This is a genomic window from Paenibacillus endophyticus, from assembly GCF_014192395.1.
GTDB lineage: Bacteria > Bacillota > Bacilli > Paenibacillales > Paenibacillaceae > Pristimantibacillus > Pristimantibacillus endophyticus.
Genome location: NZ_JACHXW010000023.1, coordinates 1 through 57,671 on the forward strand (window position 1 = coordinate 1; position 57,671 = coordinate 57,671).

Sequence of the window (57,671 nt, forward strand, 5' to 3'; positions counted from 1 at the left end):
GTCGTTCTCATGATTCTGCTATGTGTGTCTGTGCTGTATCCGTTCGCCTATATGCTGGCGATCTCGCTGAATGAGGGAACCGACGCAGCGAAGGGCGGCGTATACTTGCTGCCAAGGGCATTCACGCTGATTAACTATGAAATCGTACTCGGCAACGAAGTGATTCAGCACGCTTATCTCATTACGATATTGCGTACGATTGCAGGTACAATAGCTGGCCTTATGGTTACGCTGATGGTGGCATTCGGCTTATCGTATACGAAGGTTCCATTCCGCAAATCGATTCTAAGCTATATTTTGCTGACGATGCTATTCAGCGGAGGACTTGTGCCTCTCTATATTCAGCTTTATAATTTGGGGCTTATTAACAACTTCTTGGTGTATATCATACCCGGCATGTTCTCGGCTTGGAATATGTTTGTCATGCTGAAGTTCATTCAGGGCATTCCGGAGGCGCTTGTCGAGTCGGCGGAGCTGGACGGTGCAGGACCTTTCCGCGTATTGCTCCAAATCATCGTTCCGCTGTCGAAGCCGATGCTTGCGGCAATCGGATTGTTCACCGCAGTCGGCCATTGGAATGATTGGTTCGCTGGAGCATTCTACGTCACCAAGCAAGATCTTATTCCGGTTCAAACGTTTCTCCAGCAGTTATTGTCGGCACAGGATATGTCAGCCATCTTGGGCTCGAACTCGAATCAGGAAGCACTAGCCAGAGGTTCGCAAATGCAGAACGTGACGCTCATGTCAGTCAAAATGGCAACCGTAATGGTGAGCGCGATTCCGATTCTATGTGTGTATCCGTTCCTTCAGAAGTATTTCGTGAAGGGCGTATTGATCGGCTCTGTCAAAGGATAAGAGCCGTTACTTTGAGGGTATTTGGGCTTCATCACATACCGTTATTTAGGCAAGCGAAAAGGGGAGAAAAGAAGCATGCAGAGCAAATGGGTAAAGAAGACCGGTTTAATGGCTATGTCGGCGGTCGTATTGGTTTCTGTGATCGCAGGATGTTCCGGTTCAAATGCATCCAAGAACGATCCGAAAAGCACGAATGCGGCACAAGGCGGAACGGAAACGACAAAAGGCTCGAACAAATTCAATCTATGGCTGGGCTGGTCAGCAACGGTTAATAATGATAGCCTCGTCCAAAAAAATTGGAAGGAAACGGAGCCAGGCATTGAAGTTGTGCTTGAGGCTACGCAAGGTGACGCCGTTACGGCGCTTAACTTGAAGCTGAATACGGGCGGCTTCGAGGATGCAGCGGTCTTCAACCGCAGTGAAATCGTAAAAGCAGCGATGATTCGCTCCAATAAAGTTATGTCAGTCGAGCCATATTTCGATATGCCTGATCAATATCCCAACCTTGCAGCGATTCCTAAGGAATACTTGGATCAAATGAAGGATGCGGATGGGCATATTTGGTCCATTCCAACCTGGTTCGATCAAAATCCAGATAATCCATGGCCGGGCTGGGCATCGCAAACATGGCTTGTCCGTACGGACGTGCTTGAGAAAGCGGGAATGACCACAGCGGATTTGGCTACGATTGAAGGCGTTGAAGCATATTTGAAAAAAGCCGCTGAGCAAAAAGACGCGTCAGGCAAGCCGCTTATACCACTTAGCTTCTTAATGGATCCTAATGATACGGCAGGCTGGAACGATGAAAATACGGTTTTGAGCACGTTTGGCGTAACGACGGGAGGCGGTATTATCCCGGTAGAGAAGAAGGGTGACGACCTTGTTCTCTTGTATGACGACCCACAGTATAAAGTGGCTTACCAATGGATGAATAAAATGTATCGTTCCAATCTGGTGGACCCAGAGGTCGTAACCGATAAAAAGGAACGCTACAAAGAGAAAAACAAAGCTGGACGCGTAGCCATGAACGTAGGCTCCTTCTTTAATGTGGATAATTCAATCTGGGAGACACTGGACGGCCCGACTGAGCCAGGCTGGTTCTATCAAGTCATTCCATTCCCTAAGGTAGAGGGCGTCGAGAAGCTAGGCGCGAACACGGTCATCAATCCGTATCCAGGATATGACGTCTACATTAGCAAAGATTCCAAAAATGTAGAGGCGGTTTTGAAGTTTCTTGATTACTCGCTTAAGCCTGGAGCGGAACAGCAGCAAGTCATTAACGAAGGACCGGAAGGAAAGTTCTGGGGCTGGATCGATCAGCCGCTAGGTCGATGGAGTTATATTGATGCAGAATATGATAAAGCGCGTAATTCTGGCGAGCCTGCACAGAAAGCGAAAGTAACGCCAGAACTTTACATGATTTCTTCCTATAACAACGACTGGTATCCGTGGTGGAATTACGGCACGGGCGAAAAAGTCGGAAATGAAAAAACGTCGGAATTCACGGCAACGGTAGGACAGATGGGCGCCGTGCGCAGCACGCAAACCTATGACTTGGTTAAAGCGAAGGCAGGCGGTCTGCTGGAGAAATATTTGCCTGAGCTCGAAAATATTCGCAAAGAGTATAGAGCGAAATTCATCATGTCCAAAAGCGACGAGCAGTTTGAAGCAACTTGGTTGGCTTTCCGCGATGCCCTTGAGAAACGTGGGCACTGGACTGAAGTGAAGCAAGAATGGCAGGAGCAATATGAAGTATTGTTGAAAGAGCAAGGCTAGCCGTAAACCATAAATGGAGCAACCCCTTCTGGGAGGTTGCTCCCTTTTCCATTGTTACGAATACGATTACAATACGGAAAGGAGGGATACGATGCAATTACGCCGCAGCCTTGAACGAATCGTTATCAAGTACACCCAGAAAATGAACCTGCGCCGAAAAATATTAATTTTGTATGGAGCCATTATTTTTGTTCCAACCATTTTTTTAGGCATTGTAGCGGGTTATCTTGCGCTTGAAAGCTTCAGGGACAATTATTTGGTCACCATTAATGAAGCGATGCGCCAAACCGTTCAAAATATACAATTCCGCAAGCAAAGCTACGATGTGCTTGCTACGCGTACGGCAACGGATGGAGAGCTGATCTCGCGGCTAAGCCGTAATTACTCGGATATGTTCGAGCAGCTGAACACGGTCGAGTACGTAGACCGTTCATTTGTATATACGAGTAAATACTTACCGGGTATCGATGATTTCCGAATTTATCACACGAATCCGATGCTTGTGCAGGATGGACGGCTGCTGTGGAAGCCAGAGGGGCGCATCCTGCAGCCTGATCTGAATGAGACGGATTGGTATACCCAAACGAGCAAGGCTTCCAGCTCGTTGATATGGAGCAACGTGAACAAAGACAAGCTTGTCATCTCTCATAAAGTGATGAGCTCGACCGGCAATTTGCAGGGCATTATTTATATGCTGCTAGACTATAAATCGGTTTTTGGCAATCTGTTTGATCAGCCGTTTAGCGGTTCAGGCGAATTATCAATTATTGACGATTCCGGCACGATTATCGTTTCCTCCGATCCGGAAAAAATCGGATTGAAGCGGCAGTCCACGATGCTGAACCATCAATGGGAGGAAGCGGGCTCGTCCGATGGCATCATGGTAGATGGCAATTTGCTTATAGTAAGGTCGATTGATTCGAATTGGCATGTTGCCGCATTGATTCAGATGGATCAGCTGGAGCGTCAGTCCAAGACGATTTTGTACGGCATTATTGCTGTTATTTTTCTATTTCTGCTTTGTTCTATTTTTTTGATTATGACGGTGCTGAAAAATGTCGTATGGCGTATTCACAAGCTTGGAACACGCATGTACGATGTCAGCCAGGGCCAATTCGATGTCAGCATCCGCAACACGGCTAAAGACGAGCTTGGCGATCTGGAAATTTTGTTTAATTCAATGTCCGGCCGTCTAGGCATGCTTGTTGAAGACATCACGCAGGCGAAGCTCAAGGAACGCGAGCAATCGTTCAAAGCGCTGCAGGCACAAATCAATCCGCATTTTATTTACAATTCGTTAAGTCTGCTCAGATGGCGAGCGCTGGATCTGCAAGACGATACGCAGCTGCGAACCATTGATGCACTGACCGCCTTTTACCGACTGGCGCTGGACAATAAAATTAATGTCATACAAATAAAGGGCGAGCTTGAGCATGTAAGAGCTTATTTGGACATTCAAGAGATGCGTTATCCGGGCAGGGTGTCCATTGAATGGCATATTGATCCGGAGCTGCTGGACCTGTATACGATCAAGCTGTTATTGCAGCCTATTGTGGAAAATTGTTATTTGCATGGCAACATTACAGGCAGAAAGGACGGCGTCATCCGCATTTCGGCGCAGCTGGAGCAAGACCATATTCGATTTGAGGTGTTCGATAACGGGATAGGCATCCCCAGCGAGATGCTGGAGCAAATTCGATTAGGCAAACAGGTGGGGAACGGCAACGGCTACGGCACGGCCAATATTCGCGAGCGGCTCCAGCTCTATTTTGAGAATAAGCATGAATTTGCCATAGACAGCAAGGAGAATGAGTGGACGGCGGTTACCATCAGGATACCTGCAAGCGTTCATAGGCCGCAGATTAGGAAGGTGATGTGATGTTGTTAAAAGCGTTGATCGTGGATGATGAGCCGACCCATATTCAGGGGCTTGTGCGTTATATCAAGTGGGAGGAGCTGGGCTATGATATGCCTTTCACCGCAGAGTCCGGTCAAGAGGCGCTCGACATCTTGCAGAATGCTTCTATCGATGTGCTGATCTCCGATGTATCTATGCCTGTTATGACGGGAATTGAGCTTGTTGCAAAGGCTAAAGCGAGCCAGCCGCAGCTTCAAGTGCTTATGATCAGCGGCTACAACGAATTCGAATTCGTACAGGAAGCGATGAACGTTGGGGCGCAAGCCTATGTATTGAAACCGATTAAAGTAGAAGAGGTTGAGAGCAAGCTGACCGGATTTCGGAAGACGCTTACGAAGCTGAAGCAAATCGAGAATCAAGCACAGGAGCTGCAGCAGAAAGTATCCGGCAGCCTCGATATCGTTAGAGAACGATTCGTATCCGATGTGATTGGGGTAGCAGACATTCAGGTTGAAATGCTGCATTCATGGGGCAATCTGCTGGAGCTTCCCGCAAGCAATCAAGAAATCGGATTAATCGTTTTAGGATATGATCACTTTCACTCCTCGGTGCAGGATGCAAGGGAGCGGGTTGTGATCAGCAACGGATTTTTGAAAACGGTCCATATTGGCTTAAGCGATTATGACCATGTTTATGTCGCAAAGACCGGTACCGATGAAATTGTCGCCCTGCATATTAATCTAAGCCCGCTTGAACGAGCGTCAATCGAGAAACAGCTTGCTTTCATTCAGAACGTGATGCATGAGCAATACGGTTCAACGGTCACCATCGGCAGTAGCAGGGTATGCACGGCTTGGGAAGATGTGCCGTCGTTGTATAAGGAAGTGAAATTCATGATGGCGAGATTCCGCTTAATGGAGGGCGGGCAAATCTTGCATTACGATCGATTGGACGAATCGGAATTTCAACAATTTCGTCTGCGTGAAGAGATCATACCCGAGATTATACAGCTGACGGAGGACGCTGCCGATGCCCATAAGGTCGTGGACTACGTGAATAACGTGTTTGACATGCTGCTGCCTCAATCTTCTACGCTATTTACGTATGTGCAGGCGTTTGGCATGGCATTGCTCAGTGAACTGGCCCGTAAGCAGACATGGAACAAAGAGCTTGGCGGGGAAATGAATTTGGAGATGTGGCAGAAGCTTATCGATTGCAGAAGCGAGGCGCAAATTCGCGAGGTTGTGCTTGATTACGTTCAACGCCATATGGCTAATGAAAAGAAGAGCGAAGCGAGCCAAAGGCATAATCTAATCGGCAAGGTTACTGAATATTTGGAGACACATTTCCAGGAACATATTACAGTGAAGCAAATCGCTGAAATCCATCATCTGAATGCGAGTTATTTGAGCGTGCTGTTCAAGAAGGAAATGGGCAAAACAATATCAGATTTCCTTCAGGAAACGCGAATGAACAAAGCCAAAGAGCTGCTTAACAATCCGAGCATCAAAGTGTACGAAGTGTCGGAGCAGGTCGGATTTCAGACCTCCGCTTATTTTGCCTATTTGTTCAAGAAGACGACGGGCTATACGCCGCAAGAATATAGAGACTACCATTAAGAAATATGCTATGAGCTGGAGGATTTGAAAAAATGATAATAGAGTCAATTGCGGGAACGTGGAGATTTAGCTTGGACGAGGCGAAGCAAGGCGTCGATCATAAATGGTATAACGAGCGGCTGCAGGATCACATACAGCTGCCAGGGACAACCTCGGAACATCAAAAAGGCGAATATAATACGGCTAGAGAAATAGCCCATTTGACTGAGGCTTATCCGCTGAACGGTTATGCGTGGTACCAACGCGAGATTGAAATCAAAGCAGAATGGGCGAGCAAGCATATCCAGCTGTACGTGGAGCGGACAAGAGTGACGCATGTTTGGATTGGCGATGAGCTGCAAGGCATGCAGAACAGCGTAAGCGCGCCGCATATTTATGAATTCGGGATCATGGCCCCTGGCATGTATACCTTAACCATATTGGTCGATAACAGCGGCCTGCCGATAAAAGGCGGTCATATGACATCACCCGATACGCAGACGAACTGGAACGGACTGCTTGGCAGAATAGAGATTCAAGCATCGGATTTGATCCGAATAGACAACGTCCAGGCATTCCCCGATGCTGGCAACAAGTCCGTTCAGCTCAGGTTTCAAGTGATCAACGATACGATGGGCAATGCGGATGCTAATCTATCCATCGCATTAGCAGACATGGTTGGGGCAATCCAAGGAAACGGAAATGCTGCAGCTGGAGTAAAGACGGCTATCATTCGCTCCGTACCGGGCATACAGTCTGTTGAACTGCACTATGAGCTCGGCGAAGATATCATGCTGTGGGATGAGTTTAACCCCGTATTATATCGCTTGCTTGTAAGTCTGGAGGCGAATGCTAACGGGCAGACGTATCGGAATGAGCAATCTGTCAGCTTTGGCATGCGCCAGTTCGGTACGGAAGGCACACAATTCACGAATAACGGCCGTAAAGTATTTCTGCGGGGAAAACATGATGCGTTGGCCTTTCCTTTAACCGGCTATGCGCCGATGACGGTGGAAGAATGGGTCAAGGTGCTGTCTGTCGCTAAGTCCTACGGCATTAATCATTATCGCTTCCACACCTGCTGCCCGCCGGAAGCGGGATTCATGGCTGCAGATCTGCTAGGTATTTATTTCGAGCCTGAATTGCCGTATTGGGGCGCATTTCAAGATCCTGCGGATGAGGGCTATGATGAGGCGAGATCGGACTATTTGCGTGAGGAAGGGTTGCGCATATTAAAGGCTTATGGCAATCACCCGTCATTTGCTCTGTTTACACTCGGCAACGAATTGCATGGCAGTCGCAACGCCATGTCGAGCCTGTTGAAGGAATATCGGGAGCAAGATAACAGGCGCTTATACGCAGAAGGGGCGAATAACTATTTCTGGGCGCCGGCTTTCTCGGAAGACTCCGATTTCTGGGTGACCATGCGAACAGGGCATGGCGAATCGATGGTTCGAGCTTCGTTCTCCCATGCGGACTTGCCGCTTGGACATGTGCAAGGCAGCTACCCTTCAACCGTTACGGACTATCGGGACAACCTTCCGGACATTCAAGTGCCTACGATTAGCCATGAAATTGGCCAATATCAATCCTTCCCGAACTTTGGCGAAATAGAGAAATACACAGGCGTCCTGAAGGCACGTAACTTTGAAGTGTTTCGCGAACGGCTTCAGGCCGCGGGAATGCTTGATCAAGCCGATCAATTTTTTCGGGCATCCGGACAGCTCGCGGTTATATGCTACCGCGAAGAGATTGAAGCCGCCTTGCGTACGCCGGGCTTCGGCGGGTTTCAACTGCTTGATCTGCAGGACTTTCCCGGTCAAGGAACGGCATTGGTTGGCGTATTGGACGCGTTCATGGATTCCAAGGGCTTCATAGAACCGGAGAAGTGGCGCGAGTTTTGCTCGGAAATCGTTCTGCTGGCAAGGATTCCGAAATTTACGTACACAACGGAGGAGACATTAGTCGCTGAGCTGGAGATCGCGAATTACGGGTCTGAATCGCTTGAAGCCGTACAGCTGGAGTGGTCGCTAAAGCAAGGAGACCGACTAATCGAGGCTGGAGTGACGGCGGCCAAGCATGTTCGGCAAGGCACTTTGGAAGACGTGGGTACGCTGCAGATCGACCTGTCCGCAGCAGAGGCTCCCGCTAAGCTTACACTTGCGCTGAAATGGAAGGGCAGCGACGTCACGAATCATTATCCGATCTGGGTATATCCGTCGGCGCAGGTTGAAGCCAAGCCGCAAGCTGAATTTCACTTGCGCAGGTCATTCGATCAAGAGACAAGCGATATTCTCGAAGAGGGCGGACGTGTTTTGCTCATTCCCCACCAAGAGCAGCTATCCTCTCATATCGATGGAGCGTTCGCATCGGACTTCTGGTGTTATCCTATGTTTAGATCCATCTGCGAGGGGAAAGACGCGGCTCCTGCACCGGGAACGCTCGGAATCTTATGTGATGAGAAGCATCCCGTGTTCAAGGCCTTTCCAACCGAGTTTCATAGCAACTGGCAGTGGTGGCCGATTCTGATACATTCCCATTCGCTTATACTGGATAAATGGCCGGAAGCATTCCGCCCCCTCGTGCAGGTCATTGACAACTTTGAGCGCAATCATAAGCTCGGCTTGATCGTTGAAGCTAAGGTGGGCAAGGGAAGCCTGCTCATATGCGCAAGTGATCTTATTGGCCAGCAAGATAAGCCGGAGGTACGCCAGCTTCTTCATAGCCTGCAGCAATATGCGGCATCGGAGGAGTTCAACCCGTCCTTTGAACTCAGCTATGACCAAATACGCAGCGTGCTGGACCCGAATGCAGTGGGTGAACGCGAGACGCATCGCGGCCAAGCCGTTATTAATCCTTCCTATCCGAATTAGCCAGCAGCATCAAATTAAAAACCTCCACGGCACACTTAGGTGACGTGGAGGTTGCTTTATTTATATATAAGCATTTACATGTTTTCACCTATAAATGCGCTTATAAATCTCCGCGAAACGACTGCTTTTGCCACAGAGGACGGCAACAGCTGTTTACGCTTGATGTATAGGAAAGTGTATTATTTCTCCAACTTTCTCTATATTTCTACGCGAAACGTAAGCTTAGCCGCCATCGGACGGCAACAGCCGCTTACGCTTGTCGGTTCAGCTTCCCATTCTCTAGATAAAGCACGCGATCACATAACTGTAAAACCCGGTCATCATGCGTGACCATAACCGCGCTCGCTCCCTGATCCTTGACTTGCTTCGCAATCATGCTTACTACATCGAGCCCTCGTGCTGCATCCAAGCTTGCTGTTGGCTCATCTGCAAACAGGACAGCCGGGTCATTCATTAAAGCTCTTGCAATAGCGACCCGCTGCCGCTCCCCGCCAGACAGCTTCTCTGGGTAGGCCTTTCGTCGGTGAGACAATCCTATTTTATCGAGCAGCTCTCTCACTCGTTTGAGTGCCTTTGCCTTATCCATCTCGGCAAGCATGGCTACAAGCATCAATTGTTCTTCTACTTTCAAGTAAGGAATTAAGTTGGCGCTCTGAAAAATAAAGCCTATTTTCCGAAGCCGAATTTCCGAACGCTCTTGTTTGCTTTTACCGCCGATAGATTCCCCATCGAGCAGAACATGACCGCTCGTTGGCTCGAGAAGCGCTCCTGCTATGGATAGAAATGTGCTTTTGCCAGAGCCTGAAGGGCCCATAACAGCGACCAGCTCGCCTTCGGCAACCTCAAGGCTAAGCTGATTCAGAATCGTCCTCTGGGTACCGCCATCTTCAAAAGTCCGCGTGATTTCTTGCAATTCAAGTCGGTTTCTCATGCTGCTGTCCTCCCAATCGCATCCAGGGCATCAATTCTGGCGACCTTCCACACCGAGAACAGGGAGCCAGCCAGCGACATGATGACAAAGGACAGGCAGGTAATGGCGAGCGTGGTGAAGCCTAACTGAAAGGGCAGCGAGCTTGGCAATACGATCTCAAACAGCTGCACCAACAGGACGCTAATGACCAGGCTGCTGATAGATAAGATGAGCACTTGCAGCGCCACGCTTCTAACCAAATAAGCAGTTCGTGCACCCATCGCTTTCAAAATACCAAATTGACTCGTTTTCTGAAGCGTAATGACATAAAAGAATACGGCCAGTACAAAAGCGGAAATAACAAACAAGAATACAATCATCATCATGAGCGAGCCTTGCTCTTCTTTGTAGCCGGGAATCGCGGACACTGCCTCGGATTTCTTAATCACTTCCGTATGGGAAAGCGCAGCCTGAAGCTTCTGAACGTTTTCGTTGGCTGTTTTAATAGCAATCGCATTGTATGAGGGATGATCTGCTGATTCATTTCCTTCATGAGCTGCAGTCTGCACTTGAAGGCTAAGCCAATCCTGTTGATTGAGGAAAACGGCCGGCGTATGGCTGAACGACTCGTTTTTCACGAATCCGTTTACTGTCCATCTGATACCCGAAGCTTGATCCACAAGGATTGTACCAAGCTTGACGCCAACATCAGATAGCTTGTCATCAACGAGAACATGCCCTATTAGCTGATCCGAAAGCGGTGAGCCTTCTGTTATGGCGGGTGCCAGCCAGCCCTGCGGATTCACCGCGAGCAGAGTGACATCTATTTTGGATGAATCGACAGAGGGGCTGACCGTTGTCACTCTCACACCAAGCGGCTCTGCATTTTCTATTCCTACGATTAAGCCGGCTTCCTCAAACTGGTTCTGATCGAGCTGAGATCTGGTGAGGCGGTGCTCAGCATGCTGTTCCAAGACAAAATGAGTGGCAGCCATATTCTTAATAGAAGCCGCATTATCATAGGCAAGCCCCTGTGCAAGCCCGGTGACAAACAAGACTAGACATGCTACCAGCACCATAATGGTTGCGATTAACGTATAGCGAGCCTTAGAGAATCTAATTTCCCGAATAGCCAAATACATGTTGCTTCCCTCCTTCGTAATGACCTAAGTATAGGAAGCGAAAATGAACGGCGAATGAATGGCATGTTACAGTTGGGGAAATTCAATTGTAAAGGTCGTTCCCTCGGCAGAGCTGGTCACTTCTATGCTGCCTTCATGGAGTTGGACGATTTTCTTTACAATGGCAAGACCCAGTCCCGTTCGACCGGAGGAACGATCACGTGAGTGATCGGCTCGGTAGAAACGGTCGAACAAGAACGGTAGATGCTCTACGGCAATGCCGTTGCCGGTATCCGCAATATGGATTACGCATTGCGAATGCGTCTGCGCGGCACGTATCTCAATGGTTCTTCCGCTTGGAATATGATTTACTGCATTGCTAAGCAAGTTCATCCACACCTGCATAAGCAGCACCTCATCCCCGCGAAGCATAATGGCAGCAGGAACGGAAATTTTAATCAGCAGCTCCTTCTCCTCTAGCTGCCATTGCAGCACTTGAACGGCTTGGCGGATTTGGCTTTGCAGTGAAAATGTCTTATTGTGGATCGTCTCTTGCCCTTGTTCCAGTGAAGAGAGCAATAGCAATTGCTTGCTGAGCAAGGACAGGTGCCGGCTTTCTCCCTCAATAATCGATGCATAACGCTCACGTTCTTCCCTCGGGAGATCACGCTCGGCCAGCACCTTAGCGAATCCTTGAATCGAAGTGAGCGGAGATTGAATTTCATGCGAAACATTCGAGACAAACTGTTGACGTGACTGGTCGACTCGCTCTAGCTCACGGCTCATGGTCATGAAATGCTCGGCTAATTGCCCAATTTCATCACGTCGATTGGTCGGTAATTTTAAGTTATAGCTGCCTTGGGCAATGCGTTTGGTTGCATCAGATAGACGGGCAATCGGACGGACCAAATATCTTGTGCTGAACAAAAATAAAATAATGCTGATGACGATCGTAAGCAGGACGATGATGGCAAAAAATATGCGCAATTCACCGAACTGCAGAATCACATCCGGGCGAATGAACAAAGCATACTTGTGATTATTGAAGTGGACGCTTGTCCCGACCGTATTGCTTAATGAATTATCGAAAAAGCCGGAGATAAACGGTTTGTTCGGGAACTCGGCAACGCCATGGTACAAGCCGCCATTAAGCACCAGCTCTCTGGCATGCACGTCCAAATCCTGCTCGCGGAAGCTGTGCCCAAAAAAACGATCAACGCCTTGACCGTCAGTTAAATAGATTTGATAGCCTAGCGATGCGGCGTTTTGCAAATAGGTCTCCAAGCTGTTAGGATCCCTCTCTACATAAGCCTTCATTTGCTGCGCAATAACGATCAGCTTCTTATCATTAAAGGGCTTCAGCTTCACATGGTAGTAGGTATTCGCTAACAGAAAGCTCAGCATGCTGCTGAAGAGGATAACTGCAATGGTCATGAGAAAGACCCGGAAGTACAGCGATCTCAACGTTCTTTCACCTCAACCTTGTAGCCGATCCCTCGCACCGTCTGAATCGTGAAATCGTCCGCGTATTCGGCGAAGCGTTGGCGCAGCCGCTTAATATGGACGTCAACCGTGCGCTCGTCCCCTTCGTAGTCCGCTCCCCATACGAGGTGAATCAGTTCATCGCGCGAGAACAGCCGTCCTGGATACTGTGCGAGCTGCGAGAGAAGCTCGAATTCCTTCATCGGCAGAAAAAGGATGGACTGGCCATCGGATACCTCAATATTTCTCCGATCAATCACGATTCGGTTCATCCGAATGATGTCATTGGAGGTGCGATTATAGCGGCGAAAAAGGGCTTTGACCCGGAATACCAGCTCCTCCGGCTCGAAGGGCTTCGTCACATAATCGTCCGTGCCGCGCAAATAACCTTGCTCCTTGTCCAATAGCTGATCCTTTGCAGTGAGCATAATGATCGGAATATCGTAATTTTGCCTAATATGCTCACATAGGTCGAGACCATCCATTCGAGGCATCATTACATCAATAACGGCTAGGTCAATAGGGGTCTCAGTCATCAGCTTGACCGCGTCCAATCCATCCTTCGCTTCGTGCAATTGATAGCCCTCTTTGCTCATGAAATACCGAAGGAGCGTCCTTATATTTGCGTCGTCGTCAACAAGAAGCAGCTGCTTCATCATTATTCCCTCAGGCCCTTCATTTTAAGTGGGGGGAGAGCCCCAGCTCTTTTTTGTTTAAGTCGTTCCCTAATTCAAGGTGCCGTTAATGCTTTTCAGGATTATAGCATTTTTAATGGCTTGAGGAATACGCTGCTTTCATCCTGAAGCAATGACTAGGCCGATGGAGAAACGTTTCGAAAGAAAGCAGCTTTTTTTGCGAGAATGTTCACAGACTGTTCACTTATGCGGAGGCTGCCGCACTCGTTATAATGACAAAGGTAAATAGAAAGGATGATGGAAATGCCAACAACGAAGAAAGAAAATGTTTATTTTGGAATGATGATGTGTGTGGGAATGGTCATCTGCATGACCGTTTACAATTTATTTACAAACGACTTAATCGGTAAAATATCGTGGATAGGAATAGTAGTCCAGCTTCTTCTAGGGTTTGCCGTTGCCTTCTTATTAGAGTTGTTTATTGTCGGTCCAATTGCCAAAAAACTGGCTTTTTCGCTGCCCTATGACAAGTCGAAGAAGCTGTTTGTGATTCTATCCCTAACCTTTTTTATGGTTATCGGGATGGTTCTCTGCATGTCTGCCTATGGACTATTGAATGCTTACCTCGCTAACGGCTTGGGTGGACAATCCTTATTTGAAAGCTATTTATCGATCGTTTTTAAAAATGTGATATTCGCTTTCCCTCTGCAGCTCATCATCATTGGGCCGCTTGTTCGGTATGCATTTGTTAAGTTTATAAAAGCTAAAGCAATCGCGAATCCTTTGAGCTTGAAGGTTTAAGCGGACTGAGCCATTAGACAAAAAAGAAATCGAAGCTCTGTTTCTCGTCTTCATTGCACGAAGAAAATCCCGACCTCGCCCGGTCGGGATTTTTGGGATTTGACGCTATGTAATAGTTGTTATCACAAATGATACGAGTAAAAACGGGCAGAGCCTTCCCCCATCAGAGGTGTGCGTAGAAAAACTTGTGTAAATGTTCTATCGGTGCTTATAAAGCGGTGGAAATTCCAACGTTTTGTTCTATTAGAAGCATGATTTTGTATATGACATACGAAATCATCGCTATGTTATGATAGCCGTGGCGCCACAAACAAAACAAAATGTAAGCGCTTCACTCCTCCCGGCCGGAGAGCAATGCCGTTCTTTGCATTCGTGTAACACCATTTCAAGGAGGCGAATGATAATGGTAAAAAGCAGGTTGTGGAAGATTCTCGCAGTAGCCGCGCTGCTGGTTTCATTGCTGCCGGCAGGAGTCGGAAATGCAGCTGCATCTTTAACCGAGGTTCCTTATACGATCGATTCGAGCAATCAAGCAGGCTGGTGGACACCACTGGAGACGTACGGCACCGGCCTTGAATATGCTTATATGGCATACAATGCGCCAGGCAGCACGGAGGGTACCCATAAAGTGTACATTGCAAGGCGCGACGGGGCCGGAGCGTGGTCGAATATTCCCGTCATGAATGGCAGCGCAGTGGCCGAATACAACGATGATGTTGGCCATAACCAGCCTTCGATCGCACGGGACGGCAGCGGCAGGTTTCATGTGTTCGCTTCCATGCATAACGACAGCTGGCGCTACTTCCGCTCGGATACGGTTGGCGGAGCGCCGCAGAATCACTCAGCGGATATGCCCACCTCAGCATCGTTCAAGGGAACTTATCCGGTGCTGGCAACAGCCCCGAATGGCGATGTATACTTATTGATCCGATCAGGGGATGACTCGGCAGGTTACCGTTCAGGCAGGCTGTTCCGCTGGAACAACGCAGCATCGGCTTGGAGCCAGGCAGCGGTTGTCGGAACGCATGCAGGCCGGTCATTTTATCCGAATGATCTCGTATTTGATGCGAACGGCGATCTGCACATCCTGTTCGAATGGTCTGCCTTCGTTTCGAGCGCGCTGCGCCATGAATTGTCTTATATCAAGTATAGGCCTTCCAACGGCTCCTTCTACAAAGCAGACGGCAGCGTAGTTTCCGTTCCCGTGTCTCTTGCGACTGCGGATATCGTGCAGCCGCTTGCACTTACGGAGGCTTATGTACAGAACGGAGGGGACCCCGGCGGTCCAGGCGTCCAAAGCGCTAAGCTTGCCGTCGATTCGGCGGGCAGCCCGAAGATCGTCTACCGCTACCGGGAAGAGGGCAGTACCAATTTCTCGATCAAATACGCTTCATTCGTTTCCGGCAGCTGGAGCCTGCAGACGGTCTACGACCTTACGCAGACGAGGGCAGCCATCGATATTACGTGGACGGGCTCTGTCCCTCGCGTTTACTATACGAAGTATAGCGGCACGGATCGTGCCTATATGGCCGTCCCTTCAGGCAGTGCGGGCTGGAGCCTTACATCCATAGCCTCGGGCAAGCCCATTGAGCGGCTTAGCGTGGAGCGGAACGCGAACGGAACCGACATTTTATATTTAGTTGAGGTGGCCAATAGGAAGCTGTATTACGGCAGGAATTGATAGTGGATCGATGAATCAACCGGGCGCTCGGAGCGCCTGACTTAGGCTAATCGGCTTGGTAGTCTTTTACCGCTTATATAAACGCCAATATAAGGAAAGAACCCGACCGTGCGAGGTCGGGTTTTTGATTTATTTTCATCATTATTCTGTTAGAATAGGTCATAAATGGGGCGACGGTCCATATACTTACGATTGCTGAGCGGGAAGGGATGAACGGCGATGGACAGAATAGCCAAAATGACTACAGGCGCGATCTTTGTTCTAGTAGTGGGCATAATGCTCTACCTGACCTTACATGATGCGAGCAGAATAAACGCAAACGACTTTCAAATGGAGCTGTCGGAGCTGCGCAGCGGGGAGCAAGTAAAGGTTGATTTTGCAGAGAAGCCAACGGTCTTGTCCGTGTTCACGTCATGGTGCCCCTATTGCAATGAGGACGCACCCAAAATGGTCGATTTGCATGAGAAATACAAGGATCGGATAAATCTATACGGCATTAATGTTACGAATCGTGATGAACGGTCAGAGGTGGAGAGCTATGTGGAGGAGCATGGCATTGAATATCCCGTCCTCCTTGATGAAGATGGCGCTGTATACGAGTATTATGGCGCAGAAGGATTCCCGGCGCTCTATTTCATAAATACCGATGGCATCGTAGTGGATTACATCGTTGGTTCAGTGGATCAGAACGTGATTGATGCGTCATTTGCGAGCCTTCTCTCGGAATAACATAAAGAATAGCATCGATGCGGTGACGTATAATAATCCAGTAATGCTGAACGTTATAGCATACCCCCAGTAGTAGCCGTGGGCAGCAATGAGATGAGCGTGCACGGGTCCCATGGTGGCCCACCCCAACATAAAAGCAGTCTGCATGCAGGAATTAGCAAGGCTGCGCTTCTGGGCGGAGACTCGGTCGATTAGAATAGCGGATTGCAACGGATTAGCCGCATTCATCAGCGCTTGGCGAAAAAGAAAGCTAATAGACGCGACGATCAATAGATTCGTAAAGCCTGTTAGCAGCAGGAAAGGCAGCGAAAGCGTTTGGAAGATAACGATCGCTTTTACTTTTCCAACCCGATTAGCGAGCGTGGGGCCAATAAGCATGGAGATGATGGTCATCACCTGACCCAGCGAAAGCAAGAGACTCATGGCACTAAGAGAGACCGAGAATCGATTGGTGAAATATAAATTCAAGTAAGGCACCACAAGTCCCGATCCGATTCCAATCAAGAGCTGTATGCCGGCAAATTTAGCAATAAACTTCAAATCGCCATGCGATTGAGAGGCGTTTTTTGCTGGCAGATTATGTTCGGACGGCTGGGCGGCTTGAAGCTGGGGACGCGCTGATTCCCGTATAGCCTGCAAAGGCAGGAACGCCGCAATGGTTGCAACGCTGCCAACAAGCAAAACGAGTTTAAAGGAAAGCAGCTTGTCTAATCCTGCGGATTGCATCACATCGGCCATAATGCCCCCGCCAAGGCTGCCCGCCACCTGGGAGGCGAGAACAAACGCGGAATAGAAGCTGAATATGCGCAGCCGGTCTGCTTTTGCTATATTTTCGGCAAGAAAGGGAATGGCGAGCACCTGGAAAATAGCAGCAAATAAGCCAGTTAGAACGGCCATTGCAAGCAGGCTGCTGTCTGACTCCAATAAAGTGCGGCCCGCTAATACGATGCCGCTGCATAATGCGCCGATAACGAGCAGCCTCTTGCGGCTGGCACGATCTCCGAAAAACCCGATCGGGATAAAGCATAGCGCTGTTGCCAGTGATTGCACGCTGACGATTGTCCCGGTCATGGCATCGGGATAACCGAGCTCATGTATGTATAAATTGTAAAGGACCGAGAACATCCCCGTCCCGATTTGGTAGAGCATGTTAGCCAGAAAGAACAGCCGGATGTTTCGCGGCCAGCTTTGCCACTCTGCGGCGGTTGATTGAACGAATTTCATGTAAGAGCCTCCTGATGATGTACAAAGCAACTCTACTATTCCGGCCTCCGCAAATCAATTGAAAATAATTCCATTAAAATAGTGAAATAGTCCCTGCAAAATGAAATGGTCGACAGGACATAATTCCCACTCCCTTTTAATCATGATATGCTAGAGGTACGATTCGAAAAATGAGGTGAACGTTTTCCATGCAGACTTTTGTTATGCTCGGCTGTATTTTTATGGTGCTAGCGGTTGCGATTGGAGCCTTCGGCGCCCATGCACTGAAGAGTAAATTAACGCCGGATAAGCTGAAGGTATACGAGGTGGGCGTGCAATACCATATCGCGCATGCGCTGGGCTTGATTCTGGTCGGTATGCTTGTAAGCCATTATCCGGACGAACAGGTTATCGTTACAGGTGGCTGGTTTTTGGCAGCCGGTATCCTTTTGTTCTCAGGAAGCCTATACGCGCTAAGCGTTGCCAAAGCCCGGTTTCTTGGTCCAATTACACCGCTAGGCGGTCTTTCCTTTATGATTGGTTGGGTGCTTATTGCTGTGGGCGTGCTTTAGGGCAGCGCTTGCTTGCAAGCGGAAATAGCTCGTGCAGGCGAATGTCGCAGGCGTGTGGCTGCGTTTCAACGCCGTCTCCTAAATCCATAACCGTACGAGGTTGTGGATTTTGCTTTTTCGTAACCTAAAAATACATTTCCCGTATGTAGAAGATGAAGATGGTTCTGAAGTGGTGCTAAAGGAATAGGCGCTCCAATCGGTTACGACGGGTGGAGAACCTTCTCCTCCTATAATCCTATCATTAGATTAATAATAGAAGCTGAGGTCATACACCTTATGAATAACGAATTAATGGTTCAGGCCGATACCAGCTATCGTATGGCTGAGCAGAAGGCCGCGCAATACTTCGACTCTCTTTATGAGCAGGCCAATGAAAGAAAGTATGCACCTGCCCTGACAGAAGACATCAGGCTGTGGAAGCGAAGTCATATTCGCCGCCTATCTTGGCTGTCGTTCTTGCCAGGAGGCAAGAAGAATTCCGACCAAGCGAATTATAATCGTTACATGCTATGGCTGAAGCATACCGGCAAATTAGATGATTACTTAGACAGAAGCATATCCTACATTTATATGAGGGATCTTGGCAAAGCGATAGACTCCCCCGATACGAAAGCAAGAATACAGCGAGTCGTTGCCGACATCAAACATCGCCTGGTTCCCTCCTCCGCGGCAAATGGGGAAGGAAAGCCGGATTTCATTAGCTTGGCTGGACTGTACAGGTGGGCTCAGCAGGAGGGCATCGAAACGGCCGCAATCTGGGTGATCGATAAGCTTAAGGCGGTATCGACCAACATTCCAGAGGAATTGAATGCCGAGCATGCGCAGCGCAAGCTTATTAAAATTATTATTGGCGTGGTGCTGCATGCATTCGAGGAGCTTGGCGATGAACAGTCCCCTGTAGAACGTGCTAGAAAACTGGATGAAGCGATGAGGCTCGGTTATTCCTACGGTCTGACGTATCCGTTCATAGACGATCTGCTGGATTCGCAGGCGCTAACCGAACAAGAGAAAGTCCAATATTCCGATATGATACGCAGCGCGCTTCTTACGAGGTCGGTGCCGGAACTGGGCGAGTGGACTGGAACGAATAAAGCTATGCTGCAGTACATTCATGCGGAGATGCGGGAAGCCTTTGAGTATATTAAGCAGCACCAGCAGCCGGAAACGCAGCAGCTGTTTTTTGATCAGACCTATGTTTTTTTTCACTCGCAGGAGCTGGATCGCGCCAAGGTATTGTCCAATGCGTCCTATACGAATGATGAGCTTTATATTCCGATTATATTAAAGTCCTCTTCTTCCCGTTTGATCGCCCGTTCCGTCATTCATGCTCCCGAGGATGAGGGCTTTGAGAACCGAACCTTCTATTATGGCATCTATAACCAGCTTGCTGATGATTTCGCGGATATGTTCGACGATATGCAAGAAGGTGCGGTGACTCCCTATACGTATTATTTAACCTATCGTGATCAGCGCGAGGATCTTATTAATCCCTTTGAGTTATACTGGACGGTCATTGCCCATCTTATTCATAACGTGTACCAATCCGATCCGGACACCCGCGAGGTGATTCTAGATCGTGCCATCAATGGGCTGAGACGGTTTAAAATACGACACGGTTCGGAAAAATACAACAGCGTAATGAATATATTTGCCAGCGGAGACCCGGCATTTCATCGTCTTATTCAGAAACTGGTTAAGAAAGCGGTAGACGTAGATTTTTTCGATAAGCTGCTTCGGGACGAACTGGTCAACACGCTCAAAAGCGACCGCGAGGAGAAAGAAGCTTTCTTCGAGACGATTACAGCGGCTCGCGAGCAGATTAACAGCAACTTGCTCATCACTAAGCGCGACAGCTCGCCATCCATGGATGAGACGCTAATCGATGCGGCGAATTACAGTCTCGAAGGGGATGGCAAACGGCTGCGTCCTATCTTGTCCTGGGTCATGGGTGTGCAAGAATATGGCCTGCAAGCCCAATCTTTAATGCCCTTGCTGCGGTCATTGGAATACATGCATACAGCATCTCTTATCTTCGACGATCTTCCGTCTCAGGATGATGCGTCCACCCGCAGGGGACGCCCCACGCTGCATCAGATGCACGATAGCGCGACAGCGGAATTAACCGGCTTGGTTCTCATTCAGAAGGCGATTCAGGAGCAATCTTCGTTAGAATCGTTTGAAGCCAAAGCTGTGATCGCGTTGATGCGATACTCCGCCCAAAAGGCAGAGGACCTATGCATGGGGCAGGCAATGGATTTGAGCTCCAAAGGAAAAGTGCTCACCTTGGAGCAATTGAATACGATTTGTTTTTACAAAACCGCCATTGGTTTCGAGGCTGCGCTCGTCATGCCCGCGATTCTTGCCCAAGTGAACGAGAATGAAATCGCTGTGTTGAAAACATACGCTTATCACGCAGGCATCGCCTTTCAAATTAAGGACGATTTGCTTGATCTGGAAGGAGATGCGCAGCTGCTCGGCAAGCCTGTTGGCCAGGATGTTGAGAATAATACGTCAAGCTTCGTCACAGTCCTGGGACAGGAGGGCGCTCAGAAAGCGATGTGGGAGCACTATTGCTCTGCGATTGGCGCATTGAAGGGCATGAAGCGCCGGACCTCTTTTCTGGAGCATTTATTGAATTATATCGTTCACCGGGACCATTAGAATATTAGATCAACGGGGCACCGATACCGATACCGCTAACGCGAGCAATAGAGCTGCTGCCGCTAATTGATGAAGATAAATACAGCGCGCGTCCTTAGGGAGCGCGCTATATTTGCGCTCGGCTGGCGCCATGGGCGTATCGCTCCTTCACGTTAGGGAAACGAGAGCGATACATATGGATTAGCTTGAACGGCTCGCAAGGTTGAAGCAGCGAAGAAGAACCGTCCATGAGAGGAAGGTTCTTCGTGTGGGATCAAGTGATGGAGCAGTACTTCTTTCATGGTGGGTTGGGATTGAAGATGTGAATCAATGAATAAACAAATAAATGAAAGGATGAAAGTACGCAGGGGGCTGGGGAAAAGGGAGAGCTATGGTCAGAGAGCCAAAGCTTCTTTTGTAATCTTTTGAATATCAACGGGACAATTAGAGCTTTCATTCACGATGTCGGGCAAAATATGCTTCAAAAAGTAATCTACGCAATGCAGCTTGATTTTTTTGATTTTGACAAGCGCTTCGCGATACATAATGACAAATTCCTTCTCGGTGTTGCCTCTTTGCAATTCCGTAAGCGCCTCGTATACTTGATCTAATTTGTCCGCGACTTCGAGAATGAGTCCTTCGACGGAATCGTCCTTGCCCTCGCGCAGCTGTCTGCGAAAGATGGGCTTAAGCTCCTCGGGGATGTTCTCTTCAATAAATAGAGCGATCATTCCTTCTTCTACCTGCTGCAGCATGCCGCGTAGCTCCATGGAATAATGCTTGACGGGTGTTTTGATATCGCCAATGAAGATTTCGCCGTAGTCATGACTGCTCGTAATTTCGTAAAGCTTCTTCCAGTCGATGGTAACCCCGTTGCTCTCCTCAATGTCTGCCAATGTTTTGGCGTACTGGACAACCTTCCATGAGTGAGCGGATACGCTATGTTCTTCAAACTTGAATTTACCAGGGCAGCGGATAATGCGTTCGAGATCGTTAAGGGATTGAAAGTACGTATGAATTCCCATGGCTAGCAAATCCTCTCTATAGTCCAAGTGTAAGGCGGTGCATTACAGCTAGTATAAAGCTGATTTGTTAATGGACGATTAATGAATGTAACCTTAAGTGTAAATATGCGAAGGAAGGTCTTATTTGCTCCACTCTCACAGTTGCAATAGTTATCAAAAACGAAAATACATACTATAAAATAATCGAATCATTTGCTTTATTGGATAACAAAAGATTTAATTCCGACTAATCTGATGCGAAATGAGTAAAAATCATTGACAGCGGGTGGAACAACGCTTTATGATGGGTGCATGGAATGAATTACGAGTCATTTCGCCGGATAATTAAAGAGCACAATAATCCACTGGACAACCAGAGATTCGATGCAGGCGCTACCGCACCTGCCACGAATCTCTTTTTTTATCCACATATTCCGTAACAGGGAGGGGCGGCGTCATTTGCAGAGGTTGCAATAACGTTCTAACAGATACATAAGAGCGTCTGCGAGCTTGTTGAAAAGGGGCTTGCAAGGCAGTACAAGTTTTTTCGCAATTATAATTCCAACTATTCTGATAGATAGAGGTGCATAAATATGAAAAAAGCAATAAAATCACAGCGATGGATCGCTTTGTTGCTTGCCGCAGTACTAGCATTGCCGGTCTTTGGAGCAGGCAGCGCGGTTGCTGCCCCCGAATCGGCAGGAAGCAGCGCCAAGCTGGACTATTTTGGCTCCCGCTATGAAGCGCTTGCGGGCAAAGACCATGTATTTGAAACACTCACGTATTACGAGCTGGACTATTTGCTGAGAAATGCTACGGATGGCACGACACCGGCACCGGATGATAACTATATTCTCTTGTTCGGTGGATCATGGCAGCCGGAGACGCAAGCCGCTATCGGTTATATCAATGATGTAGCTAAGGAATACGGCGTAACGTCGATCAAAAACTTTGATACGAAGCTGGACGGTCCTGAGGGTTGGTTGGATATTACAAAAACGAACCCGGAGTTAACGTATGAAGTTAGTGCTGGTGGTTCTTTAGCGGAACCGACCAAAGCGGCTAGCGCTACCCAATTAAATAAAGACTTTACTAGACGTTACGTGGATTTGGGAGCTCTTTACTTGACCAACCTTAACGATGTCACAGCTGGTAATTCAGGTAAAGTAGCGTTTAATTATACGGAAGCTGGCTCTCCAGGAACAGTAGAAGTAAATGTCGTTGATTCCCCATTTTTGTTTATCTATAACAAGAACAATAAGGATGCAGAAGGCAAGCCGACTCCTATCATTGCTTCTCTTGAGGGTATAAGCAGCGCAGGAAGCTTGACTGCCTTGCAAAACGGCAGCGGAGCAGATTCGTACAAAACGGCACTTCGGGGCGTTTTTGATAAAATCTCCCCAGCAGGCACCAAAAATGCGAAATATAAAGTGCTTACGAACCAAGGCTATATTTCCGGTTCTTATAATGAGTTTAGATCAGCTGCATCTGGTGGCCAGGAAACGCCGGTCATTTTCACTAATGAGGATCCCAAGATTGTTCTGGACTCGGTTACGCTTGATGAGCTGAAATATACGCTTTCTTCGGAAGGTACATATGTGCTGCTCGTTGGCTGCGCTTGGTGCGGAGATACACAGGGTATCGTTAAATACGTAAACCAAGTTGCAAATGAATATGGCGTTGAAAAAGTGTATAATTTCGATGCGAAGCTAGATGGCGGTGTTGGTGGTGTGCTTTCCTATGCCACGAATCCACGCCCAACATGGGATCTTGGTGGAGGCAATTTCCTGCACACGAGAGACAATTCCCAGTTTATTACACCGATCTATACGAATTTAGTTAATGAATATTTGCCAAACATTTCTTCGGAAGACACAAAGAAAACTCCTATTAATAATATTTTTTATTTTAAAAATGATGAAGCAAAAGCAAACAATACACCAACTATAGCGAAGAGAGTACAGGCTCCATATGTATTGGTGTACAACAAGGACAATAAAGATGCGAATGGCAACCCGGCTCCAATTCTTGGACATGTGGAGCTTATGGGATATTGGCGTGCTACTCACAGTAACGCAGCTGCAAAAAGCTTGAAGGTTAACAGTCTTCGAACTCTGTTTTCCAGAACAGAATTGAAACCGAGCGGCTTAACTGCCGTGCCTCCTACGACTGCTGGCGGTAAGGATGCGAAAGTTGAAGGGATTGCTAAAATAACGATGGTTGGCGGAAACCAAGTGGTTGCGACCAAGTCTCTGGAGTACAGATTGAAAGCAGTGAACGAGGCAGAAGCATACGAATACACACCAGTTCCATATAAAGCAACAGATGCATTGCTAGGCACTTCAATCAACGTTGAAAAACCAGGCGTATATGAGTTCCGCTATGCAGCTAAGCCAGGTTTTGACTCGGAAAATAACACCTACACATCTGCAGTAGCAACTTTGTATGCACCAGGTCCAGTAGTAGAGATCGTCGTTCCGGATTTCCAAGCGCCTCCGACCGGTCTAGCTAACTTGGCGCCTGAAACAGCTTCAAGTCAAGGTAAAATCGTAAGGATTGTGGATGGTGAGGTAGTAGCTCTTCCAACTGGTCTTGAATATAAGCTGAAAGGCGATCCAGACTCGTTATACGAGCCTGTGACAGGCGATGCAATTAACGTTGAGCCGGGCCATGAGTATGTTGTTCGGCTTGCTGCCAAAACAGAAAACGGCAACGCGGTTGCCCCAAGCGCATTCGTTACTGTGTACGCTCGCGGCTACAAGGAGCTTGGACCTCCATCAGCATTGAATGCTGTACATCCGTCCACGCTTGCCAATGACGATGGACAAATTGATGGCCTGACAGCAGGTGTTGAGTACAAGTCCGAGTACACATTGGAGTACAAAAAAGGTAACGGCACGGACGAAGTGTACGTAACGGTTCCTGAAACGGCGATTAGCGCAGGCAAGCTTACAGGCTTGACTCCTGATCTCTACACAGTTCGTTATGCAACATATGAAGACTATAGCGCAAGTCCGGCTGTAGAGCTTCGCATTAAAGCAAATGTAGCTGCGCCACAAGGGCTTGCAGGCGTAGCGCCAACCAGCACCTTGCAAAACAATGGTAAAATTACAGGCGCAAATGCGGACTTGGAGTACCGTTCAAGCAACCAATCAAGCTATCTGCCTGTGACAGGCGCTGAGATTACCGGCTTGCTGACAGGCAGCTACGAGGTTAGATACAAAGAAACGGCAAGCACGCTTCCTAGTGCAACGGCAACAGTTGTTGTTCCAGTATATGTTGCGCCTCCAACAGGCGGAAGCGGTACTGGCGGCGGCGGAGCAACGACGCCAAGCAACATTACGCAATCCGGTAATACAGTCGTCGCTACAATTGCTTCCAAAGTGGATGAAGCTTCCGGTACAGCTGTTGCAGTAGTACCTGCAGCTACCGTGACGGGTTTGCTGGATAAAGCGAAACAAGCGGAAGGCGAAGGCAAGAAAGCCGTCCTAGAAATTAAAGTGGAAGATTCACAGCAGCAGAACGACATTCAAGTTACCATTCCGAGAAGCGCGTTCAACGGGCTTGTGTCGGGAGCAAACCCAGAATTGAAAGTTACGGTTGGCATCGGCTCTATTTCATTTGATGCGAGCACGCTGAAATTGATCAGCGCGAACAGCGATTCAGGCGACATCAGCTTCATTATTTCGAAATCCGAGCTTGCGGAAGAAAATAAAGAAGTGCTTGGAGACCGTCCGGTATACGACTTGAACGTATTTGCAGGACAAACGATCGTCACTGCCTTTGGCGGCTCGAAAGTATTCGTTTCGTTGCCATACACACTGAAAGCCGGCGAAGATCCAAATGCCGTAATCGTCTACTACGTAACGGATGAAGGCGAACTGCAAGTCATTAGAGGCCAATACAATAAAACAAACGCTGCGGTTGAATATGCAACGGAGCATTTCTCCCAATATATTATTGGGTACTACAAAATCGACTTCTCCGATGTTTCTGCGTCGGCATGGTTCGCTCCGGCGATTAACTTCTTGGCAGCACGCGATATTACAAGCGGAACGGACGATACTCACTTCAGTCCAAAAGCAACAGTAACCCGCGGTCAATTTATCGTGCTGCTATTGAAAGCTTACGGCATTGAGCCGGAGGTTGAAGGTGCAAGCAACTTCACCGATGCGGGCAACACGTACTACACGGGTTATCTAGCAGCTGCGAAACGGCTAAGTATCGCAAACGGCTTTGAAGGAAACCGATTCGCACCAGACCAAACGATTTCCCGTCAGGAGCTATTCACGCTTCTGTACAGAGCATTGAGCGAGCTTGGAGAGCTGCCTGCTGCACAAGCTGGATCGACTCCAGTGTCGAGCTTTACGGATGCCGAGAAGGTTCCAAGCTATGCGGATGAGGCATTCAAAGCGCTTGTGGAAGCCGGCATTATTTCGGGCACGAACGGAAAGTTGCTTCCAGGCAATGCGTCTAGCAGAGCTGAAGTCGCACAGGTTCTGTACAACTTGTTGTCCCGATAAGAGCTGCAGGATCATGTTGATATTGGAATGGGAAGGGCAGCCTTAGGCTGTCCTTTCTTTCCTTAATGGCTGCGAGAGCATGCATTCTTGGGGTATAATCCATTAATCCAATTAATCTCATGGGATATAAGTATAAAATCATTGACAGGCGCATTTCGTGCTCATACAATAAGATTACAGATTCAACTGAATAGCGAGACAATGGCCTAGAGCCAGCTGATCTACTGGACCACCAGAGATGCAATCGGAGTGCGAGTGAGCACACGTTTTGTGTCTTTTTTTTATGTGAAATTTGCATGTCGGATCCGTGTAAAGAAATTGAAGATCATCAAGTATGAAGGGATGTTATGAATCAATGAAAAAGCTGACCGTATTTATTATAATCGCAGCCGTAGCCTTGTTATCTTTAACCTATGCCGTCGTTTCTGCTAACAAGAAAGGTGACTCAGGCAGCGGGAACGCTGTGGAGGCTCCAGCAGCAAATACGGAAGAAAAACCGCAGTTAGAACCGGTCAAAACAGAAGAAATACAAACAACGGCGGCGACAGTAAAGGTTGCGGCAGAAGAAAAAGCGGCTGAGCCGCCAGTCGTTGAAGAGGTAAAACCAGCAGTAGAGTCAGCGGGTGTTGAAGAAGTAAAACAAGCAGTAGAGCCAGCGGTCGTTGATGAAGTAAAGCCGGCAACAACTGTCAAAGCATCTGAAGTAAAAACAGAAGAGAAATCTTCGGTAACGGAAAAGGTAGTATCGAGCAGCACGGCAAGCAAGAAGGAAGCGACGACTGAGCAGGCAGTAAGCACGCCTGTGAACAAGGCGGTTGCATCGTCTGACAAAGTGTCTGCTCCGATTGTTAAAACGACGCCAAAGCAGGAGACAAAGGCTGTTGAGAAGGAAAAAGAGCAGCCAGCGGTGCCAGCGCCAGTCGTACAAGAGGAGACAAAAAAATCGATTACCGTTATCAAAAAACAAGAAACCAAAGTGGTTATACCGGCAGTTGAAACGACTTCATCATCATCGTCGTCAGAATCCACGTCCAATGAGGAATTCTGCGAAGAGGGCTGCTAATCTTCAACTAGCCAACATACTCAGGGATGGGGCAGTGCATTCGCTGCCCTTTTTTTATTCTACTATTAGAAAACGATGGATAATAATTGCCCAAATAGGCGCTCTCAACCGCTAAAGGAGAAAATGACATGAAAAAGAACGTTATAATAGGGGGCATAGCCCTACTGTTATTCGTAATTGCAGCCTATGCAACCAATCAATACAGCTTCAGCGGCGCGGAAACGAGTGAGCTTCTACAGCCAACCATAGCTACAGCGGCTGATGCAGTGAGCGAAAGTCCTGCCGCTGCTGAGAGCATTGCTCCGATTGAAACCGTTTCGCTAGAAGATTCGATTGATTTTACGTTGACTGACCTCGATGGAAACGAAGTAAACTTGAAGGACCTAAGAGGCAAGAGTGTTTACTTAAACTTCTGGGCTACATGGTGCAAGTGGTGCAAGAAAGAGCTTCCTGATATCAACAAGGTAAACGGTATATACAAAGATCAAGACCTGGTCGTTCTTGCTGTAAGCGTAGGCGAGAGCCAAAAGCAGGTAAGTGGCTTTATGAAAGAGCATGGCTATGATCTGACAACCCTCGTGGACCCGGATAAGAAAGTGGCACAGGAGTATGGCGTCACTGCTCTTCCGGTATCTATTTTCATCGACAAGAATGGCAAAATCGCTCATCGAAAGCTCGGCACCATGTACGAGGAAGAACTGAAGAAGGTCATTGACGGGCTGCTTATAAGCAGCTAAATCGTTGCCGCGGGGATATTGATCCTTGCGGTTTTTTTGTGTGGTGTTACTAAGTGTTTCTGAGTAATACAGCTAATAGCATTAAAGTCTCATGTTTACAAGGATTATGGATGATTTTGTCGAATGTTAGTCAGATCAGAAGTAGGGAGGAACCGTCGTGGATACAAGGCAATGGATGTCTATACTGTTATGCTTCGCGACGGCAATCATGCTGTTTGTGTCCTTTCTATCCTACCGGAAACGCCATCTGCAGGTGGCTAGAACGATGATTTACATGATGATTGCGGCCTCCTGCTATTCGCTCGGCTACGCGTTCGAGATTGTAAGTGAAAGCTTAAGCGGCATAAAGCTGTCCCTTCAGATTGAATATTTGGGCATTCCTTTTGTTTCTGCATTCTGGCTGCTGCTCGTTATCCAGTTTACCGGGCTCGCTGCCCGTTATCGGAAATGGCTGACGTTTCTCGTATTTCTCGTCCCCACCGTAACGTTTCTCCTGCATCTAACGAACGAGTGGCATCATCTGGTTTATGCAGAGTACATTCCGAGCATAAACTATTCGGTACCTGTGTTTACGACAATAAAAGGGCCTTGGTATGCCGTACACGCCATTTATAATTACACGATATTGCTGCTTGGCATTTTGCTATTCATTCCAATGTATCTACGGGCAATGCCGATTGTACGGAAGCAAATTGTCGTCCTTATCCTTGGTGCTGCAGCTCCAATGCTCTGCAATATAGTTTATATGTTCGGACAAATCATCGACCTTACACCGTTTGGGTTCGCAGTATCGGGTGTTGTGTATGCGTGGGGAATCTTCCGCTTCAGGCTGCTTCGCTTAACTCCGCTTGCCTACGCCAAAATGTTCGATACAATTCGCGATGGGGTCATCCTGCTGGATTACGAGGATCAAATCGTAAACCATAATCATGCGGCCGAAGACATATTTCCGGAGCTAGGTTTAGCGAAGCTTTTACCGGTGCTTAGTGCGGATGTACTGTCGGCTTGTCCTGAACTGCTTACTCGCATCGTATCAAGGGAATACCGGGATGACCGTTTTTCGCTCCAACGCTTGCTGAACGGCCAGCAGCGATATTATATATGCAGCTTGACTTATATTTACGATACCGGAGCAGCTCCAATCGGTAAAATGGTTATGTTTAACGATATCACGGAGCTGAAGGAAAATGAGGAAAGACTGCGTGAGAAGTCGGAGCGTCTATCCCGGCTAAACACGTTCAAAGACAAGCTGTTTACTGTAATGGCTCACGATATTCGCGATCCCATTGCTCTGATTGTCAGCCTCACTGAGCTTCTTGTTGAAGAGCCGACAGACAGTGATATAGCAAGTGCCGAAGTGTTTCAAGAAATAAGGCGGCAAGTGCGTGACACGTTTCATTTAGTCGACAACCTGCTCGATTGGTATCGCAGCCAGAATGGAGAGGTTGCGTTTCGCCCGGCGGCGTGGAATTTGCAGCAGGTGGCCAGGCAAGCGCTATCCATAGCGGGAGCAAGAGCAGCGATGAAGAATCTCACTCTTACAGAGCAAATCGATGAGCGGCTAACGGTGAATGCGGATAAAGAAATGCTCGATTTAATATTCCGAAACTTATTGTCGAATGCAATCAAGTATACCGATATTGGCGGTCGGATTGAGTTGAGCGCCTTCTTTGAAGGCGATTGGGTTAAGGTATCGGTGAGCGACAACGGAAGCGGAATTGATGAAGAAACGGCGCAAATGCTGCGCCACGATGAGATGTACTTCAAGGAGCCGGGTTTTGCTAGCCGGGAAGCCAGTGGAAATATGAGGTTTGGCCTTGTTCTGACCCGGGAATTTCTCCGTATGCACGGCGGCAGCCTAAGCTTTAATAGTTCGCCTGGACAAGGATCTACCTTCATATTTACGCTGCCAGGATCAGTGGGCCGCGAGGTGCAGATTGAAAACGAGAGGTCGGCGGTGATAGCGAATGAAAGTCATATTAGTTGATGATGAGCCGGTCATGCACTTAATTATGCGGAAAATGTTAGCCAAATACACGGAGCTGCTACTAACGGGTACATTTGCGGATACGCATGCCGCGGCCGCTTTTCTAAACGATAACCCTGATATTGAGCTAGCGTTCGTAGACATTTCCATGCCAGGCGGCAGCGGGCTGGCATTTGCAGCCAAGCTGGAGGAAACGGGGTGCAAGGCACAAATCGTGTTTGTTACTTCCCATAAGGATTATGCTGTGGAAGCATTTGAGCTGTCCGTGCTCGATTACTTGGTGAAGCCAGTTACGCAGGAGCGATTGGAGCGGACGGTTCACCGCGCGCTTGAGAGCAGGAGAAATACGCAATCGCTACCCCCTTCCGATTCTGCCAATCAAGCTGTCAACAGGATTAGTATTGCCGCGTTAGGCGATTTCTTCGTAAGAAACGAAACGGGACGCGTAAAGTGGATATCCAGCAAGAGCGCCGAACTATTTGCCTACTTGCTTCTTAGCCGCGGCAAATGGATTTCGCGATCTCGCCTGATTATGGATATATTCGCGGGAATGGCAAGCACAAATGCCGAAAAATATTTAAATACGACCGTCTATCAGCTCCGTAAGTCACTGGAGCCCATTGGTCTGCGGGAGGCCATTCGATCAGAGAATGATGGTTACGCGCTCGAACTAAACGATGCTGTTATTGATTACGTGGAGTTTGAGCGGCTGTTTGACAAGCTTGGAAGCATACGGGCTGATAACGTAGAGGAAGCGCTGGCTGTGGAAAGGCTGTATACAGGAGACCTATTTGGCAGCAAATCTTACGTGTGGGCGATATACGAAACGGATCGGTTAGCCGAACGGCATGCAGGCTTCGTTAGACATTTGGCGGAGACGCTTCTCGCCGTAGCGAACACGGCAGCTGCGTCGAAGCTGCTTCTAAAGATTTATGCCCGCAATCCGATGGACGAGCCGGTCGTGGCGCTGCTCATGAGGAAGCACGCGCAGACTGGCGACAAGAAGGCGTTAACCGCTCAATATACCGATTACGTCAAGCTCCTAAAGCGAGAGCTTGGCATTCGTCCATCAAAGGACTTGCTTCTCCTGTATGATTCACTCATTAGCGGTTTATCCGAGAGCGTCACATAAAGGCCGAAGCTGAAGAGCGTGCTCGAATGAAAGCGCTAACGAAACGGAGGGGCTGAAGTGCCGGCGTTGCCTAAGTTCATATCCATACGCACCAAAATGCTATTTTTATTATGCTGTTTAATTACGGTTCCTTTCCTGCTCAGCGGCATGCTGACCTATCAAAAATATTCAGCTAATATGGAACGGGATGCGCGCACCAGCTCCGAGCAAATCGTCGAGCAGGTATCCATCAATTTGGAGCGATATATTAAAGAGATGGAGCGAATTACAATGTCGCTCTATTACGATGACCATGTTAGCCAAATTTTAGAGATGCATACGGGCGCGTTCAAAGACAACAGTTACTTGCGGTCGGACGAGCTGTTCAAAATGTCGCAAATGATAAGCTCGGTCATTTATGAGCGTACTGAGGTAGAGGGCATTTTTATTTTTGCGCTGGATGGAAGCTTATTTAGCAATTTACAAGAAACGGCGAAAATTAGCTGGAAGCCTACGGATAACAGCTGGATGGAGACGGCGAGGGCAAAAGACGGAGGCCTTGTGATTTTGCCGCCCAATGACGGCAGCTATTATTTGGAGAAGCCTAGAAGAGTCATTTCACTGGCCAGGCTCCTAAAAGATCCGCTCACCAATCAAGTGATTGGTTACGTAAAAGTTGATTTGACAAGCAAGGGCTTTGAGAAAATTTTGACGTCAATTCAAATAACGGAGAACAGCAAGCTTTATATTTTCAACGAAAAAGGCGAAACCATCTTTCCTTTCTCGGGTGAAGATAAGGAAGAAATTCCGGTTAATACGAGCGAGGTCAATACGAGCAAAATGCTGGTGTCGGAACGGGAAACCAGCTATGGAGGACTTCATATTCAGGGCATTATTCCCAAAAGCGATCTGCAGTCGGAAGCGAGGCAGCTAATTAGCTATACGCTGTGGATTTCGCTTGCTTCCTTGTTCATTGCGTTTCTAGCCTCGGTATTTACATCAAACCGTCTGGTCAAGCCGATTCGCCACCTGCATATGAAGATGAAAAGAGTTCAGAACGGCGAATTGTCCGAGCGGGCAGCCGTAACGACAAACGATGAAATCGGACTGCTTACATCGGGCTTCAATGTCATGGTCAGCCAACTCGACAAAATGATTAAAGACGTATACGAGCTGACGATTCGCGATAAAGAGTCAGAACTTGCCGCGCTGCAAAGCCAGATTAATCCCCATTTTTTATACAACACGCTCGAATCCATTAGCATGGCAGCCCGGCGGGATCGGAACGAGGAGCTCTCGCAGGTTATAGCAAGCCTTGGCAGGCTGCTGCAATATACGGTTAACAAGCAGGAGAGGCTCATTCCGCTGCAAGAAGAGCTGGAGTTCGTTGATCATTACGTGAACATTCAAACCTTTCGACTCGAGAATAGGCTGCAGGTGCAAGTGCAGGTGGATTTGTCGTACGAGTCCCTCCTTGTACCGAAGCTCATCGTACAGCCTCTCATCGAGAATGCGATTGAGCATGGAATGGGAAACAGGCCCTTAACGATTACGTTATCAACCAAACTGATAGAACAGGATTTGTGGATATCGGCAGCCGATAATGGCAAAGGCATGGATGCGGAGACGATAGCCCGAATTGAGCAAAGTCTATCGAGACCCTCGATAGGCAAGGAACGGGAGCAGGGGAAAAGGCAAAAGGGGTTCGCGTTGTGGAACATACATCGGCGTATCCATATTCTTTACGGGGAGCCCTACGGCTTATATGTAGATAGGAATGTCAAGGAAGGCGCGACTTTCCATATACGCATTCCCTTTAATTGGGAGGATTAACAGAATGAATATACTGCTCGTTGAGGATGAACCTAAAATTAGGCAAGGACTGCGCGATATTATATCGGATGTTATTAAGCATAACCTGAGCCTGCATGAAGCCAGCAACGGCAAGGAAGCGCTCGACTGGCTGCGGACGGGCGGCAGCGTTGACCTGGTCATTACCGATATTCGCATGGGGGAAATGAACGGTCTTGAGCTGCTTAAGCGAATTAAATCATTGTATCCGGAGCTGGCGTTGATCGTCATTAGCGGGCATGATGAATTTGGTTATGCGCGGGAGGCGCTCCGCTATGGCGTGCTGGATTACCTGCTCAAGCCCATTGAGCGGGTAGAGCTTGCGACGCTGTTGAATAAGGTGAAAGAGGCGCTGCGGGAAAAGCGGGGCGGCGACGCCGAAAACGAGCAAGGGGACGATCAGCAGGAAAAGGGCAGATTGCTCATTCGCAAGGTAAAGGAGCTTGTCCGCCAATCGCTGGGCCAAGATATTTCGCTGCAATTTCTTGCGGAGCATGTATATTTGCATCCCAAGTATTTGTCCGATTTGTTTAAGCGGGAAACGGGGCAGAACTTATCCGAGTATGTGACCAAAATGCGGCTTGAGAAGGCAAGGCTCCTGCTGAAGGACACGACGCTGAAAATTGCCGATATCGCGGAAATGTGCGGCTTCGCCAACCACAAATATTTTGCCTCGCTGTTTAAACAGCATGTAGGGCAGACGCCATCGGAGTTTAGAGAGAGCTGAATGTTCTTCCGATATCAAACCTTTTATGGAAATCGTGTCGTTACGGCGGCACGGTTTTTTATCTATAATTGCAAATGTAAGCGCTTTTCATAATAGCGTAAAGGGGTAATAAGATGAAAAAGTGGGTAGGTTTTTCACTTTCGCTCGTGCTTTTGGCCAGCATGCTTGCAGGCTGCGCAGCGAACAAGACGTCCGAAGGCAATCATAACAAAAAGGCAGATGGGGAGAAGGTTTCGCTCAAATTCAGCATTTGGGGCAATGACACCCATAAGCAAATGTATGACGCGATGATTGAGAAATACAAAGTGGATCATCCGAACATAGACGTGGAGATAATGACGATTCCGGCAACGGATTATCAGCAGAAGCTGTCGGTCATGATGGCTTCCAAGACGTCGCCGGACGTCATGTGGATGATGGAACGCGCGATTCCACAGTTTCTAGGGGCAGGTCAGCTTGCTGATTTGTCGTCGCTCAAGTCCGATGCCGCGTACAAGTTCGATGATCTCTATCCATCGACGCTTGATCTGCTGACCAAGGATGGAAGCATCTACGGCATTCCGTTCTCCACTCCTCCGAATATGATTTATTACAACCAATCACTGTTTGAGAGCAAGGGCTTGAAGACGCCAAAAGAGCTGTACGGCGAAGGGAAATGGACATATGACGAAATGGTGAAGGCGGCTGAGGCGATTGCCGAGCCGGAACAAGGACTGTTCGGCGTCAACCTGATACGCCCGAACGGCTGGACGACAAGCTGGATTGAATCGCTGCAGACGCTGGTGTGGGCGTTCGATGCCGATTACTTTAGCGAAGACGGCAAGACGTTCACCCTAAACAGCAAAGAGGGCGAACAGGCGATTCAGTTTTTTAGCGATGCCATGTTCAAATCGCGCATTCATCCGAAGCCTGGCGATCAAACGACGTTCGAGACGGGTAAAATTGCCATGCAGCAGGAACTATTCAGCTATATGGGTAAAGCGAAGGCGATAACGGACTTTAAATGGGACATCGCACCGATGCCTTCGGGAGCTGGCGGACAAGGCGTTACGCTTGGTTATGCGGGTTATGTCGTAACCGAAGGCAGCCCGCATCAGGCCGAGGCGATCGAGCTCGTGAAATATTTGACGAATCAAGAGAATATGGCTATTACCTCGCAGTTTTTCGTACCGAGCCGCCAGTCCGTACTGGAATCCGAAACGTTCCTCAACCAAGGACCGTCGCCGGAAAGCGTAAAAACAGCTGTATTGGAGCAGATCGCAAAAGGCAAAGTGAGGCAGGCATTCACCAATTTCCAGAAAATCGACGAGAAAATGAAAATCGGATTTGATTCCATTTACACGCAGTCGGCTACGGTTTCCGAGTTTTTGAAAAGCTTGGAAAAGGATATCACACCGGTGCTCAACCCTTAAAAAGACATGAAGGAAGCGAGGGAGCATGCTTGCCTTGCGGCACATGCTCCCTTCGCATTCAAAGGAGTGGAAACCATCATGACAACCTACACCGCTCGGGCAAACAGACGGAACAACTGGTACGGTTACTTGTTTATCTCACCTATGATGCTTGGCTTTTTATGTTTTTTGGCCGGGCCGATTATTTACGCTTTTGCGCTCAGCTTCACGGATTACTCCCTTCTGCACCCGGCTTCATTCGTCGGGCTTGATAATTACGTCCAGCTCGTGGGGAAAGACCCGCTGTTTTGGAAGACGGTTGGCAACACGCTGTATTTCTCAGCCGGGTTAATTCCGCTTAACCTGATCCTCGCATTATCGCTGGCCTTGCTTTTGAATCAGAAGCTGCCGGGAACGGGGCTTTTCCGAACCGCCATCTTTACGCCAGTGGTTACGTCTATCGTAGTCTGGGCTATCGTGTGGAAGTATGTGTTTGCCACCGACGCGGGGCTGCTGAACCAGATTCTCGGTTATTTCGGCATGCAAGGACCGGCATGGCTGTACGATACGGCACTTGTAATGCCTGTCGTTATCGTTGTCAGCGTACTGAAGAAGGTTGGCATGAACATGGTCATTTTTCTGGCAGCCCTTCAAGACGTACCCAAAATGTATTATGAGGCGGCTACAATCGATGGCGCATCGAAATGGCGGCAGTTCCAGAGCATTACGCTGCCGATGATTGCTCCCTCTATCTTCTTAACGTTAATTATTACGCTAATTGGCTCGCTCAAAGTTTTCTCGCAAATTATCGTCATGACCGAGGGCGGACCGGGAACCTCGACCTATGTGCTTGTTTATTATATTTATCAGCTGGCATACAAGGTATTCGATATTGGCTATGCGTCTGCAGTTGCGTTTGTCTTGTTTTTCCTCGTACTTGTGTTAACGCTTGTGCAGTGGAAGTTTAGAAAAAGGTGGGTGCACCATGAGCAATAAGCTTCAAAAAAATGCTTCAAGTGCTGTACGGTTTATGCTGCTTGCGATTGTAGCTGCGATTATTCTTACGCCATTCTATTGGATGATTACGACCTCCTTGAAAAACGAGACGAAGGTATTCCAGTTTCCCATGCAGCTGTTGCCGTCACCCATTGAATGGGAGAACTATGCAAAGGTGTTTACGGAGCAGCCGCAATTTCTGCTTCATTACTGGAATAGTTTATATATCGCGGTGCTTGTGACGGTTGGCACCTGCGCGGTAGCGGCGCTTGCGGGCTACGCGTTTGCCAAAATCCCGTTTAAGCTTCGCAACGTTTGGTTTCTCGTTCTGCTAAGCGGCATGATGATTCCGAGCGAGGTAACAACGATCCCGAGTTTTCTTTGGTTTTCTAAGCTGAGCCTTGTGGATACGCATTTCCCATTGATTATTCCTCCGATGCTGGGGGCGGGCGGCATTTTCGGCGTGTTTTTGCTGCGCCAGTTTTTCATCACGATACCGAACGATCTGGATGAAGCGGCGGAAATTGACGGCTGCTCGCGGTGGCAAATTTTGCTCAAAATTATGATTCCGCTGGCAACTCCCGTATTTGCGACGCTCTCGATCTTTACGTTTCTGAATAGCTGGGAAGATTTTTTAGATCCGCTCATCTTTATTAGTTCGTCTGAGAAGTTCACGCTGCCCATTGCAATGAAGCTGTTTACGGATACGGCGGGCACGGCTTGGCATTTGTTGATGGCGGCTTCCGTTATGGCTACGCTGCCGCTGCTGCTCGTTTTTTTTGTGGCACAGAAAAAATTTATAGATGGAATCGCTACAACCGGATTGAAATAGAAGGAGGAGTATGAGATGAAAACCATAGAAGCGGATGTTGTGGTCATTGGCGGGGGACCGGCCGGTGTGAACGCCGCTATTGCGGCAGGGCGCGGAGGCGCCAAAACGGTGCTTATCGAGAAATACGGCTTTATCGGAGGCATGTCCACGGCAGCGCTCGTCTATCCGTGGATGACTTTCCATACCGTAGACGGCAAACAGGTAATTCGCGGCATAGCCGAGGAGATTGTGAACCGGCTTCAAGCAGCAGGAGCGTCGCCAGGACATCAAATCGATACTGTCGGTTTCGTCAAAACCATTACGCCTTATCATCCCGAGCATTATAAGGTGTTAGCGGTGGATATGCTGCGGGAGGCGGGGGTGAAGCTGATTCTCCATAGCTTTGTCGACCAAGTTCGCATGGCGGGTAACCTTATTGAATCCGTCCAGCTCACCTCCAAGTCGGGGAGAATGGAAGTGCAGGGCAAGGTGTTTGTCGATACATCCGGCGATGCCGACGTTGCCTATCTCGCAGGAGCTCCCGTATTAAAGGGGAGGGACGGAGACCGGCAGATGCAGCCTATGACGATGAAATTCCGTATGCGTGGCGTTGATTTGGACCGCGTGAAGCAGTACATGCTTCAGCATAAGGATGAATTTTACGCGAAGACACCGTGGTCGGAGCTGGAGCAGCTGCCGCTTACCGGCGTACTTGGTTTTTACAAGCATTGGAGAGAAGCGAACCTGCCGATTAACCGCGATCAGGTGTTGTTTTTTACGGGGCCGGAGAAGGATGAGGTTCTCGTGAATACGACGCGCGTTCAGGGTCTAGACGGAACAGACGTAGAGGATTTAACCGAGGCCGAGCAGCTTGGGCGTAAACAGGTGATGCAGGTGGCCGCCTTTATGACCGCACGATTGCCAGGCTTCGAGAACGCTTCGATCTCGCAAGTCGGCGCACAAATCGGCGTGCGGGAAACGCGGCGCATTGACGGCGTGTACAGCTTGCAAGCGGAGGATGTTGTGTCTGGCCGCAAGTTTGAGGATACCATTGCCAGGAGCGGCTATCCGATCGATATTCATGACCCATCAGGCAAAGGGGTAACCGCCGCATGGGTGAAGGGCGATGGTGCCTATGACATACCGTACCGCTGTTTGCTGCCGCAGGAGGTTACCAATTTGTTAATGGGGGGCCGCTGTATTTCAACGAGCCATGAAGCGCTTGCGACAACGCGGCTCACGCCAAGCTGCATGGCTACAGGGCAAGCGGCTGGAACGGCTGCGGCAATCGCGGTTAGACAGGGCATTAGTCCGGCGGAGGTAGATGCAGTCGAGCTGCGGAATCAATTGCGAACCGATGGAGCCATAGTGGACTAAGGCAGGAGAGTAAAGTGATGAGTCTCCGTAATCAATCGAAAGCACATAAAGGTTAAGGGGAAAAGCATGGCCGTTCATCATGAGCGGCCATGCTTTCTGTTATGCGAGATTAATCCGATTCAAGACGATCCGTTCCTAGACAATCCGTTTACGCTTCAAAAGCGTTAGAAAGTTGCAACTCCGTACAAATTCGCCCAATATCCCCTTCAAAGCTTTGAGGCGTAAAGGCTTCTGTTAGGGGACTGCCCGTTAGCGACCCCGCAGCGTCTAGCAGATACCGCTCGTAACGCGCGAGAAACGTGTCGATGGTAGGGCAAGACACGCGGCTCGAGCAGGCGATGCCTTGAATGATTTTGATTCGGTAATAGTCTTCCTTAGGCATTCGGGGAATTTCCCAGGCTCCTTCGTGGTTGAGAAATATAGGCCGAAGCGGAACGGCTGAGAAGTCAAAGTATCGACCATTCCGATCAGGCTCCGAGTATGGGTCGATTAACAGCGATGCGTAACGGACGTACAGACAATATTGCTGGTGAGAAGGATGAAGCTCTGGAAATGCATCAATATCCTGACGTGCCAAGCTTTCCGGCCTAACCGGATAATTGTCGTCGACCATGAATTGAAGAAGGTTAACCGCCTTCACATTTAGCTTCTCTACCAGTGAAGAGACCTCCTTCCACAGTTCCAGCATCTCCCGTATGAGGACCGGAGTAATCGGGCCTTCAGGAAACAGCTTGTAAACAAACTTCGGAACGGCTGGTCGGCCGAATATGACACCGAGGGAGAACGCGTTCATAAATAAAGGCGGATGCACGTACAGGGAGATATTGCGCGTCTCTGCTTCGAGCGCCGTATCCATCGCTTCCAGCGTAATGCCCGCCTCACCGTAGAGCTGACGAAACGTCTTCACGGACTCGGAAGAAATTCCTGCCGCTCCGGCGTAAACCTTTCGCTTCTTAGCAGTTGTCAGCACATGGTTCGGCTCTCTGCCCTCCATCCGGCGTGTGTCTCCCAAGTAGGTGGAGAAGCTGATTACCTCGGCGTTGCAGCCTTGTTCCCTTAGATAATTCCGAATAAGCGCGTTGGAACCAAACGTCGGGGAGATGAGTGCCACGCAGCGCAGGTTTTGCAAAAGCTCTGTTCGCAGCTGCGCCAGCACGGGCAGATATGCATCCGCTGTCACGGACAGAATGAGCGTATCCCACTGTTCATCTATGTTCCTATATTCATGGAATACTGCGTCGACGAAGCATTCGCCCTTAAGCTTTTCCAGCCTCGAATGGCCCGCATCGACGGAAACAGCGCCACCGCTCTGACGAAGCGCATCGAAGAATGGATCGGAGCGGACGGACTTTCGTCCGGCAATGCCGACATTGCTGCTTCGTAATCGCTTAAGCAGCACGGCGAGCTGCACGGCAGCTGGACCAGTTCCTGCAATGAGGACCTTACGAAGCAGGCTCATATCGCAGTCCCCCCTACGTAGGAGGGAGCCAACGTTTTGCGATACAACGCAACATCGAATACATGCCCTGGTCGAACCACCGTTTCGGAGAGCTGCCATTTGTGCTCATCTACTGATTTCATAGGGTAGTTGAAGAGTGCTTTTAAGCCGTCCCCATAACGCATGGCCACAATGACATCGGGGCGAACCGCATCATATAGCCAACCAAGGAGCGCGTATTTGACCGGCACGGTGGAGCTGAAAATGATGTGGCTAAACTTGCCGATGTCATGCAATTGCTCCAGCGGAAGGTTCTCCAGCCGGATAGGCAGTTTCGGGCCTAACCGGTCGACTACCTGTTTGCCTAATTCTACTGCTTCGCTGTCAATGTCTATTCCCGTCACTTCCGCACCCGTGCGCTTTGCTATGAGCAGCGGCGTCATCGGGAACGAGCCGGAGCCGATTAGCAGCACCTTGGAATCGGCTGTCACAGTAAAGCTGCCGAACTCCTTCTCGATTGAAGCTTCGATATGGTGAAAGTACGCATGCGTGCCATCGCCATCACGCAGCATATTGAGCGCGCGATACTTCTCCATAATGGCGACGCAATGAGCGGATGTATCTCGCAGCTGCCTAATAAGCGGATGGAACTCCTCGATGTCGCCGGCTTTAAGATCAGACCATAACCGTTGATTTTTCTCGTCGGTAATAAAGGCGGCGTAGTCGTCTATCGTCTGCTGCAGCTCTGAATGGTATAGGGTGGTCCCGTCATACATGGCGGCTGCCTGGACGAATCGGTCACGGAAAAAAAGAAGTGATGGATAAAGTCTATTTGTCATGATGATAATCCTCCTTGTAAAGAATATTGGATGCAATCGTCTATATAAGCCTTGCCTCGGGCGACAATGCTGACGGCGGATCTTATGGTTATGCCGATTATTTCCCCCTCGCTCCAACCAACGCTTGCGTGAATGGTGCCTCCGGGCTGACGCAAGGGCATGTCTACTGTGCTGCGTCTCTTCCATGCGAGATAACAGCCGAGCGAAGCCGTTCCTGAGCCGCAACCTTGTTCCCAAATCAAACTGCCGAGAGCAGGGACGTAGATAAGTGGTGCAAGCTCATGAGTGGAGGGGCTGTACAGCATGACACCGACCACTGCATCTCCTGATGTGACACCAAGCAGCTTCGCCAGACGCTCGGCCGATGCCCGTTCAATTCCGAATCTTTCACAGTCGATTACTAGATGGAAGAAGCCAGCGTAACGGACGATGCCTAGCTCCAGCATCATACCTTCGAATGGGATGACGCCCTCCTTCACTTCTTTCGGAACCGGCATGCCAGCCTCGCATAAATATTTATTGTCCAATTTCTCCACGCGGCAGAGAACAGGAAGCTCCGAGCCGGAAGCCTCCAGCAATAGCTCCAGCGTCTCGCCTGGCTTCATCGATCGCTCTGATGCGAGACAAGCGGTCAGCGCCAAGCAGGCATTGCCGCAGAACTCGCCTCCCGCCATCTGAAGCTTAGCAGCGAAGCCAGCGTGCGTGGGCTTTTCGACAAATCCGACCTGTTCGGCGCACAGGTGGCTGCTATCCATCATTTGCGAGGCGATTCGGGGATGCTGTTCTGCGGGGAACTCACCCATGACGAGAATCGTCATATTGCTCGCGGGATTGCATTTGACGAAATCCATTTCATGACTCATGCGGACAACCCTCCGTTACGGTATGCAGAATGAGGATAACAATGTACTCAATATTAATTGTAATAATTACGAATAAACTCGATTTTATCATAGTAAGATATTGGTAACCAGTCAACTCCTTTTTGAATAAAGAAAATAAGAAAAAAATGGATTGACAATGATAATAGTTATTATTACAATCAAGTGGTTGTTATTCGTAAGTATTACTATTTAGAAAAAGGAGCGTCAAAAAATGAAAAGAAACAGAGCAGCCGTGCTGCTGGCATTTCTTCTAGTCATCGTGTTGTTGGCAGGATGCGGTGAAGGCAACAACAATAAAAAGGCGTCGGTGGAGCAAGCGCCGGAGCTGGTGTATGCCACCGCGAAAGACGTTAACGACATGAATCCGCATCTGTATCCGGGTTCGTTGGCGGCGCAAGGCATTGTATATGAATCGCTGGTAGAGAATACACCGGAAGGCATTAAGCCTCAACTGGCAGAATCCTGGAGCATCTCGGAAGACGGCAAGGTATATACCTTCCAACTGCGGAAGAACGTGAAGTTTCATGATGGAGAGCCATTTAATGCCGAAGCGGTCAAGCTGAACATTGAAGCCGTGCAGCGCAATGCAGCCAAACATGCATGGATTAAGCTGTCTTCCAAGCTTGATAACGTTGTCGCAATCGACGAACACACTGTTCAATTGAAGCTGAAAGAGCCTTATTATCCCACGCTGCTTGAACTGTCGATGACACGTCCGTATGTCTTCCTCTCACCAAAGGACTTCCTAAACGGAGAGACGAAAGACGGCGTCGCGGGTTATAACGGCACAGGTCCTTACAAGCTTGACGAGCAAGTGACGGAGCAATTCGCCAGGTTTGCTGCGAATGAGCAATATTGGAACGGAGCTCCCCAAGTAAAAACAATTACGGCAAAGGTGCTGCCTGCGGGCGAGACGACACTGTTGGCGTTGCAGAAGGGTGAAGTCAACTTCGTGTTCACTGACGATCGCGGCGCCGACAGCATTGACGTGGACGCCATGCAGCGGCTAGCTGATTCAGGCGACTACCAGATTGTTCGAAGCAAATCAATGAATACGAAGATGATCGTGGCAAATAGCAGTAATGCCGCAAGTCCTGTAAGCGAGAAGGCGGTAAGGGAGGCTATCTGGCAATCGATCGACCGAGAGACCATCAGCCGCACGATTTTCAATGAAACGGAAACTCCTGCGGAGACGTTGTTTTCTTTAAATGTGAATTATGCCGATGTTGGACTGCAGAAGCGGGACTATAATCCTGAAGCGGCCGCCAAACTGCTGGAGGAGGCAGGCTGGACGAAGGATGGAGGCGCAGAAGTTCGGACAAAAGATGGGCGTCAGCTTTCGATCAAGCTGTATTACGATGTCAACTCTGCATCGCAGAAAACGCAGGCGGAACTGCTGCAAAGTGAGACAACCAAGATTGGTATGAAGCTGGAACTCGTCGGTGAGGAATCTCCCGCGATTGCCAACAGGCGGTCAACAGGCGATTATGAGCTGCTGTTCAATCAGACATGGGGTCTGGCGTACGATCCGCAAAGCACAATTACCGCATTTGCCACCGAATCCGCTTATCGCTTCACGACAAGCGGTATACCTCAGGCGGAGGAGCTGTACCGTAAAATCGACGCTGTAATGGTATCAACGGATGAAGAGACGAGAAAGGCGCTTTATAAGGATATTCTTACAATTGTTCATGACGAGGCTGTCTTTATACCGATTACGAACGGCAGCGTTACGGTAGTTGCTCCCTCTAATCTGCAAGGCATATCTTTCAAACAAACGCAATATGAGCTTCCGTTCGAGCAGATGCGTTTCGAATAACGTCAGACCACTTTACCAGAGACCAAACGAGGTGTGGAGGATAGAGTTATGCTCGGTTACGCGTTGAAACGGATTGGCGCTGTCATTCCGCTGCTTGTTGTCATTTCATTCTTGACCTTTATATTGAACGGTCTGTCGCCAATGGACCCAGCCGAAGTCGTTCTGCATGCGCAAGGGGTGCCAACCATAACGGAGGATTTGATTGCGGCGACGAGGAGTGAGCTTGGCATGGACCGTCCGCTGTTGGCACGGTACTGGGATTGGTTGCTGTCTTGCCTACAGCTTGATTTCGGTAGTTCCTATGTAAGCGGCAAGCCGGTTTGGTCGCTGCTCGGCCCTGCATTAATGAACACGCTGAATCTGACCTTGGTGTCCTCGCTGTTCATTATTGTTCTGTCAATTGCACTTGGCATTGTGTGTGCCCTGAGGGAAGGCAAGTGGCTGGATCTTTCGGTAAGGAGCGTCTCCTTCCTGCTCACCTCGATGCCCTCCTACTGGCTGTCGGCGCTTATGGTATGGTACTTCTCCGTCAAGCTTGATTTGCTGCCGACAAGCGGCATGGATTCACACCTCAGTTATGTGCTTCCGGTTGCCGTCATCGTAATCGGCTACGCCGGCTTGTATTTCCGAATCATTCGAAGCTCCATGCTGAGCAATCTAAACGAAGACTATGTCTTGTACGGCCGTGCTTGCGGATTGTCGGAAAGAAGCTTGACCATACAAGTGCTGCGCAATTCCCTGCAAGTCGCCGTATCGGTGTTCGGTCTTGCCATACCGGTCATCTTGGGAAGTACGGTTGTCGTAGAAAATATATTCGCGTGGCCGGGCCTCGGGACGCTTACCGTCAATTCCATTTTGAACCGGGATTTCCCCATTATACAAGCTTATGTTCTGGTGCTGGCCGTCGCGTTCGTTCTCTTCAATACGGCGTCCGATTTGTTAAACACGGCGGTGAACCCAAAGCTAAGGAAGGGGATCTAATGAAGCTGCTTCAACGATTGATGAAGGATAAACTGGCGGCGGCCTCTCTCTGCGTCGTGGCGGCAACGCTATTGATCGGCTTATGCGCCCCGTTAATTGCCCCACACCCTCCGAACGAAGTGAATATGGAGCTGCGGTTTTCGGGCGCTTCCTGGGGCTATTGGCTCGGCAACGATCATTTGGGAAGATGCATTCTGTCACGTCTAATCTACGGCATTCGTCCAAGCGTGCTATGGGTTCTTGCAGCTCTTGGGGCGACCGCCATCATAGGTGCCTTTCTCGGTTTCGCCGCGGGTTATTTCCGTGGAAAGACCGATGCGGTAATCATGCGAATTTGCGATGTCATGCTTTCGTTCCCGGGCTACGTCATGACGCTGGCGATTGTCGGCATAATGGGGGCTGGGCTGACCAATATTCTGATCGCGTTCGTTATGATGAAGTGGGCCTGGTTTGCCCGAGTCTTTCGCACAGCGGTTATGCAATACGCGGATGCTGACTACGTGAAGTTCGCCAGAGTGCTTGGTATCGGTCACATTGGCATTATGACGCGGCATATCGCGCCGATTGCGCTGCCGGAGATTGCGGTCATTTCCAGCGGTGCTCTCGGATCGATGATTCTCCAAATATCCGGCTTGTCCTTTCTCGGTCTCGGCATTCAGGCTCCACACGCAGAGTGGGGGATGATGATGAACGAGGCGAGAGCCGTCATGTTCACTCGTCCCGAGCTGATGTTGGCTCCGGGCCTGGCGATTATCGTTTTGGTGTCGGCGGTTAACTTCCTGTCGGATGGTCTGCAGAAGGCGCTTGACCCCAAGCTGATGCTCTCGGAAAAGCGCGCCAAGGCAGGCGCTGGCGTGATTCCGCCGAGGCTGAGCGGAAAGGAGGTAGCATGAACGGAATGCATGTACTCGAGGTCGAACATTTGAACATTTGGGAGGAGCGCTCCGGCCGCGTTTTGGTGCATGACAGCTCTTTTCGACTCGCACAGGGGGAATGCCTGGCCATCGTGGGAGAGAGCGGAAGCGGCAAGTCGTTGACATGCAAATCTCTCATGCGGCTTAATCGGACAGGCGTTAGGCAGTCAGGCTTCGTGGCTCTGAACGGAGAGGATTTGTCGAAGCTGTCTGACAAGGAGATGCGCAAGTTCAGAGGGCGGCGATTCTGCATGATTATGCAGAACGGTATGAGCGCGTTCGATCCTTCGCGACCAATCGGCGCTCATCTGTTAGAGACGCTAGGCGTCCATTTCAATTGGAGCCGAGCCGAAATGGAAACCAGGCTCACCGCGACGATGTCCAGCGTAGGCTTGAAGGAGCCGGCTGTGGTGATGCGCAGCTACCCTCATGAGCTGTCTGGCGGCATGTTGCAGCGGGTCATGATCTCGCTTGCCATTGTGCTGGAGCCGGATGTTATCATCGCCGACGAACCGACGACCGCGCTTGACGCCGTCACTGCATATGAGGTGGTGGAGCAATTCATGCGGTTGCGAGAGCGGCTGGGAAGCGCCATGATTTTTGTGTCACATGATTTAGGCGCAGTCAGACGCATTGCGGACAATGTGCTCGTCATGAAAGACGGGGGAGTCGTCGAACACGGTACGACCAAGAACATCTTCGCCGGCGCGAGCCATCCGTATACCCGTTACTTGGTTTCCTCCAAGCAGGCAATGAGTCGCCATTTTGAACAATTGATGGGAGATGCAGACGTTGCTAAAGGTTGAAGGCGTGAATAAATCATATCGGCAGACGGACTGGTTCCGTAAAGCTCGTAATCAAGTGCTTCGCGATATCGGGTTTGAATGGAGGCAGGGCGAGACCTTAGGCATCATCGGCGAAAGCGGCAGCGGCAAATCGACGCTGGGCCGTTTGCTTCTCGGCATCGAGGAGCCGGATAGCGGCATCATTACATTCGGCGGTAAACCCATCTCGGATCGAAGTACGAGACGGGGAGCTATCAGCGCAGTCTTTCAGGATTATACTTCGTCGATCAATCCGTTCTTTACGGTACGGCAGGCGATTCTTGAGCCTCTAAGGCTTGCGGGGACAGCAAGCAGACCGTTCGACATAGGCAAGCTGCTGCGGCAAGTTGGGCTGGACGAATCTTATCTAACGAGATATCCCCACGAGCTGTCCGGCGGTGAGGCACAGCGGGTATGCATTGCGAGGGCGGTATCCGCGGAGCCCCAATGCATCCTACTGGACGAAGCGATAAGCTCGCTCGACGGTTCGGTCCAAATGCAAGTACTGGAATTGCTGAAACAGCTGAGGACCTCATATGGCATGGGATATATTTTTATTACCCATGATATCCAGGCGGCGGCTTATCTATGTGACAGAGTCATGATTATTTGCGGCGGGGAAATGGTGGAGCTCGTAGAGACCGAGGAGCTGAAGCATGTCCAATCTCCGTATGCAAAAGAACTGCTAAGCAAGGTCATATCTTAACGATGCACGAGAGCTGTACCCGAGTGAATTAGGAAAGGAGAAAAAGCAGTGAAAGGTGCGTTATCCTGGTCATTTCTTCGGCTGTATTTGCTTACGCTGCTCTATTTCAGCGCCAACTCGATTCTGAATGTCATCATTCCATTGAAGGGAGAAGCGCTGGGAGCAACAAATACGACCATCGGCATCATTATGGGAGCTTACTTGCTGACGACGATGGTATTCCGGCCCTGGGCCGGCGGTCTGATCCAGCGTTACGGGCCAATCCGGGTGCTGCGCGTCCTGCTTGCTGTCAATGCTCTTGCGCTTCTGTTATACACGTTCACTGGTCTTGAGGGATACTTCTTGGCTCGCATGCTGCAAGGTGCGTGCACCGCCTTCTTCTCCATGGCACTGCAGCTTGGCATTATCGACGCACTGCCCGACAAGGACCGCTCGCAAGGTATCTCCATGTATTCTCTGTGCTCCTATTTGCCGGGAATATTCGGACCGCTGCTGGCTATTGGCATGTGGGAGACGGGAGAAATGAGTGTATTTGCCATATCGATGACTATAATCGCGATATTGACTGGCGTTGTGGGCTTTACGGCACGCATGGAGAAAAAGCCGGCGGAAGCGGGAGATGGGAGCGGGCAGCGGAGCCCTGCAAGGTCAATGCTGAGCGCCATGAGCCAGTGTATAAGGAATCCACACCTATTCAGATGCAGCGTGTTGATGCTAAGCGCCTCGTTGGTGTTTGGTGCAGTAACCACGTTTGTACCGCTGTACGCCCCGCAGATCAGTGGAGGCAGTGCGGCAGTCTACCTTATGATTCAGGCCGCGATTGTAGTGGCTGCTAGATTTTTGCTCCGAAAATGGATACCGTCAGATGGCAAGTGGCGTTCCTCTTTCGTCGGAGGGATGATGCTGCTGCTCATCTCGGCTTCGCTTGCCGTCAGTTTCTCCGCGAGCGCGGGGGCTCCTTTGTTCTACGCAGGCGCGTTATTGCTCGGCATCGCGCAGGCGTTGCTCTATCCAACGTTGACGACATACTTGAGCTTTGTTCTGCCTAAGGCGGAACGAGGCGTATTAATCGGATTGTTTATCGCGACAGCGGACCTCGGCGTATCCCTAGGAGGCATAATCATGGGACCGGTTGCCGACCTGACCTCTTATTCAACCATGTATCTCATGTGCGCCGTAATTGGTGTGGCCGCTACGGCATTTATCGTTTGGGGGCGGAAAGCGTCCTATGAACTGGTTGAAAGGGCGGACGGGAAGAGCGTGCATTGAAGCGTTTTTAAATCGTACATATCTTTATAGCAGAAATAGAGCTGCCCTCAAGGTCTGAAGTGACCTTGGAGACAGCTCTATCTGCTGTAAACCCTCTCTATCTCGTTACAATCACGTCATCAAAAACGGCTTTGGTGTGCGCATAGACTCGCGTTCCTATTTTGCCGCTGCTAAAGGAGCTGTCGGTTACGCTGATCTCGGCTATGCCATCCTTATAGGCGGTAATGGAGCTCCCATCGACAACTACCTTGTAAGCATACAGAGTGTCCGCGGCAATGCTCGGATTAGCGAAGCCAAGCGAGGTTTTAACCCCGCCAACGATTTTGACGAGCTCCATTTTTCGGCCCGATTTATCGTTGTTTTTGAGATAAAGCACGTAATAGTTGCTCTCGTCCGTGTAACGGAATACGAGGCCTGCATCCTTATTGCCGCCTGAGTTGTTGGTGACGCTCACTTTGGCCTCCAGCGTGTAATCCGTCCAATAGACGCTGCCGGTTACGGAGTGGCTGTTGCCGCCAGCTGCTTGGCCGTTATATTGCTCGGATTGTACGGCCCATGTTCCGCTGACGGGCGACCATCCATCGGCATTCCCGTCGTTAAAATCATCGGAGAAAAGCGCCTGGCTGACCTCAGGACCAGACTGCACGGCGGTACTGACTGCGTTAGAAGTCGTGTCCGTCGTGTGGAAGTAATAGGAATGGACGCCAAGCGGCAGCTTCGCCGTGTACGTATAGGCTTTGCCATCCGTGTACGTGGTATCGCCTGTATTCACAGGGATCATGTTCCGCACGACACCGTCGAGGATAAGCTCCATTGCGAAAGGCGCTTCATTATCTGCATCCGTATACGTCACATTAAATGTGAAGTCGGTTGCCGCGTCTCCTGCAGTCAGGTTCACACCACCCGCCGTTAGCGTAGGGGCGCTTCCGCTAGCCATATTCGTCGCAGAAATGTCATCGACCAACAGCTCACTATAACTGCCGGAGGTGGAACTGAGCCATATAGCAAGCTTTGCGTTTTTCTTATTAACGGTGTTGGCGAGTCCGTCCAGATTAACCTGCAGGTTCGTCCATGAAGCAGGAACAGTAGCCCAGCCGCCTGTCAGGTTATGCGTGCGAGTGCCGTCTGAAAGCTCGATTCTGACACGTAAATCAGCAGATCCAGCATTTTTTAATCCGAAGTTCAAGTAGCGGTAGCCGGATAAATCAACCTCGTCATGCCATGGCTGGAACTTGGCATAGGAGGTAGCGGAAGCTGGCGTTTGCGTAAACTTGCCGACCGTACGGCTGTCCGCTGTCGTTTTGGCAAACGTTGTCGTGCCGCCGTTTTGGCTATACCAATTTACCCATTGGTTATTGCCGCCCGTAGATCCCCACAGGCCGCCCCCGCCGAAATCATCATAAAGCAGCGGTGTCGATGGATCAGGCAGCGGTGCTGCAACGGTATAGTGGGTAGAGCTGAACGTATGGTTGCCAAGTGTGTCGGTTCCTCTAATATCAACCCGTTTGTTGCTGTAAGGAGCCGAAGCACTTTCATTAATAGCGGCAGAATAGACGGAACCTGAAACCGTCATGGCGCTATATGCGCCGCCGGCCCTGTACTCCATGGCTGTTAAACCAGGCTCTGGATCTGCAAATACCGTGACGTTGCCGCGGACGTAATCGCCAATGATAGGCGATAGAATGGGAACCTCTACCGGATAGGTTCCGCCGGAAGTATTGGATGTGTCGGTCGCGCTCAAACCCATTATCGTATAGAGCAGCCCGGACTGAATGCTAATGCTGAATTCGTTGTACCGCCATTGATTCGTATCGTCCTGGAAAAGCGAGCGGTCTTCATACCAAGGGCTTACGCTTTTTTTGTCCTTCGTATTTTTCATATTCGGTCCGCTGACCATGGCGCCTGGGAATACAACGCCTGTGCCGCCGGCCGTATTGGATTCCTCGTCATACCTCGTATGCGGGAAGTCAACAAAGTCGGAGCCAAGGCCGGAAACCCAGCTAATATTCCAAGGGTTCTCCCCGAAAATCCAGTACATGCCCTTTAATACGGCGCGCAGAGCGGCAGGATCTTCGAACAGCTCGTAATACCGAAGCAAGTCGCCCAAGTAAGAGGCATGAGGCTCATTGACGCCGAAGTTTTTGAACTGATTGAAAACGCCATAAGGCGTATCGTCTGTATTGGAGAGGAAGTAGTTTACCTGCTGCTTCAGCAAGCCGTGGATGTGGGTCTGCGTTGCGGCATCGGCAGCCGGGTAAAACTCGGCAAGCGACATCGGACGCATATCCCAGTAGTTAGTCGCATAAAGGTCGCCGAAGGTCAGCGTATTGACATTGGCAGTCGCGGCATCCTTATACTTAACGTCATCGGTCAACAGATAGAGCTCTACATCCGCCAGCAGCTTTGCGTTAGCAATACCGCCGTTCGTACTGTAGGAGCCATGCGGGTCAGTGGGATGGGCTGCGACATAATCGTAAAAAGTAACGGCAGCCTCTTCGCATGCTTCGGCAAAAGCAGTGAGTGCCGTCACTTTGGCAGGGGCAATGTCGCCTTCTGCAATTGCTATACGAATGGCGCGCGCCGTAGCGGCAAGGGTTCCGGCGGCCTTGGCAGAGCCACCCACGCCATAGCCGGAAATTTTACGATCATCAGCCGTTCCGGCAATGTTGTCCGTCGATTTATGCGGATGGACGAACGAAGCATTATTTTTAAGATCATACATTGCCCCGCCAAGCTGGTCCGCATACTTGATTAAGTACTCGCTTCCAAAGATCGCCTCATCGACAAGGTCGGGGATGCCGTTGGTGTCATTATCGTATTTAACGCTGCTTGAATCAGCATAGCGGACATAGGCGAGGGCAATCTGCGCGCCAACCCACTGGTTACCGCCGTATTTGCCGTAGTCGCCGGCATCGTACCAGCCGCCGGTCAGATCATAATGCATGCTGCCGTCAGCGGACGCCCCATCATCGAGATGCCCCGCCGGATGAAACATCTTGGCCGAAGGCGCTACGCTGCTATAGCCGGCCGGATAAGCATCCGAAGTGGCTACACTCGCGCGCAGGAGACGATAGAAGGCCGTCATTTCGTCTTTGAATCCATCCCAAATGTTGGACTGGATCGGGAAGATGAAAGAAGAAACGCCGTTGCTTTTAAGCGTGTATGCGTTGCCGTTTGCTGTCACAGAGGAGAAATCAATGGAATAGACATGCTTGTTCCACACAATGCTTTCATATTCCATGCTGCCTGATGCGACGACGCTTCCGCCATCCTTAACCACATAGGAGGTATCCGTCAGCTTCACTGACGATGTGACCTTGGCGTTTTTGAAATCGTTGGTGTTGTAGCCGACTTGGCTGACGACCACGTCAATGACCTGCTCGGAGAAGGCCACGATGGGTGAAGCTTGAACAGCGGTTTTGACCTCATTCGAGGTAAGGTCCGTTGTGCGGAAGTAATGGGCATGGCTCCCAACTGGCAGCTTAGTCATATACACATAGCTTTTACCATCCGAATAGGTGGTGTCTCCACTGTCTGTTTCCCGCATGTCGTAGGCTTTATCATCCACTACAACCTGCATGGCATAAGGCTTTTGATTATCGGCATCCGTATAAGTCGCTTGAAAGGTGAACAGCGTGTTCTGATTGCTCGCCGTATCTGAGTTGGAGGTCATGCTTGTAGCGGTTAGCGTTGGGGCGGTGCCGCTGGAAGCGGTTGTGGCGGATATTTCGTCAATTAAAATTTCACCGTAAGCGCCGCCGGCTTGTCTAAGCCAAATTTCGAATTTAATTTTTTCTTTGTTTATGGCCGGATCGAGCGCGTCGAGATCGAACTGGCTTACGCTCCAATCGCTAGATACCGCTACCCAGTTGTTGGTAAGGGTATAGTTTCTCGAACCATCGTTGATGACGATACGAATGAGAGAATCGGCATAACCGGGGTTTTTCATGGTAAAGTTCAGGTAGCGGTAGCCGGTTAAATTCACGACTTCATTCCATGGTTGGAATTTGGCCCATGAGGCGTTCGTTGAGGGCGTTTGCGCAAACTTGCCAACGGAGCGCGTATCAACCGTCGTTTTTGTGAAGGTTCCGGTGCCGCCCGCTTGATTAAACCAGTTCATCCAGTTTTGTTTAAACACGCCGCTACCGTTGAAATCATCATAGATAAGCGGATTGTTAGGACCGGGAAAAGGCGCTACAGCAGCGGAAGAGGGGGCAGGGGCTAGCAATAACGTATTCAGGAATACAATAAGACCCAAACAATAATAAAAAGCCCTTCTTGCCCGATTAGCTCTCGGGGGTGCAGCCATCATTTTTCATTCCTCCATTTTTTTGAATCGTTAAGCATAACGCCGTACGCGTTGCCATTCCAATAAGCGCCTCAAAGCGCATCCTCATCAATCCGCCTCCTTCAATTATGTAATCGCTTACATTATAAAGTATAGAAGAACAAGCGATAGCCAACGATGATGTAATCTCTTCATGTTGTGATCAATTCTAGCTTTTTGCAGCCATGTTCTGTCTGATTGTACAAGAAGAGTGAGAGTAGAGCATCGCTGAGAGGTTTAGGTTGGGTTCATGACGAATAAATGGATTAACCACTGATGTATAAGCAATGTAGAAGAAAAAGCAGCGGCTAAGAGAGGCGAGTTGTATGTAAGATTATGTAAGTGTTCACTCAAAGGATTATTCGAAAAGGATACAATCTAGTGACTTAGAGCAATATTTAATTGATCATTTGGGATTTTCAATCGTTAGTGCTCTATGCTTTTGTATAGATATCAAGGGAGAGCCGGTTACATTAACAGGCATTCTTGCTGACTCATACGGGAATTATGCTTTTGACACGATCGATGGCGTTATAGAGGTAAACTTAATTGAAATAGATGTGCCCAGACATTTGGATGATAATTTAGAAAAAGCAATAGCCAACATCGCTATCGCGATTGCAACAAAGTTCGCATGGACGATGGATGAGGACCACGGGCTGAGCCAATAGGCGCAAATACGGTTTCATAAAAGCTATGAGTAGGTATGAATCAGGGGGGAGAACAGCTTTGGATAAAATTGATACCGTCATATTTGACCTAGACCAGACATTGTTCGATAAAAACCTGTCACTTCTAGGCTTTGCGAACTACCAGTATGAACAGTTTGGTTTAAATAGGTTTATTCCGGTTAAAAGAGAGTTTATAGAAAAGTTTACCGAATTAAACAACGTCGTTATGCCAAAAGAGGAAGTTTATGCGAAGCTGATAGGCATGTTCCATATCGATAAGAGCCTATACGCGGAGCTGTTAAATGATTTGAACACAAATTTTCATTTGCACAGTGTTGGTTTCCCTGGGTTGCACGAGATGCTCGGCACATTAAAACAGCAAGGTTATAAACTAGGTTTAATTACCAACGGCAGAGATTTCTATCAACGCAATAAGATTTCCGCATTAGGGATATCCGATTATTTCAGCGTAATTGTTACCTCAGGAGCCATTCATATTAAAAAGCCGGACCACGCCATATTCCAAATCGCCTTAAACGATTTAGATTCCTCATACGAGCGTACCGTATTTATAGGGGATAGTATCATGGCTGATATTATTCCCGCTAAAGAGCTCGGGATGTTTGCCATTCTTAAAAGCAAGGATGAATCGCATACAGAGCCTGACGCGATTTGTGATAACTTGATGGATCTGCCGAACGTGATCAATCGTATATGCGGTTTGCGGAATCGGAAAGAAACGTTCAAAGAAAGGGAGGCTAATGTCATGACCAACCAAGCCGATCGGCTATGGGAGCGTATAGTGGATAGAAGTTCGGATCTGGACGCGAATGGTAAAGAATCATTGCATCTGCAACCAGGCGCAAGGGATGAGGATTTCCAGCTTATCGAGCACACCTTAGGGATCACCCTTCCTGAATCGTTTAAAAGCTTCTATCGCATACATAACGGACAAGATGGCGGAGTGGGGATTCGTTCTTTTGTAAGAAATCTGACTCTTTCCCCGATTTCGGAAATTATAGACAACTGGAATTTCCTCCAAGAGGAATTCGATCCCGATGACTTGGAGATGAGCATTGATAGTGAAATCAAGCCGTTTCTGTGGAATGCCAAGTGGATTCCGATTGCCGGAAACGGTGGCGGAGATTACCTCTGCATGGATACGGACCCAGCAGAAGCGGGAGTCGTGGGGCAAGTACTGTACTTCTGGCATGATTGGGGAAACCGCTCCGTAGAGGGGAAAAGTTTATTTGAATTCATCGAGTCTTGTTTGCAAGAAGAACGATAATGATGGATGATTAACAAAGCGCATATATGAACGACCATATTAGAACCTTTCAAGGCGTCTTCATGCAGGATACCGAGCTACAACCAACAGGAATGAACATGCATGAATATGCAAGCTAATAAAGGAGTCTATATTTATGAAGTCTCATCCTTCCGAGCGCATTAAAATTCCGCTGGGATTCTGGGCAGGACTGCGAGAATTAGGCATCGACCCCGATGACGCAGCTCGCAAAGCAGGTCTGCCGCTCTCCATTGTGGCTGAACCTATCGTTAATACTGCCCAATATTTCGCGATCTGGCAGGCTTATTCCGATCTAATTGGCGACACGGCGAGAGGAATCACCTTGCTTGTGACCGCCTTTGAAACAGCGAAGTACCCGCCTACCGTCTTAGCGACTTACCACGCTCGTGACTACCGCGACGCTCTAAATCGAATGGCACGGTACAAACAGCTGTGCCCGCCTGAAAGCTTGCGTATCACCGAGGAAGGCGAGCGCTGCACAATCGACTTGGATTGGCTGCATAATGAGCAATCCGGCCCGCCAATGCTGGTTGGCATCACACTGGCATGCCTTCTGGAACTTGGGCGCCGGGGCACTGGTCAACCTTTGACGGCAAAGCTCGTCGAATTTTCGCACGCAATGGGTGATACACAGACACTTGAAGCGTACTTCGGCTGTCCCGTGAGGATGGGTACGCCATATAATCGGTTAACGCTGCATCGAAGCGATCTGGACCGCCCATTTGTCTCGTACAACGAAGAGTTGCTAGAGGTTCTGACTCCTGTTCTGGATCAATCATTGGATGAACAGCAGAGCAGCCGCTCCTTTTCCGAGTCGGTCAAGTGGATCATGAAGCGCACTCTCACAGGAGGGCGTCCCGACATTCAGACTATCGCGAAGGAACTCGGCATGAGCGATCGTACCTTGCAGCGCCGGCTTGCGGATGAAAACACGAGCTTCAAGCATGTGTTGACACAAGCCAGACATGAACAGGCATTGGACTATTTGGCAGACTCCTCACTCGATATTAAAGAGGTAGCTTTCTTGATTGGATATGAGGACCAGAACTCCTTCTACCGCGCCTTCCGTCAATGGGAAGGGGACACGCCATCGAATTGGCGTTCGGAACGTCTAGGGGCAGACGTGGTTTCCGAAGGGCAGCTAGAGCTGCCGACGGTTCTTGCATAGAAATCCCAAGCCAGCTATTGCTGCAGCGATTAAGTCGTTGCCCCGTTTATCATTTGGCGTGTTAAACAAGAACTTTGGCGCAATAGGCTAGTTACTGATCGAATCGTACAAGGTAACATAATCCCTATCCGACGTACAAAGGAGAAATAAATGATGGATATGGGATTAAATAATAAAACGGCTTTAGTTACAGGATCGACAAAAGGGATAGGCAAAGCAATCGCCATAGAACTCGCCAAAGAAGGCGTTCATGTACTCATTAACGGACGGAATAACGAAGAGGTAGAACAAACGGTAAATGAATTAAAGTCACGATTCCCAGGTACCTCTCCACAGAATGCTGCAGCCGATATTGTGGATATTGCGCAAAGAGAGGCTTTATTTGAAAAATTTCCACGTATTGATATTTTGGTCAACAACACGGGCATTTATGAAATAATGAGATACGAGGACGTTGACGATGAAGTTTGGGAAAAATACTTCCGGACGAACGTTCTTGCTGCAAATGGGCTATCGAAATTTTATTTGCCCAACATGTTAAAAAATGATTATGGCCGCATAATCTTTATTGCGAGCGAGGAAGCCATGATGCCTTCGGGTCAAATGCCCCAGTATGCGATGACCAAATCCATGTTGTTATCTTTGTCCAAAAGCTTGTCCAAATTAACGATAGGAACGGAAGTTACCGTGAATACGATCCTGCCTGGTCCAACACTTTCGGAAAATGTGCAGCACATTATTGAGGGCATATATCCTAATGAGGGTATGGATTTTTCAGAAAAAGAAAAACATTTCATGACTGCGAACCTGCCTCAATCTGAAATACAGCGATTTATCAGGCCTATTGAAATCGGTAGACTAGCGGCCTTTGTATGCAGTCCTTATGCATCCGCGTTCAAAGGCTCTCCGATCCGTATGGATGGGGGTATGGTACCGACTATTTTATGATAAAATGGATGATATCCTTCACCAATAAGGAAGTGTTAAACGATGAATGTAGAAACGGTCATGCAGGAGCTTGAAGGCCTCAGCAAGGAACGAACCAAAAAAATATACGTATCCAATGGCGCACATGAGCCGCTTTTTGGCGTGGCTACTGGCGAAATGAAGCCCATCGCTAAAAAAATTAAAAAGGATCAGCCTCTGGCGGATCAGCTGTATGCCACAGGGAATTACGACGCGATGTACTTTGCCGGCGTAATTGCAGATCCAAAAGCAATGACAGAAGCCGATTTTGAGCGTTGGATAGACGCGGCTTATTTTTACATGATTTCCGATTTTATAGTGGCCGTAACCTTATCTGAAACCGATATTGCACAAGAGGTTGCCGATAAATGGATCGCAAGCGGCGAAGAGCTGAAAATGTCAGCGGGCTGGAGTTGTTATTGCTGGCTACTCGGCAGTCGGCCGGACCGCGAATTCTCCGAAAGCAAGCTTGCCAGCATGCTTGAAACTGTACAGAAAACGATAAGCGACGCTCCTGAACGAGCAAAATACGCGATGAATAATTTTCTTTATACCGTAGGGGTATCCTATGTGCCTCTCCATGATCAGGCATTCGAGACGGCGAAGGCAGTAGGTCCGGTAGAAGTGGACAAGGACAAAACAAAAAGCAAGTTGATATGCGCTTCCGATAATATTCAAAAGGCAGTAGATAAAGGGCGAATCGGATTCAAACGGAAGCATGTAAGGTGTTGAAATGAGGAGCATCAATCCATGAAGGTATCAGCTGCAACGGAAAATGATTTGGAATGGATCAAAAGCCGAGACCATCATCTCGCGGAGAATTTAATCGCATCTAAAATAAGGGAGAGGGAAATCCTCTTATTGCGCGTTGAAAGCGAAGCCATAGCGGGATGGATGCGCTTCGGTTACTTTTGGGATAATACTCCGTTTATGAATATGATCTGGATCGAAGAGCAGTACCGTGGTACAGGCCTCGGCAAGCATATCGTCGAGTTTTGGGAAAATGAAATGAAGCAACAAGGCTTTTCGATGGTCATGACTTCGACTCAAGCTGACGAAGGCGCGCAGCACTTTTATCGAAAACTAGGTTACAAAGACGCGGGCAGCCTATTGCTCGATAGCCAGCCATTAGAAATTATTTTCACAAAAAAGCTGCGTTAACTTAAAAAACGCCGAAAGAGCTGCCGCTATAGACGGGCAGCTCTTTCGCGCTGTATCAGCGATTCATCGCAGGCTCTACTCTG

43 protein-coding genes and 1 pseudogene are annotated in these 57,671 nt (G+C 49.1%); 33 read left to right on the forward strand and 11 right to left on the reverse strand.

Going from position 1 to position 57,671, the window contains the following annotated elements; all coding sequences use genetic code 11:
- The 5 genes from FHS16_RS26140 to FHS16_RS26160 all read left to right on the forward strand — a co-directional run.
- A partial coding sequence (locus tag FHS16_RS26140) for a carbohydrate ABC transporter permease (RefSeq protein ID WP_183569754.1) occupies positions 1-855 on the forward strand: 855 nt, incomplete at its 5' end.
- A 75-nt stretch (positions 856-930) separates the two neighbouring features.
- Positions 931-2,631, forward strand: coding sequence for a type 2 periplasmic-binding domain-containing protein (locus FHS16_RS26145; protein WP_183569756.1), 1,701 nt, complete (start codon positions 931-933; stop codon positions 2,629-2,631).
- 91 nt (positions 2,632-2,722) lie between these two features.
- The gene (locus FHS16_RS26150) at positions 2,723-4,510 is read left to right on the forward strand and encodes a cache domain-containing sensor histidine kinase (protein ID WP_183569758.1); all 1,788 of its coding nucleotides are present in this window, start codon (positions 2,723-2,725) and stop codon (positions 4,508-4,510) included.
- Complete coding sequence (locus FHS16_RS26155; RefSeq protein WP_246431976.1) at positions 4,510-6,108, forward strand: response regulator transcription factor; 1,599 nt, start codon at positions 4,510-4,512, stop codon at positions 6,106-6,108. Before FHS16_RS26150 ends, FHS16_RS26155 begins: the two co-directional genes overlap by 1 nt.
- A 32-nt stretch (positions 6,109-6,140) precedes the next feature.
- Positions 6,141-8,960, forward strand: a complete 2,820-nt coding sequence (locus tag FHS16_RS26160) for a DUF8487 domain-containing protein (protein ID WP_183569760.1) — start codon at positions 6,141-6,143, stop codon at positions 8,958-8,960.
- A gap of 250 nt (positions 8,961-9,210) precedes the next feature.
- Here the strand turns inward: FHS16_RS26160 and FHS16_RS26165 are convergent, their stop codons facing one another.
- The 4 genes from FHS16_RS26165 to FHS16_RS26180 all read right to left on the reverse strand — a co-directional run bounded on the left by FHS16_RS26165 (position 9,211) and on the right by FHS16_RS26180 (position 13,129).
- On the reverse strand, positions 9,211-9,891 hold the full coding sequence (locus FHS16_RS26165; RefSeq protein ID WP_183569762.1) for an ABC transporter ATP-binding protein: 681 nt from the start codon (positions 9,889-9,891) through the stop codon (positions 9,211-9,213).
- Positions 9,888-11,012 (reverse strand): ABC transporter permease, encoded by a 1,125-nt coding sequence (locus FHS16_RS26170; protein WP_183569764.1) that lies wholly within the window; start codon positions 11,010-11,012, stop codon positions 9,888-9,890. Before FHS16_RS26170 ends, FHS16_RS26165 begins: the two co-directional genes overlap by 4 nt.
- Before the next feature lie 66 nt (positions 11,013-11,078).
- Complete coding sequence (locus tag FHS16_RS26175; protein ID WP_183569766.1) at positions 11,079-12,455, reverse strand: sensor histidine kinase; 1,377 nt, start codon at positions 12,453-12,455, stop codon at positions 11,079-11,081.
- Entirely contained in the window at positions 12,452-13,129 is a 678-nt protein-coding gene (locus FHS16_RS26180) for a response regulator transcription factor (RefSeq protein WP_183569936.1), read from the reverse strand. The genes FHS16_RS26175 and FHS16_RS26180 overlap by 4 nt, the downstream gene beginning before the upstream one ends.
- Before the next feature lie 282 nt (positions 13,130-13,411).
- On the opposite strand from FHS16_RS26180, the gene FHS16_RS26185 reads away from it, so the two are divergent.
- The 3 genes from FHS16_RS26185 to FHS16_RS26195 all read left to right on the forward strand — a co-directional run bounded on the left by FHS16_RS26185 (position 13,412) and on the right by FHS16_RS26195 (position 16,319).
- Positions 13,412-13,909 carry a DUF2798 domain-containing protein gene (locus FHS16_RS26185; protein ID WP_183569768.1) on the forward strand — a complete coding sequence of 166 codons (498 nt, stop codon included), beginning with the start codon at positions 13,412-13,414 and terminating at the stop codon, positions 13,907-13,909.
- Positions 13,910-14,312: 403 nt separating this feature from the next.
- On the forward strand, positions 14,313-15,590 hold the full coding sequence (locus FHS16_RS26190) for a BNR-4 repeat-containing protein (RefSeq protein ID WP_183569770.1): 1,278 nt from the start codon (positions 14,313-14,315) through the stop codon (positions 15,588-15,590).
- Between the two features lie 219 nt (positions 15,591-15,809).
- Complete coding sequence (locus FHS16_RS26195; RefSeq protein WP_183569772.1) at positions 15,810-16,319, forward strand: TlpA family protein disulfide reductase; 510 nt, start codon at positions 15,810-15,812, stop codon at positions 16,317-16,319.
- Here the strand turns inward: FHS16_RS26195 and FHS16_RS26200 are convergent.
- Entirely contained in the window at positions 16,293-17,543 is a 1,251-nt protein-coding gene (locus FHS16_RS26200; protein WP_183569775.1) for an MFS transporter, read from the reverse strand. The two genes, FHS16_RS26195 and FHS16_RS26200, sit on opposite strands and share 27 nt — an antisense overlap.
- A gap of 188 nt (positions 17,544-17,731) precedes the next feature.
- Here FHS16_RS26200 and FHS16_RS26205 point away from each other — a divergent pair, with 188 nt between their 5' ends.
- Together FHS16_RS26205 and FHS16_RS26210 are read left to right on the forward strand one after the other, a co-directional pair.
- On the forward strand, positions 17,732-18,094 hold the full coding sequence (locus FHS16_RS26205; protein ID WP_183569777.1) for a DUF423 domain-containing protein: 363 nt from the start codon (positions 17,732-17,734) through the stop codon (positions 18,092-18,094).
- A gap of 276 nt (positions 18,095-18,370) precedes the next feature.
- Positions 18,371-20,755, forward strand: a complete 2,385-nt coding sequence (locus FHS16_RS26210; RefSeq protein ID WP_183569778.1) for a polyprenyl synthetase family protein — start codon at positions 18,371-18,373, stop codon at positions 20,753-20,755.
- Positions 20,756-20,764: 9 nt separating this feature from the next.
- Here FHS16_RS26210 and FHS16_RS32320 read toward each other — a convergent pair whose 3' ends face one another.
- Together FHS16_RS32320 and FHS16_RS26215 are read right to left on the reverse strand one after the other, a co-directional pair.
- A complete protein-coding gene (locus tag FHS16_RS32320; RefSeq protein WP_281379203.1) occupies positions 20,765-20,887 on the reverse strand; it encodes a hypothetical protein in 123 nt (40 codons plus the stop codon).
- A 242-nt stretch (positions 20,888-21,129) separates the two neighbouring features.
- Positions 21,130-21,759 (reverse strand): YfbR-like 5'-deoxynucleotidase, encoded by a 630-nt coding sequence (locus tag FHS16_RS26215; RefSeq protein WP_183569780.1) that lies wholly within the window; start codon positions 21,757-21,759, stop codon positions 21,130-21,132.
- A 572-nt stretch (positions 21,760-22,331) separates the two neighbouring features.
- Between FHS16_RS26215 and FHS16_RS26220 the strand changes: the two genes are divergently transcribed.
- The 11 genes from FHS16_RS26220 (at position 22,332) to FHS16_RS26270 (ending at position 38,312) form a co-directional block, all read left to right on the forward strand.
- Positions 22,332-26,261: an S-layer homology domain-containing protein gene (locus FHS16_RS26220; RefSeq protein WP_183569782.1), complete on the forward strand. Its 3,930-nt coding sequence runs from the start codon at positions 22,332-22,334 to the stop codon at positions 26,259-26,261.
- Positions 26,262-26,616: 355 nt separating this feature from the next.
- A complete protein-coding gene (locus FHS16_RS26225; RefSeq protein ID WP_183569784.1) occupies positions 26,617-27,324 on the forward strand; it encodes a hypothetical protein in 708 nt (235 codons plus the stop codon).
- 128 nt (positions 27,325-27,452) lie between these two features.
- Positions 27,453-28,061 (forward strand): TlpA family protein disulfide reductase, encoded by a 609-nt coding sequence (locus FHS16_RS26230; protein ID WP_183569786.1) that lies wholly within the window; start codon positions 27,453-27,455, stop codon positions 28,059-28,061.
- A gap of 157 nt (positions 28,062-28,218) precedes the next feature.
- Positions 28,219-30,048 (forward strand): sensor histidine kinase, encoded by a 1,830-nt coding sequence (locus FHS16_RS26235; RefSeq protein ID WP_183569788.1) that lies wholly within the window; start codon positions 28,219-28,221, stop codon positions 30,046-30,048.
- The gene (locus tag FHS16_RS26240; RefSeq protein WP_183569790.1) at positions 30,029-31,180 is read left to right on the forward strand and encodes a response regulator; all 1,152 of its coding nucleotides are present in this window, start codon (positions 30,029-30,031) and stop codon (positions 31,178-31,180) included. Before FHS16_RS26235 ends, FHS16_RS26240 begins: the two co-directional genes overlap by 20 nt.
- Positions 31,181-31,237: 57 nt before the next feature.
- Entirely contained in the window at positions 31,238-32,992 is a 1,755-nt protein-coding gene (locus tag FHS16_RS26245) for a cache domain-containing sensor histidine kinase (protein ID WP_183569793.1), read from the forward strand.
- Positions 32,993-32,996: 4 nt separating this feature from the next.
- A complete protein-coding gene (locus FHS16_RS26250) occupies positions 32,997-33,737 on the forward strand; it encodes a response regulator transcription factor (RefSeq protein ID WP_183569795.1) in 741 nt (246 codons plus the stop codon).
- Between the two features lie 113 nt (positions 33,738-33,850).
- On the forward strand, positions 33,851-35,149 hold the full coding sequence (locus FHS16_RS26255; RefSeq protein ID WP_183569797.1) for an ABC transporter substrate-binding protein: 1,299 nt from the start codon (positions 33,851-33,853) through the stop codon (positions 35,147-35,149).
- Positions 35,150-35,227: 78 nt separating this feature from the next.
- Positions 35,228-36,124 (forward strand): carbohydrate ABC transporter permease, encoded by an 897-nt coding sequence (locus FHS16_RS26260; protein ID WP_183569799.1) that lies wholly within the window; start codon positions 35,228-35,230, stop codon positions 36,122-36,124.
- The gene (locus FHS16_RS26265) at positions 36,114-36,956 is read left to right on the forward strand and encodes a carbohydrate ABC transporter permease (RefSeq protein ID WP_183569801.1); all 843 of its coding nucleotides are present in this window, start codon (positions 36,114-36,116) and stop codon (positions 36,954-36,956) included. Before FHS16_RS26260 ends, FHS16_RS26265 begins: the two co-directional genes overlap by 11 nt.
- Positions 36,957-36,971: 15 nt before the next feature.
- Entirely contained in the window at positions 36,972-38,312 is a 1,341-nt protein-coding gene (locus tag FHS16_RS26270; RefSeq protein WP_183569803.1) for an FAD-dependent oxidoreductase, read from the forward strand.
- A gap of 148 nt (positions 38,313-38,460) precedes the next feature.
- On the opposite strand, the gene FHS16_RS26275 is transcribed toward FHS16_RS26270, so the two are convergent.
- Genes FHS16_RS26275 through FHS16_RS26285 form a run of 3 tightly spaced genes read right to left on the reverse strand, consistent with a single transcriptional unit; the run spans position 38,461 to position 41,452 of the window.
- Positions 38,461-39,771, reverse strand: coding sequence for an opine metallophore biosynthesis dehydrogenase (locus FHS16_RS26275; RefSeq protein WP_183569806.1), 1,311 nt, complete (start codon positions 39,769-39,771; stop codon positions 38,461-38,463).
- The gene (locus tag FHS16_RS26280) at positions 39,768-40,589 is read right to left on the reverse strand and encodes a class I SAM-dependent methyltransferase (protein WP_183569808.1); all 822 of its coding nucleotides are present in this window, start codon (positions 40,587-40,589) and stop codon (positions 39,768-39,770) included. Before FHS16_RS26280 ends, FHS16_RS26275 begins: the two co-directional genes overlap by 4 nt.
- Complete coding sequence (locus tag FHS16_RS26285; RefSeq protein WP_183569810.1) at positions 40,586-41,452, reverse strand: histidine racemase CntK family protein; 867 nt, start codon at positions 41,450-41,452, stop codon at positions 40,586-40,588. The genes FHS16_RS26280 and FHS16_RS26285 overlap by 4 nt, the downstream gene beginning before the upstream one ends.
- Before the next feature lie 232 nt (positions 41,453-41,684).
- Between FHS16_RS26285 and cntA the strand changes: the two genes are divergently transcribed.
- Genes cntA through cntE form a run of 6 tightly spaced genes read left to right on the forward strand, consistent with a single transcriptional unit; the run spans position 41,685 to position 47,986 of the window.
- On the forward strand, positions 41,685-43,292 hold the full coding sequence (cntA, locus tag FHS16_RS26290; RefSeq protein ID WP_183569812.1) for a staphylopine-dependent metal ABC transporter substrate-binding lipoprotein: 1,608 nt from the start codon (positions 41,685-41,687) through the stop codon (positions 43,290-43,292).
- A 48-nt stretch (positions 43,293-43,340) separates the two neighbouring features.
- Positions 43,341-44,273 (forward strand): nickel/cobalt ABC transporter permease, encoded by a 933-nt coding sequence (gene opp1B / locus FHS16_RS26295; protein ID WP_183569814.1) that lies wholly within the window; start codon positions 43,341-43,343, stop codon positions 44,271-44,273.
- Complete coding sequence (gene cntC / locus FHS16_RS26300; RefSeq protein WP_183569816.1) at positions 44,273-45,166, forward strand: staphylopine uptake ABC transporter permease subunit CntC; 894 nt, start codon at positions 44,273-44,275, stop codon at positions 45,164-45,166. Before opp1B ends, cntC begins: the two co-directional genes overlap by 1 nt.
- A 5-nt stretch (positions 45,167-45,171) precedes the next feature.
- Positions 45,172-45,993, forward strand: a complete 822-nt coding sequence (cntD, locus tag FHS16_RS26305; protein WP_183569938.1) for a staphylopine uptake ABC transporter ATP-binding protein CntD — start codon at positions 45,172-45,174, stop codon at positions 45,991-45,993.
- On the forward strand, positions 45,980-46,717 hold the full coding sequence (locus FHS16_RS26310) for an ABC transporter ATP-binding protein (protein ID WP_183569818.1): 738 nt from the start codon (positions 45,980-45,982) through the stop codon (positions 46,715-46,717). The genes cntD and FHS16_RS26310 overlap by 14 nt, the downstream gene beginning before the upstream one ends.
- 48 nt (positions 46,718-46,765) lie before the next feature.
- The gene (gene cntE, locus FHS16_RS26315; RefSeq protein WP_183569820.1) at positions 46,766-47,986 is read left to right on the forward strand and encodes a staphylopine family metallophore export MFS transporter CntE; all 1,221 of its coding nucleotides are present in this window, start codon (positions 46,766-46,768) and stop codon (positions 47,984-47,986) included.
- A 97-nt stretch (positions 47,987-48,083) separates the two neighbouring features.
- On the opposite strand, the gene FHS16_RS26320 is transcribed toward cntE, so the two are convergent.
- Positions 48,084-52,298, reverse strand: a complete 4,215-nt coding sequence (locus FHS16_RS26320; RefSeq protein ID WP_183569822.1) for a glycoside hydrolase family 9 protein — start codon at positions 52,296-52,298, stop codon at positions 48,084-48,086.
- 711 nt (positions 52,299-53,009) lie between these two features.
- On the opposite strand from FHS16_RS26320, the pseudogene FHS16_RS32510 reads away from it, so the two are divergent.
- The 6 genes and pseudogenes from FHS16_RS32510 to FHS16_RS26350 all read left to right on the forward strand — a co-directional run.
- Positions 53,010-53,663, forward strand: a pseudogene (locus FHS16_RS32510) (HAD family hydrolase); the annotation flags it as partial.
- 87 nt (positions 53,664-53,750) lie between these two features.
- Positions 53,751-54,272 (forward strand): SMI1/KNR4 family protein, encoded by a 522-nt coding sequence (locus FHS16_RS32515; RefSeq protein WP_183569939.1) that lies wholly within the window; start codon positions 53,751-53,753, stop codon positions 54,270-54,272.
- A 136-nt stretch (positions 54,273-54,408) separates the two neighbouring features.
- A complete protein-coding gene (locus FHS16_RS26335) occupies positions 54,409-55,461 on the forward strand; it encodes an AraC family transcriptional regulator (RefSeq protein WP_183569824.1) in 1,053 nt (350 codons plus the stop codon).
- Positions 55,462-55,614: 153 nt separating this feature from the next.
- A complete protein-coding gene (locus tag FHS16_RS26340; RefSeq protein WP_183569941.1) occupies positions 55,615-56,409 on the forward strand; it encodes an SDR family NAD(P)-dependent oxidoreductase in 795 nt (264 codons plus the stop codon).
- Between the two features lie 42 nt (positions 56,410-56,451).
- Positions 56,452-57,159, forward strand: a complete 708-nt coding sequence (locus FHS16_RS26345; protein WP_183569826.1) for a DNA alkylation repair protein — start codon at positions 56,452-56,454, stop codon at positions 57,157-57,159.
- An 18-nt stretch (positions 57,160-57,177) separates the two neighbouring features.
- Entirely contained in the window at positions 57,178-57,588 is a 411-nt protein-coding gene (locus FHS16_RS26350) for a GNAT family N-acetyltransferase (RefSeq protein ID WP_183569828.1), read from the forward strand.
- Positions 57,589-57,671: the final 83 nt, after the last annotated feature.

What these genes read in the sequence shown, in the direction of transcription:
- FHS16_RS32515 (WP_183569939.1), top strand. Translation starts at nt 53,751, where the DNA reads ATGACCAACCAAGCCGATCGGCTATGGGAGCGTATAGTGGATAGAAGT.
- FHS16_RS26255 (WP_183569797.1), top strand. Translation starts at nt 33,851, where the DNA reads ATGAAAAAGTGGGTAGGTTTTTCACTTTCGCTCGTGCTTTTGGCCAGC.
- FHS16_RS26155 (WP_246431976.1), top strand. Translation starts at nt 4,510, where the DNA reads ATGTTGTTAAAAGCGTTGATCGTGGATGATGAGCCGACCCATATTCAG.
- cntA (WP_183569812.1), top strand. Translation starts at nt 41,685, where the DNA reads ATGAAAAGAAACAGAGCAGCCGTGCTGCTGGCATTTCTTCTAGTCATC.
- opp1B (WP_183569814.1), top strand. Translation starts at nt 43,341, where the DNA reads ATGCTCGGTTACGCGTTGAAACGGATTGGCGCTGTCATTCCGCTGCTT.
- FHS16_RS26225 (WP_183569784.1), top strand. Translation starts at nt 26,617, where the DNA reads ATGAAAAAGCTGACCGTATTTATTATAATCGCAGCCGTAGCCTTGTTA.
- FHS16_RS26215 (WP_183569780.1), bottom strand. Translation starts at nt 21,759, where the DNA reads ATGGGAATTCATACGTACTTTCAATCCCTTAACGATCTCGAACGCATT.
- FHS16_RS26250 (WP_183569795.1), top strand. Translation starts at nt 32,997, where the DNA reads ATGAATATACTGCTCGTTGAGGATGAACCTAAAATTAGGCAAGGACTG.
- FHS16_RS26150 (WP_183569758.1), top strand. Translation starts at nt 2,723, where the DNA reads ATGCAATTACGCCGCAGCCTTGAACGAATCGTTATCAAGTACACCCAG.
- FHS16_RS26335 (WP_183569824.1), top strand. Translation starts at nt 54,409, where the DNA reads ATGAAGTCTCATCCTTCCGAGCGCATTAAAATTCCGCTGGGATTCTGG.
- FHS16_RS26240 (WP_183569790.1), top strand. Translation starts at nt 30,029, where the DNA reads ATGAAAGTCATATTAGTTGATGATGAGCCGGTCATGCACTTAATTATG.
- FHS16_RS26195 (WP_183569772.1), top strand. Translation starts at nt 15,810, where the DNA reads ATGGACAGAATAGCCAAAATGACTACAGGCGCGATCTTTGTTCTAGTA.
- FHS16_RS26160 (WP_183569760.1), top strand. Translation starts at nt 6,141, where the DNA reads ATGATAATAGAGTCAATTGCGGGAACGTGGAGATTTAGCTTGGACGAG.
- FHS16_RS26280 (WP_183569808.1), bottom strand. Translation starts at nt 40,589, where the DNA reads ATGACAAATAGACTTTATCCATCACTTCTTTTTTTCCGTGACCGATTC.
- FHS16_RS26230 (WP_183569786.1), top strand. Translation starts at nt 27,453, where the DNA reads ATGAAAAAGAACGTTATAATAGGGGGCATAGCCCTACTGTTATTCGTA.
- FHS16_RS26350 (WP_183569828.1), top strand. Translation starts at nt 57,178, where the DNA reads ATGAAGGTATCAGCTGCAACGGAAAATGATTTGGAATGGATCAAAAGC.
- FHS16_RS26170 (WP_183569764.1), bottom strand. Translation starts at nt 11,012, where the DNA reads ATGTATTTGGCTATTCGGGAAATTAGATTCTCTAAGGCTCGCTATACG.
- FHS16_RS26210 (WP_183569778.1), top strand. Translation starts at nt 18,371, where the DNA reads ATGAATAACGAATTAATGGTTCAGGCCGATACCAGCTATCGTATGGCT.
- FHS16_RS26165 (WP_183569762.1), bottom strand. Translation starts at nt 9,891, where the DNA reads ATGAGAAACCGACTTGAATTGCAAGAAATCACGCGGACTTTTGAAGAT.
- FHS16_RS26320 (WP_183569822.1), bottom strand. Translation starts at nt 52,298, where the DNA reads ATGATGGCTGCACCCCCGAGAGCTAATCGGGCAAGAAGGGCTTTTTAT.
- FHS16_RS26270 (WP_183569803.1), top strand. Translation starts at nt 36,972, where the DNA reads ATGAAAACCATAGAAGCGGATGTTGTGGTCATTGGCGGGGGACCGGCC.
- FHS16_RS26205 (WP_183569777.1), top strand. Translation starts at nt 17,732, where the DNA reads ATGCAGACTTTTGTTATGCTCGGCTGTATTTTTATGGTGCTAGCGGTT.
- FHS16_RS26275 (WP_183569806.1), bottom strand. Translation starts at nt 39,771, where the DNA reads ATGAGCCTGCTTCGTAAGGTCCTCATTGCAGGAACTGGTCCAGCTGCC.
- FHS16_RS26345 (WP_183569826.1), top strand. Translation starts at nt 56,452, where the DNA reads ATGAATGTAGAAACGGTCATGCAGGAGCTTGAAGGCCTCAGCAAGGAA.
- FHS16_RS32320 (WP_281379203.1), bottom strand. Translation starts at nt 20,887, where the DNA reads ATGGCGCCAGCCGAGCGCAAATATAGCGCGCTCCCTAAGGACGCGCGC.
- FHS16_RS26260 (WP_183569799.1), top strand. Translation starts at nt 35,228, where the DNA reads ATGACAACCTACACCGCTCGGGCAAACAGACGGAACAACTGGTACGGT.
- FHS16_RS26340 (WP_183569941.1), top strand. Translation starts at nt 55,615, where the DNA reads ATGGATATGGGATTAAATAATAAAACGGCTTTAGTTACAGGATCGACA.
- cntC (WP_183569816.1), top strand. Translation starts at nt 44,273, where the DNA reads ATGAAGCTGCTTCAACGATTGATGAAGGATAAACTGGCGGCGGCCTCT.
- FHS16_RS26265 (WP_183569801.1), top strand. Translation starts at nt 36,114, where the DNA reads ATGAGCAATAAGCTTCAAAAAAATGCTTCAAGTGCTGTACGGTTTATG.
- cntD (WP_183569938.1), top strand. Translation starts at nt 45,172, where the DNA reads ATGCATGTACTCGAGGTCGAACATTTGAACATTTGGGAGGAGCGCTCC.
- FHS16_RS26220 (WP_183569782.1), top strand. Translation starts at nt 22,332, where the DNA reads ATGAAAAAAGCAATAAAATCACAGCGATGGATCGCTTTGTTGCTTGCC.
- FHS16_RS26185 (WP_183569768.1), top strand. Translation starts at nt 13,412, where the DNA reads ATGCCAACAACGAAGAAAGAAAATGTTTATTTTGGAATGATGATGTGT.
- FHS16_RS26200 (WP_183569775.1), bottom strand. Translation starts at nt 17,543, where the DNA reads ATGAAATTCGTTCAATCAACCGCCGCAGAGTGGCAAAGCTGGCCGCGA.
- FHS16_RS26180 (WP_183569936.1), bottom strand. Translation starts at nt 13,129, where the DNA reads ATGAAGCAGCTGCTTCTTGTTGACGACGACGCAAATATAAGGACGCTC.
- FHS16_RS26190 (WP_183569770.1), top strand. Translation starts at nt 14,313, where the DNA reads ATGGTAAAAAGCAGGTTGTGGAAGATTCTCGCAGTAGCCGCGCTGCTG.
- FHS16_RS26285 (WP_183569810.1), bottom strand. Translation starts at nt 41,452, where the DNA reads ATGAGTCATGAAATGGATTTCGTCAAATGCAATCCCGCGAGCAATATG.
- FHS16_RS26145 (WP_183569756.1), top strand. Translation starts at nt 931, where the DNA reads ATGCAGAGCAAATGGGTAAAGAAGACCGGTTTAATGGCTATGTCGGCG.